This window comes from Pseudobacillus badius (genome assembly GCF_002189605.1).
GTDB classification, from domain to species: domain Bacteria; phylum Bacillota; class Bacilli; order Bacillales; family Domibacillaceae; genus Pseudobacillus; species Pseudobacillus badius.
In genome coordinates this window covers 168,783-226,453 of the sequence record NZ_MWMM01000003.1, presented here as the reverse complement: position 1 = coordinate 226,453, position 57,671 = coordinate 168,783, and the positions used below count along the sequence as shown (strand labels likewise).

Below are 57,671 nucleotides of genomic sequence, written 5' to 3'. Positions count from 1 at the left end.
ACAAACGCATAGGCCGCCAAAAAAGAAGTAAACACTTTAAATAAAGTAACAGTGGCTGCGATGATAAACGTATTCGAGACAATCTTTACTACATTTAAGCTGTTAAAGAATGTTTCATAGTTTTCTAAAGTCGGCTGTGTCGGAATGAAATTTAAGGCGTTGTTGTATGCGTCTTCTAATGGTTTAAAAGAAATCCCAACCGCAAAGATAATCGGGAAAGTCAGAATAATAATTATTCCTATAAAAATCATATGCCAAGGTATCGATACGGAACGGTTAGTTTTCATAATGGATACCTCTTTCCACAAACTTAAATTCTAAAATAAGCAAAAGAATAAAAATCGCCATCGTTAAGATGGATAAGGCAGCAGAATGGCCTGTTCGGTATAGAACAAATGCTTCATGGTAGGCATGATAAATGGCATTGGAGCTAGCATAATTCGGCCCGCCCTGGGTGATTACCTTAATCGGCGTAAAGACATATTGAAGCCCTTGAACGATCGTGATGATGAAAACATAAATACCTGTCGCGCTGCTCATCGGGAGTACGAGATGAAAGAATATTTTCCATAAAGGCACTCCGTCTAAACGAGCTGCTTCAATCACTTCCCGGGCGATGCCATTCACGGAAGCATAAAGAACGATAAAGTTATAACCAAATACTTTCCATGAAGTAATTAGACTCAATACGACAATGACCCAGCCATCCAGCTTGCTCCAAATCGGCATGTCTATTCCGAACCAGCCAAGAATAATGGCTGCTGGTCCTGATACCGGGTTTAACAGCCAGGTGAATAAGATAGAGCCGACTACCAAGGAAATAACAGAAGGCAAAAAGATAGCACCTTTATAGAGGTGGTTGAACCGCTTGAGTACAATATCAAGCACAAAAGCCAAAATATATGGGATTATTAAGTTAATGATTAATAGTAAGCCGATATACAATAGCGTATTTCCAAAAACTTTATATGTAGTTGGGTCGGTTAGCACCTCTTTATAGTTTTGAAGACCGACAAACTCCTTCGTTGGCTTGACCATATTCCAATCAAAAAAGCTTAGGTAGATGGTGTACATAAATGGCCAAAACATAAATAAGATAAAAATAATCAAGGAAGGAATAAGTAAGCCGTAAGCTTTCCAGTGATCTGTTGTGAATTTTATTTTTGCAGGTTTTGCTGCTTGCATGTATGGTCCTCCCGCAGTTACTAAGTCCCCGCAGCTGTTATGCAAAAGGGAAAACCAAGAGAGGGGGGTCTCTGATCGTTCCCTTTTACAAAGAAGCTGGCGCGGTGAATAATTGATTACTTTAACAATTTGTTGATTTCTTTTTCTGTTGTTTTTAAGCCCTCTTTGACGCTGGTTTTTCCGCCGAGGATTTCATCGCGGATATCTAACAGCTTTTGCTCCGCTTCAAGTCCTGCATCACCCGGGAAGGATGTCCAGGATACGACGCCATCCATCTGTTCTATCGCTGCTTTCATCATTTCATTTTCTGCCAGAAAATCTTTCAAGCCATTTTCGTCTTCTGCCACATCTTTGCGTGGAGGGACATAACCTGTACCTTCTGTCCATTTTGCCATCGATTCTACGCTGTATAAGTACTTCATAAATTCCCAAGCTGCTTTTTGCTGCTTTTCCTCTTGAGCCGTGATGGCCAGCATAGCTCCGCCTGCCGGCAAACGAACGTCCTTTCCTTCCCAAGCAGGGGATTTAATTGCGGCAGCGTTAAATTTAGCGTTATCTTGAATTTGCGAGCGGCGGGCAATCGTTGTATAGGCCATCGCTACATTACCGTCAATGAAGCTTTGAACGCCTTGATCCCAAGGGAGGTGAAGAGCGGTCTTATCCTTTACAATCATATCTGCTAATAATTGATAAGCTTCAATGCCTTCTTTAGAAGCGAATGCTGCCTTTTTTCCTGATAGCATGCGTGCACCGTTACTTTCTAATAAAGCCTGTGTTGCCCAATTGTCGGCAGGCTCCTGCATATAAAATCCATGCTTTCCGGTTTTTTCTTTGATCTTCTTGGAAAATTCCTTCACTTCCTGCCAAGTTTTTGGTCCATTTTCATCAAGCCCTGCTTCTTTTAACAGATCTTTGTTAATATAAAGAACAGGTGTGCTTAGTGAGTAAGGAATACCTACTTGTATGCCCTCTGAGTTTTGGGCTAATTCCAGCACGTTATCAAGAAAATGGTCCTTTAAGAATGTTCGGTCATCAGGAAAATGCTGATCAATGACTTCTTGTGGAGATATATAACTGAAGTTATTAGAGAAATAATCTAAAAAAGACCATCCAACCTGAACAACTGCCGGTGATTTTCCTGACGCTGCCTCGGCCTGCAAGTTTTGCATAAGCCCTTTGTACATATCGGGATTATATTTTGCGACTACTTTTGTTGTTTTGCTTTGCTCATTAAAGGCTTTGACCAATTCCTCTACGGTTTTTCCGCCTTGCGTTTCTGCATTGACATGCCAATATTCAATCACTGTTTTTTCATCGCTTGCAGCTGAATTATTAGATGCTGTGCTGCCGGATTTTCCGCATGCTGCTAGCATAAGCATGAGGGCGAGCAAGCTGAATAACTTGAGATATCCGTTCATTTCTTTGGCCTCCTTGATTTGTATCATGGGAATCAGAATTTGATTAGCTGGTTACCTATAGCAGAAGCGGCTTTTCTTTTCTAATCGATTCACCTCCTTGGCTGGCTGAAAAAAAGAAAGAGCCTCAAATAAAATGTATAAGCAGTGGCTATACATAAAATTTGAGGTCTCTCTGTTCGCACCGTTTTTATTCACTTTATACTTATACAATAATGGTTAATTATTGGGTTAGTGTGAAGTAAATGTAAAATCTTCATTTACAATTCATTTAAGTTCAACTTCCACATGTCAGGATTAGAAGTCGTAACCGCCAACGCGCCATTTTCTAATGCTTGCTTGGCATGTTCAGGAGAATTAAGAAGCCCTCCTGTAATCGTCGGCACTGGAGAAACTTTTGATATTCTACTTAAAAAATCCGGTGCGCGGCAGGGCATAATTTCAATAATGTCAGATTGAATATGTTTAACATCTTTAATCAAGTTGGTATAAACTTCTGTGTCAATTAAGAAAATGCGCTGGACAACAGCAAGTCCGCTGGATTTTGCTTTTTTGATAATTCCGTTTCTGGTCGTGACGATTGCGTGCGGCTGCACATTTCTTTTAACAAATTCAACCCCGTCGCGATCCATTTCCAGCCCGCCGATTTTTTCAACATGCAAAATAACCGGCAAGTCGTGAGATTGAATGAAATCGACATACTTTTTTACTGTTAAAATGGTGCCTGTCATTAATAATACAGCGCTTAAGTTATCTTTATATTTAATCGCTTTCTCAATATACTTAGGCTCCTTTACTGCAGCAACCATTTTATGCGCTTGAAGTCTTTCTTTCAATATCGGGAGAGCGTGAATGTGCTTCATATTCTGATTCCTTCCTGTTTTAGGTCTATTTTACCGTTAAGTGTATAGCTTTTAAGGTTAATTTAAAAGAGGGGCAAGAGTTTTGTTCCGTGAAATAGGAAGGCTAGGAAAAGGCTCTTTCTGTACGAATGCCTTGCTGTATGCTACGCTTTTTATAAAATTAGATTCGCAGAAAGAGCAGGTGTTTTCATGGATATCGCCTTATTATCTATCGCCCTTCACCAAGGGCAGGTGCAGCAGCAAGCCTCGTTATCGGTTATGAAGAAAGCGATGGATCAAGCAAAAGGAAAGGCTGAGTTTATTCATCAGATGATGAGTGCAGCAAATGTCAAGGCTTTAGAGCGCGCTGTGCAGCCGCATTTGGGCGGAATGATTGATGTGAAGGCATAGAGGGAATGTGAAAGAGCAGCCGCATGGCTGCTCTTTTTTTGATAAAAAAGTCTAAGCGGTTTATTGCCCGGACAGTTAGAGAGGGCTGACGCCTCCTGTGATTAACCAAGTTCTTTTTTGAATGAGTAACAAAAGCGGTCGTAGCCCATTTTTGTTTCATAGAAGCGGTGGGCATCGTCTCGGATTAAGGCGGATTCTAAGGCCACTGTCACGCATTCATGCTCCCGTCCCCAGTCGTGTACGAAGGAGAGCAGTTTTTGTCCATATCCTTTTGAGCGGATATCGGCACGCGTCACTAGTTCGTGCACAAAAACGTGGCGGAAATAATACATATTTGTCCGGATTTGAATGCCGGTGAAGGCGACTAGCTCTCCTGCGTCATACATGGCAAAGATCCGATAGCCGTCTGGCTGCATCGTCTTCCATATTTGGATAAAGCGTGTTTCATCCAGATAGGGGCGCAAGTCTTTCATGAGCGGAAAGATTTGCCGTACTTCTTCTTCAGTGACCAGTTCTTCAATCATAATCAATTTCTCCCCTGCTCCCTTTGTGGTAATTTTCTGTTTTTTATATTTTAGCAGAAAAGGAAAGTAAGCGGTTGTCCTCTTTCTGCTTACCTGTGTAGTTTACTGCCAATTTATCATTTTCAAGATGGATTGAAAAAGAACGTATTTCGTGGGAAGGGCTGGAAAGCTTGAATGAACACCAACAACAATTTTATATGACAAATACAGGGTTTGTGATGTACTTTAATCCTTATGAGTACGGCCCCTATTCAGACGGTATCCGGGAGTTTGCTTTACCGTATTCGCTGATTCGTTAAGCGATGTTGCGGGCGGCTCGTCCTTATCATCAAGGACAGGCCGCCGGCTTTGTTGTTTACTGCTCTTTTTCCCAGCGGTTAATCCGGAGAATCTGCTGCTTGCATGGTATAATGGTAATAATAAAGAGAGCATGTCAGTTGGGGGGGAGAGCATGAACCAAAGTGTAGTTAAGGCTTTGCATTTGCTGGATCTTTTTTTGGAGGGCCAGACGGAGCTGACGCTGGCGGAGATCGCTGAAAGGGCAGGCATGCCTAAACCGACGGCTTTTCGTTTTCTCGCTTCTTTAGAGGCTTGCGGAATGCTGGTAAAGTCAAAAAACACCGGGCAGGATGTGCGTTATCGCTTGGGGCTGAAGCTGCTGGAGCTGGGCAATATTGTGGCGGAGCAGCTGGAGATTCGCACAATTGCCAAGCCATGGATGCAGGCGCTGTGCGCGGAGCTGAACGAGGATGTCCATCTTGTCATCTTGGATGGAGAGGAAGCCGTTTACATTGAAAAGATTGAAAGCAATCAAAAGGTGCGGCTGCATACTCGTGTCGGCAAGCGTTCAAGCGTGTACATAGGGTCAGGGCCAAAGCTGTTATTGGCGTTTCTGCCGCCAGAGGAGCAGCGCAGCTTGATTTCCCGGATTAAGCTTGAGGACAATGCGGACAGTCTGATTCAGACGGAGGAAGCGCTGTACGAGCATATAGAGGAAATCAAAGCGCAAGGGTATTCGATTAGCCTCGGAGAGCAGGAGCGGGAAACGATCGGTATTTCTTATCCGGTTCGCGATTATTCGAATAAAGTGATTGCGGCGTTGAGTGTCAGCGGACCTGTGAGCCGGATTGACAGCGGGTTTCAAAAGGAGATTCAGGAAAAGACGAGAGAAACGGCGCTTCGTATTTCAAAAGCGCTCGGCTATATTGGGCCATAATTCATAAGAAAAGCCAGCGGCAAACATGCAGCTGGCTTTTCTGGTGTTATTTTGTCGCTGTTTTTGCTGGGATTTCCGTAACTGGCGCTTGGTAATCATGGTGTTTTTTCTCGCTTTGATCGACAACAGCAGCGCCGACGATGTCGCCGGTGACATTGCATGTGGTAAAGACCATATCGGTAATGACGTTGACGCCCGCTGTCAGACCGACAATTTCAATCGGCAGGCCCGCCTGGGTAAAGACGATCGACATCCCGATTAAACCAGCTCCGGGAACGCCTGCCGTTCCGACCGCCGCAAGCGTTCCGGTGAGAATGATGGCGATGATTGTGCCGATCGTTAAATCGTAACCAACGATATCGGCGGCAAATATAACGCCGACGCCAAAGTGAATGGCGGACCCGTTCATATTAACAGTTGCCCCTACAGGGAGTGTAAAGTTGGCGACCCGGTCGCTGATGCCAGCTTTTTTGGCTGTTCGGAGGGTGACAGGGAGCGTGCCCAAGCTGCTGCATGTGACGAAAGCAGTGAACAGCGCTTCCCGGACATTCTTGAAAAAGCGCAGCACCGGTACTTTAAAAATAAGCAAAATCAGCGGGAATACGATAAACATCTGCACGGCAACACCGGCATAGGAAGCAAGCACATATTTTCCAAGGGATTGGAGCGTGTCAAAGCCTTGATTGCCAATCGAATTCGCTGTGATGCCCAGCACCCCGATCGGCGCGTATTGAAGCACGCCGTTTAAAATGCGGAACGTCACTTCGCTGCCGGCTTCGGAAAGGTTCAGCAGCAAGTCACCTTTTTCCCTCATGCCTTGCTCTTTAGAATGGCGCATGAGGGAAATAGAGAAACCGACGATCAGCGCGAGAAAGACGATGCTTAGGATATCGCCATTAGCGAGCGATTGAAAAATGTTCGTCGGTACGATGTTCATCAGCACTTCAATGGTTGACGGCGCATCGGGAACTTCGAAATTGTCGGTGCTTGGCATGCTGAGGCCGATACCGGGTTTAATCAGCTTGGCAATCCAAATCCCGAGCAGCACGGCGATGGCTGTTGTCAGCAAATAATAGGGAAAGATTTTTCCGCCAATTCGCCCCAATTCTTTTGGATTTGAGTTGTTGACGGAGACGATCAGCGTCAGCAAGATCAGCGGGACGACAATCATTTTAAGCAGGTTAAGGAAAAGTGTGCCAAATGGCGCCAGCACTCCAGCTGCTGGTCCGAACAGCAATCCAACGATTACACCGAGGATAAAGCCGGATGTAATTTTTAAAATAAACGATTTTTGCTTATACCAATTCCATAATCGAATCATTATAGACCCCCTAATTACATGTATTGTATTTCCGAAATTCCTATACAAGCAATGATGTATGCGCTTGCAATAAAAGCATCGGCCTAAAAATATAGGAGAAGCAAAGTTCTTTTTCATTTCATTTCATTAAATGAAATACCATTTCTCGTTTGTTGTAATAAATTTACCACACTGCCATTTATTCTGCAATAATATTTAGATAATTAATAATATTCGTTAAGTTTAGAGTTAAAACTAAAGAATCATCCCTCTGCAGACATGATTCTTTAGAGTGGCCGGTTATTGATTCGACTGACGCAATTCAGTGATCGTCTTGGAAACGGAGATTTGCTCCGGGTCCATTCTCAGCTCAAGCAGGGAAGGCGTCTTGCTTTCGATTGCCTTATGCAGAGCCGCTTTAAACTGGTCGGCTGTTTCAATTAATTCACCGGAAGCTCCCATCGACTGGGCGAGCAGAACAAAGTTCACGTTGCCAAGTTCCGTGCCAACTACTTTTTCAGGATAATGGATCTCCTGATGCATCCGAATCGTCCCGTACATTTGATTGTTGTAAATAATGCAAATGACAGGGAGATTATAGCGGACGGCAGTTTCGAGTTCCTGAATCGTCATCATGGCACCGCCATCTCCTGAGAGTGAGACAACCGGAGTGCGCGGACGGGCAAGTTTGGCCCCGATGGCTGCCGGAATTCCATAGCCCATTGCGCCGGAAGTAGGGCCGATGTAAGTATTGGCTTGAGTGAAACAAAAGTAATTATGAAGCCAAGTGGCAAAGTTGCCGGCATCGTTCGTAAAAATCGTTTCAGCAGGGAGCTCGCTTTGCAGCAGCTGGATCGACTGCCGATAGGAAAGAGCGCCAGCTGTCCGCTCTGCTGTTTCGGCTGCTGCGCACTTTTCAAAAACGCGCCGCCGCTCGGCTGCCCATTCGGCTGCTTCAGCTTGGATCGTAAGCTTGAGGCCGGCTAACGCGACAAGCGCCTCCTTGGCGTCGGCTAACATGCCGACAGCAGGAATGAAAGTCTTGCCGATCGTTTCCTCGCTAATGTCAACATGGATAAGCTGCTGCTCTTTGTTAAATAAAGAATAGTCTTGAGAAGTAATTTCTGAAAGCCGGGAGCCGATCGTTAAAATGACATCTGCCTGCTTGGCTGTTTCTATTATCGGAAGCGGGGTGCCCAAGCCTAAATGTCCCGCATATAAAGGATGATTGTTTGGAAACACATCATGACGGCGAAAAGAGGCCATGACAGGTATGCCCGCTGCTTCTGCAAAAGACAGCAGCTCTTTCTCGGCGTTCCCCCGTATAACGCCGCCGCCGGCAATAATGATTGGCCGCTTGGCTTCTTTTAATAAAACGCCGGCCTTTTCCAGCTCTGATAGCGAAGGCGCCGGTTTGGACCGTTCCACTGCCGGGGAAAATGCCATTTCTGCAACGTCCCGCAGCATATCCTCCGGCAAGGAGACGACGACGGGACCCGGGCGCCCGGATCTTGCCGTTTTAAAAGCGCGAGTCACGAGTTCAGGCACTCTGGAGGCATCGTTAATTTCAACAGTCCATTTCGCGATATGGCTGAAAAATTGGTCAAGTTCTACTTCCTGAAAGCCTTCCCGTCCCCGAAAAGCGGTATGTACTTGCCCTAAAAAGACAACCATAGGAGTGGAGTCCTGATAAGCCGTATGAATGCCGATCGCTAAATTGGCGCCGCCAACCGCTCTCGTTGCCATCACAACACCAGGCTCGCCGCTCGCTTTGGCGTACCCTTCCGCCATAAAGGAAGCGCCGCCCTCATGACGGCAGGAAATCAATTCAATAGACGGCTCATCATAGATGGCATCCATGACAGGCAAGTAGCTTTCCCCGGGAACGCAAAACACTTTTGACACCCTTTCCCGCTTCAAGCAAGCAACGACGCCTTGGCCGCCGGTTAATTTTTCGACTGTAACAGACTGAGCATGAATCATGACTTTACCCCCGTTTTCAAATTGGCCATTCTTTTTACTGCTTCATCTAACCGATCATTAGGAACTGACATGGATAGTCGGAAAAATCCTTCTCCGGAAGGGCCGAATAGATGGCCTGGCGTGATGATGACTCCGGCTTCGGTTAATACCTTTTCGGCAAAAGAGGCTGAAGAATACCCTTCAGGAACAGGAGCCCATATAAAAAACGCTCCTTTAGGAAGGTCAACATCAATGCCGATGCTGTTCAGTGCCTGCACCATCTTTTTCATTCGTTCATAATAGATGTCATTGTTTTCTTTTACAGCGGCATGATCACTAGTCAAGGCGGCAGCCGCCGCTTTTTGAATAGCCATGAACTGGCTCGTATCGATGTTGCTTTTTAGATTAGCGAGTGCTTGGATCATTTCTGGATTGCCAACCGCATAGCCAATTCTCCAGCCCGTCATGTTATAGCTTTTGGAAAGCGACCCCAGTTCAAGCGCCACGTCTTTCGCTCCAGGCACCTCCAAGATGCTTGGCGCCTTATACTCTCCAAAGGTGACTAAGGAATAGGCTGCATCATGAACAACGGCCATATTATGGTCTTTGCCAAAAGAAACCGCTTGTTCAAAGACGCTCAAATCAACTGTAGCGGCTGTTGGGTTTCCCGGATAATTTAAAAATAGCAGCTTGGCTTTCTCCATATTTTCTTCACTCAATTGGGAGAAATCCGGGGCATAGCTGTTTTCAGGTTTGAGCGGAAAGTCAATGGCATGTACACCGGATAAATAAGCAGATGTCCTGTACACCGGGTAGCCGGGATCGGGAACTAAGATGGCCTCTCCAGGGTTGACCACTGCCGGGATAATGTTCGCAATCCCTTCTTTTGACCCGATCAGTGCCAGCACCTCTGTGTCAGGATCAAGAGTGACTCCATAATTTTGTAAATAGAAGGAGGCTACCGCTTCCCGAAATTCCCGTATCCCGGAATAGGGGGAATAGGTTCCGTTTTTAGGATTGTCTAATTCGGCTTTCAATTTTTCAATCACAAATGGCGGAGTCGGGAGATCAGGCGCCCCGATTCCTAAATCAATGACATCCACTCCTTGAGCCAGCAGTTCTTTTTTCTTTTTGTCGACGGCAGAAAAGAAATAAGGCGGCAAATGCTGAATTTTTTCTGATGTAAAGGACATGGCGTCTCCTTTCTTTTTTTGTTTCATTATTAGAAATGATGTTTCTTTAAATGAAATTATAAAAGGTTTTTTTGAAATTTTCAATCAATTTTTTAGGTTTTTGCCTAATAAAAAGATCAGGAAGAGAAAGAATAGCTATCTTTTGGCCATACACGGCTGGCTTCTTTCAAGAATAGGATGAATGAAAAAGGAAAAGAGGGAGAAGAATGCCAATAACATTTCCAGTGAGGGTGGAAACGGTTAAATTCAGCAATGGTCCGAACCAAACAATCTTTTACCCGCAAGTGACTGGCATGGAGAATAAACAGCTGCAGCGGGCGATGAATCAGACCATTGCCTATCAAACAAGACAGCTGATTCAGCAGCAAACAGAAGGTGCGCCGGCCGTGGTGGAAGAAATGATCGGTTTTTATGAACTCAAGAATAATCAGCGGCAGGTGTTCAGTGTGGCTCTTTCCAATTATACGTACTACCACCATGCGGCTCACGGAATGACCTATTTGAAGTCTTTGACATTTGACCTGCAGCAAGGGAAGCTGTGCCAGTTGAAGGATTTATTTAAACCGGGAAGCGATTATGTCAAACGCCTTTCCGACTTGATCCGCGTGCAAATTACCCGCCGCCATATCCCGCTTCTAGACGGCTTTACAGCTATTAAGCCCAATCAGGATTTCTATATCGCCGACAAAGCGCTTGTCGTGTATTTTCAGCTTTATGAAATTGCTCCCTATGCGGCCGGCTTTCCGATGTTCCCAATTTCTGTCTTTGATTTGCAGGACATCATTAAAGAAGACGGTCCGCTTGGAAGGATGGCCATCAATGATTAATCAATAGCCATTTTTATGTGGCTTGTGGATGGGGCTGTTGCTTTCCATTCCAGGCTGCTTCGCTTTCCGCGGGGCGGGCGGCGAGCCTCCTCAGCGCCAAAGCGCTTGTGGGGTCTCGCCTGTCCCGCTGATCCCGCCGGAGTCTTCGCGTCTTCCATTTCAATCAACAGGGTTGATAAAAAGCTAGGGCATTCTTAAACAAGAGATGTATCAGGGAGAAGTACTAAGGTCTTATGAGGAATTGAAACAGAAAGCGGAAGCCTATATTCATTACTATAACAACGAACAGGTTAAACAAAAATTGGCTGGCATGAGTCCAGTACAATACCGAACTCATGCCAGCCAATTAGCTACACTCTAACTTTAGAAGGTCACTACCTTCTGAACTCCTTTTGACGACACATTGAGGGCTGAAGGATTCAGCCCTTCTTGCTATTTGGTCAAGAAGTTTTCGGTATAGTAGGGCTGGTTTTCCTCGTTGAACGCTACTCCTACACCGAGAAAGCGGTATTCCGGACGAAGGATGTTTTCCCGGTGGCCCAGGGAATTCATCAAGCCTTCGTGAGCGAAAATACTGCTGAACTGTCCATACGCAAGGTTTTCCCCCGCAGTGGTAAAGGAGACGCCATCGGCTTCCATCCGGTCAAAGGGAGACTGTCCCCGCTTATTCGTATGGGAGAAATAATTCTGCTTCGCCATATCGCTGCTATGTTTTCTAGCTGTACCCTTCACTTGATCGTCCCACTTCAGTACAGCGAGGCCGCGCTTGGCTCGGGTGGCATTCGTTAAATCAAACAGCTGATATTCAAAGCCTTCTTCCAATGGTTCATGGCCTTTGACATAGAAAGAGCTTTTTTTCTGCTCTATGTCTTTGCGGATCAGCTGAATGGCAGTGACCGTGTTGTTTTCATGTTTGTCGTAAAAAATCGTAACAAAGCTGTTGTCGAGGTCAAAGGTGTCATAGTCTTCTTTCTCGTCAAAACGCATATATACCAAGCCTTTGCGCATCTCAGCGAGCGGCTGGCCGAATGTTTTCCGGACCGCTTCCTTGGCGCTTCCCAGCTTGATGCCACTCTTGGAAGCGATCAAATCCTGATTGGTGTACAGCCCTGCTACTTGGCCGTTCTCGTCATAGGCGGCCATCACAAAGTTTTGATAGTTTGTATGGTAAGTATGCCATTCGACCCCGTATTCATTGGCAGAGGAGCGCTTCGGGGAACCGAGCACCTGCTCCGCCTGTTCCTTGCTGTCAGCCAACTCAATATTATGAATGGAAAACGCCTGCTCTGCCGGTTTTGACAGCGCCGGCTTTTTCACAGGCGGGGACTTTGCCCCATCCGTTCCGCTGAAGTCAGCAACAAACTCTCCCAGCCCCAGCTGCTCGGTGAAATCGAGAAAACCCGCCTTTGCTTTCTCAGCTGCTTTCGACTCATCCAGCTGCTTTTCAATCGCCGGCCATGAAAGAAAAGCAATCGTAATCACTATTACTGTATATAAAAAGCTCCGCAACGTGCCAGCTTCCTTTCTTGATTGCTGTTTTCTTTATTATAGATTGCCGATCTTTATTTTTACAATGAAATACATTTTCCAAAATTTTATTTAAATGTAAGATAGGTGTAATTGTTACTTCATTTGTAACGATATGTTAAAGTAGATTTATAGACCATAAGATACAGGCAGAAAGTTTTTTTGAAGGGAAAGTAACTAAAAAAAGGGAGGAGCCAATGGAGTATATTGCCCATATTCGCGCAAGCGACGGATGTATCCAGAGTATCGAAACACATTTACTAGAAGTGAAGGAACTGGCAGAGCGTTACGGCGAAAAACTAGGTATGCCACACCTTGCTGGCTTGGCTGGCATGCTTCATGATGCCGGAAAGTATACGTGTAAGTTTACGGAATACATCCTAGCAGCTGTGAGTAATCCAGATGCCCCGCCAAAACGAGGCAGTGTTGACCATTCCACTGCTGGCGGAAAGCTGCTTTACGAGTTGTTTCATACTGGCAAGCAGTTGTCGCCTATTAAAGGAATCTTGGCTGAGATTGTTGGAAATGCCATCATTTCTCACCATTCATATTTGCAGGATTTTCTCAGTCCTGCTTTGGAATCTGATTATTTGCGTCGGGTGCGAGATAAAGAATTGACGGAATTCAGCCAGGTGAAACAAGTATTTTTTGAAAAGGTGATGAGCGAGAGTAGCTTCCATGTATATGTGGACAAGGCAACTGTGGAGTTAGAGAGCTTTCTGGCTAAGGAAGCACCGGCGAACAGGGAAAAGCAACTGATGCTTTTAACAAAATTTATTTTTAGCGTTTTAATTGATGCGGACCGGACGAACACGAGGCTGTTTGAGGAAAAGAAGAAAAGTGAGGCCGTCATCTCTCCGCAAAAGCTGTTTCCTGTTTACTATGACAGGCTGGCAGCGAAGCTCCGTTCCTTTGACGAGCAAGGAACAGTCGATACTCCAGTAAATCGCCTACGCAAAGAAATGTCTGAATGCTGTGAAAATTATGCGAGCAAGCCGCCCGGCATTTATACGCTGTCCATTCCGACCGGCGGCGGGAAAACGCTGGCTAGCTTAAGATATGCCCTAAAGCATGCGGAGCAATATGGAAAAAAGCGCATCGTCTACGTATTGCCTTATACAACAATCATTGAGCAAAATGCCGCGGAAGTAAGGAACATCCTGCAAGATCCCGCTCACATCTTGGAGCATCACTCCAATGTAGTAGAGGAGGGAAAAGACGCGGACGAAAACGAAGACGGTACCGCCAGCTTGCAACAGAAGTTAAAGTTAGCCAAAGACAATTGGGATGCTCCAATTATTTTTACAACAATGGTTCAGTTCTTAAACGCTTTTTACGCAGATGGAAGCCGAAACGTCCGGCGACTTCACAATTTGTGCGAGTCAGTCATTATTTTCGACGAAGTGCAAAAAGTCCCTGTCCCATGTGTTTCTTTGTTTAACCAGGCGGTCAATTTCTTAAAAGCGCGTGGGCGTTCTACCATTGTTTTGTGTACTGCTACCCAGCCGGCTCTCGGATTTGTAAAAAACAAATTGGACATAAATACAGACGGGGAAATGATTGCTCATCTTGATGAAGTCATCGGGGCATTTAAGCGGGTAGATGTAATTGATAAAGCGACTGATCGTCCGCTTAACAATGAAGAGCTCGCTGGATTTATCGAAGCAAAAATAAAGGAAGTTCCAAGTGTCTTAGTGATCTTGAATACAAAATCGGTTGTGAAGGATTTATATGAACGGCTGAAAGAGCAGGGACATGGAGTTCCTGTATACCACTTAAGCACATCGATGTGTGCCGCTCACCGTAAAGAAATGTTATCAGAAATTAGGAGCACTCTTAAAGAGGGCAAGAAAATCATTTGCGTCAGCACTCAGCTTATTGAAGCGGGAGTAGATATCAGCTTTCAGTGCGTTATTCGTTCCTTAGCCGGACTTGATTCCATTGCACAGGCGGCCGGACGCTGTAACCGTCACGGAGAGAAAGCTGTACAGCCCGTCTATGTAATTGATCATGCCGAGGAGAATTTAAACCGGCTGAAAGAAATAAAAGCCGGAAAGCAAATTGCCAGAAGAATCCTTATTGATTTAAAAAGGGACAGCAGCGCCTATGACGGTGACCTTTTATCGAGAAAAGCGATGGAAAGGTATTTTAAAGAATACTATACCGAATTTGAGTCGGACTTAAATTATTTTATTCCACAGTTGCAAAAGGAGATGACGGAACTGTTGGCTGATGGAAAGAGGGACAGCAGCTACCATAAGGCTTATCTTTCGAAGCATAGGAGCCATTTGCCGCTTTTTCTCGTCCACAGCTACGGAACAGCAGCAAAGCATTTTCGGGTCATTGATGATTGGACGACTCCAGTTATCGTACCGTACGGTTCTGAAGGAAAGGAACTTATTACTCAATTGAATGGACGCCAATCGATAGAGGACCTTACCGTCTTATTGAGGAAAGCACAGCAATATACGGTAAATCTCTCATCCTATGAAAAAGAGCAGCTGATAAAAAATGACGGACTTGTTTCTTATTTGGAAGGAAAGCTGCTGGCATTAAAAGAGGGAGCTTATAACGATGAATACGGCTTAGATATTCAAAACGAGAGCGGGTTTGGAGAGGCGATCTATTAAATGACAACTAAAGGAGGTGGATCACATGAGAAATTCCATTGAGTTCGAAGTGTTCGGCCGTTATGCCTTATTTACGGATCCGCTCATGAAGCTTGGCGGAGAAAAAATGACGTATAACGTACCGACATATCAAGCATTAAAAGGGATTTTTGAAAGCATCTATTGGAAGCCGACGCTTTTAATGGTCGTTGATAAAGTGCGGGTAATGAACGCCATTAAAATGGAGTCAAAAGGGGTAAGGCCGATCGAGTATGGCGGCGGAAATACACTCGCCAATTATACATACTTGAAAGATGTCCGTTATCAGGTGCAAGCTCATTTCATTTTTAATCCTCATCGTCCAGATTTAGCGTTTGACCGCAACGAAAATAAACATCATAACATTCTAAAGCGCGCTTTAAAAGCCGGCGGGCGCCGGGATATCTTCTTAGGAACGCGCGAGTGCCAAGGATATGTGGAGCCTTGCGTGTTCGGCGAAGGAACGGGATTTTATGATGGGTATGGTGACATTCATCTCGGAACGATGGTGCATGGGATCAACTATCCCGATGAGACAGGCAGAAGAGAGCTTGAGGTGCGCCTATGGAACCCGGTGATGAAAGACGGGGTGATCGAGTTCATCCGTCCAGATGAGTGCACGCATGTCCGCAGCGTAGCTACTGTGGAGCCTAAGCTTTTTGACCGTTCGAATGTTACATCAGCCGATGAGCTTCTTGAACAGCTGCAAGAAGGGGGTGAATAAATGAGCTGGCTATTACATTTATACGAAACGTATCAATCAAATACAGATCGAGTCGGTGAAATAAAAAAGAAATACAATGGCCAGGAATATACGCTGCTGCCGGTCTCGCATACAACTCAAACAGCTCACATTGAAGTAGCTGTGACAGAAGAGGGAGAGTTTCATTCAGCGAACCTTGTGGACAAAAGCGATGCCAACACACTCATTCCTTGTACGGAAGATTCTGCAAGTCGCGCCGGTTCGAAAGTCGCCCCTTATCCGCTACACGATAAATTAAGCTACGTAGCGGGAGACTTTGTTGCTTACGGCGGGCAGATTAAACAAGAAGAACCGTTTTCTTGCTACATCAGCCAACTTGAAAAATGGGCGTCCTCTCCCTATGCAACGAGCAAAGTAAAAAGCATTTACCATTACTTAAAGAAGCGCACCCTGATCAAGGATTTAGTAGAGGAAGGCATCCTGTATTTGGATGCAGCCGGCCGGCTGCTTAGTAAGTGGGACAAGCAGGCGGAAGCCCTTCTTGGAGAAAAGCCGCCTATTTTTTCAGCGGTTGCTGCTGGACAGGAAAGCGCTTTCGTCCGATTTACGGTCTATTCTTCCGAAAAGATGCTGGAGACGGTGTGGAAAGATAAAGAAATGTACGACTCGTTTATCCAATTTTATCAAGACTTCCTGGGCGGCGAGGATTATTGCTATGTCACTGGCAAGAAAGTGCCCAGCACAGATAAACACGCAAACAAAATTCGGAATGCCGGGGATAAAGCGAAGCTTATTTCCGCGAACGATAAGAGCGGCTTTACTTTCAGAGGGCGGTTTAAAGAAGCGAATGAAGCAGCGGCTATTAGCTATGAAGTGTCCCAAAAAGCGCACAATGCACTGAAATGGCTCATTAACAAACAAGGAAAAATCGTAGATCAACGCGTGTTTCTCGTCTGGGGGAATAAATCGGAGGACCTTCCGGGCGTCGAGGAAGATAGCTTTGATATTTCTCTTCTCGATCCGGCGCCGGCTGTGTCCCAGAAGAAAGGATATACACATACGGAGTTCGCCAATGAAGTGGCTAAGGCAATTGACGGGTACAAAAATGATCTGTCAGCTAAGGAGGATGTTAATATATTAGTCCTTGATTCGGCAACAACAGGCCGGCTGGCAGTTTTGTATTACCGTACCCTGAATAAAGAACTTTATTTAGACCAGTTAAAGGAATGGCATACAACTTGTGTGTGGAAACACCGCTACCGCAAGATCGACGGAGAACGAGTGGAATTTTATGGAGCTCCATCAACGAAGGACATTGCTTTTGCGGCTTATGGATCGAAAGCGGGGGAGAAAGTCGTCAAAGGATTGATGGAACGGATGCTGCCTTGCATTGTTGACGGCCAAAAAATACCGTTTGATATTGTCAGAAGCGCATTGCAGCGGGCTTCTAACCCAGTGTCGATGGAACGGTGGGAGTGGGAAAAAACATTGAGCATTACTTGTGCTCTAATCAATAGGCAGGAGGGATGCGGCATGCCGTTAAATAAAGAGAATAGTGACAGGAATTATTTATTTGGGCGATTACTGGCCATTGCAGATGTGCTGGAAAGAAGCGCCTTAGACATAAAGGAAACAAGGGCTACGAACGCGATTCGTTATATGAATTCTTTTTCCAAGCATCCGATGAGAACGTGGAAAACGATTCAGGAGGCTTTGCAGCCATACCAGGCCCGGCTTGGAACACGGGCAACATATTTATCCAAACTCATTGATGAAGTAGCGTCGCAATTTGACCCGGATGATTTTAATAATAAGCCCTTGTCAGGAACGTATTTGCTCGGTTTTTACAGTCAACGCCATGAGCTATACCAGAAGAAAACGAATTCGGCAGAAGCCGCCGTTTATCAAAAGGAGGAAGAATAAAGATGAATGTGTTAGATCATAAAATTGATTTTGCTGTTGTGTTATCTGTAACGAAGGCAAACCCAAACGGCGACCCGCTCAATGGCAACCGTCCTCGACAGAATTATGATGGGCACGGGGAAATTTCAGATGTAGCGATTAAAAGAAAAATCAGAAACCGCCTGCTTGATATGGGAGAAGCGATTTTTGTCCAATCTAATGATCGCAAAACGGATCAGTTTAACAGTTTGAAAGAAAGAGCGGATGCAAAGGAAGAGCTTGCAAAAGCCTTAAAAGCGAAAGAGAATGCCAACGAACAATTTGCTGAAATTGCTTGCCGGGAATGGATCGATGTTAGAAGCTTCGGTCAGGTGTTTGCTTTTAAAGGGAGCAGCAAAGGGGTGTCCGTTGGCGTCCGAGGGCCGGTATCGATTCATACAGCAACAAGCGTGGATCCGATTGATATTACGAGCATGCAAATTACAAAGAGCGTCAATTCCGAGCCGGGAAAAGAAAAAGGCTCGGACACAATGGGAATGAAGCACCGCGTGGACTTTGGCGTATATGTGTTTTACGGCAGTATCAACACGCAACTGGCGGAAAAAACAGGATTCACCAATGAAGATGCTGAGAAAATCAAACAAGCGCTCGTAACAATGTTTGAAAATGATGCATCAGCCGCGCGTCCAGACGGCAGTATGGAAGTGCATAAAGTATGCTGGTGGGAGCATCAGTCAAAGCTTGGCCAATACTCTTCCGCGAAGGTCCACCGCCTGCTTCAGGTTCGGCGCAAGGCAGATGAACCAAAGTCTATTAATGATTATTCAATTGAAGTTCATGAATTGGACGGACTTAAAGCCGAGGTGCTCAATGGCCTTTGATGAAGAAGCCGGCTATTTGATGCTGTCAGGTATTCAGCATTTCCAGTTTTGCCGTCGACAGTGGGCTCTTATCCATATCGAACAGCAATGGGAAGAAAATGTCAGGACGATTGAGGGGCAGCATCTTCATCAAAAAGCAGATCAACCATTTCTTAGGGAAAAGCGGCGCGATAAACTGGTTGTCCGGGCGATGCCGGTCCAGTCAAGAGATTTGAGGATAAGCGGCATTTGTGATGTCGTGGAATTTATTCAGCATCCAGACGGTATAGAATTAGACGGCGAGACGGGAAAATATGCGGTTTATCCTGTTGAGTACAAGCGCGGAAAGCCTAAAGCAAACGATGCGGATGTTTTGCAATTAACGGCACAAGCGATGTGTTTGGAGGAAATGCTGTTGTGTGAGATCCCTTCCGGCTACTTGTTTTACAATGAGATCAAGCGCCGGGTAGAAGTGCCGATAACGAAAGAATACCGAAATAAAGTGCGTGCTGTTGTAGAAGAAATGCATGATTACTATCATCGCAGGCACACGCCCAAAGTGAAAACCGGAGCCTTCTGTAATAGTTGCTCCCTTCAACAGGTTTGCCTGCCCAAACTAATGGCAAAACGGTCTGTGAAAAGTTATATTGAAGGAAGGATCCTCGAATGAAGAAGCTATTGAATACGCTGTTTATCACTCAGCCCGACGTTTATTTATCACTGGACGGAGACAACATCGTTCTTTTAAAGGAACAGGAGAGGCTGGGCAGGCTCCCTTTGCATAACTTGGAATCTATCGTATCTTTCGGCTATATAGGCGCTAGCCCGGCATTAATGGGATATTGTGCAGACCGAAATATTTCGCTAACCTTTCTGACGGCTTCCGGCCGATTTCTGGCTAGAGTAATCGGCCAAAGCAAGGGGAATGTCGTGCTTAGAAAAAAACAATATCGTTTATCTGAAGATGAAGAGAAGTCGGCCAAAATCGCCCGCAACTTTATTATCGGCAAGATCTATAACAATAAATGGATCATTGAGCGCCTGACAAGAGATTATCCGCTGCGTATAGATGTTGCACAATTTAAAAATGTGTCGCAACATTTATCAGCTATTCTTCTTGAGATCAGAAAGTGTGAAGATTTAGCTGAGCTAAGGGGATGGGAAGGACAGGCGGCGATCAGCTATAATAAATTAATGAATCAAATGATCTTGCAACAGAAAGAAGATTTTTATTTCCACGGTCGCTCCCGCCGGCCTCCCCTAGATAATGTCAATGCGATGTTGTCCTTTGCTTATACACTCTTAGCCAATGACATGACAGCCGCATTAGAAGGGGTCGGGCTGGATGCATATGTTGGCTTTCTTCACCGCGACAGGCCAGGGAGAGTTTCGCTCGCTTTAGATGTGATGGAGGAATTGCGTGGGGTGTATGCCGACCGGTTTGTGCTGTCCTTAATCAATAAAAAGGTTGTCAATAAAAATGATTTTTACAAAAAGGAAAACGGTGCTGTTTTAATGACAGACGAAGCTCGAAAGAAATTTTTATCAGCTTGGCAAAATAAAAAACAGGAAAAAATCACCCACCCGTATATAGGAGAAAAAATTTCTTGGGGGCTTGTCCCTCATGTGCAAGCCCTTCTGTTAGCCCGGTATTTGCGTGATGACCTCGACGAATATCCGCCATTTTTATGGAAGTAGGTGTTTGAATTGCTGATTTTAATTACATACGATGTCAGCACGGGGAACAGTGAAGGAAAAAGAAGACTGCGAAAGGTTTCAAAGGTCTGTCAAAATTATGGCCAGCGTGTCCAAAACTCAGTGTTTGAATGCGTGGTGGATGCCGCTCAATTTGCTGTCCTGAAAATCGAACTAGCCAATCTCATTGATCCAGAACAGGATAGTCTCAGATTTTACAGACTGGGCAATAATTACAAGACAAAAGTCGAGCATATTGGATCAAAACCATCAGTCGACCTAGAAGGACCGCTGATTTTCTAGTGCGAATAGAAAGCGCTCATAAATACTCTGACTCATTCGCACTAAAATTTCTTTGGTTCGAGCGAATATTTTACACTTTGTTCTTTAATTCATTAAAGAAAATAGTTGGTTTTGGGTGAAAATGTATTTTTTTTAATTCCTTTTACCCTAAAATCGCTGTCGCACTCTATATGAGTGCGTGGATTGAAATTTATATGTCTGGATTTATCGGCACTGCTTATGATCGTCGCACTCTATATGAGTGCGTGGATTGAAATAGCGGACGGTCCTCGCAATGGAACGCAACTTGCCCGTCGCACTCTATATGAGTGCGTGGATTGAAATCGTCAACTGCCGGAATCTGATTTACAGGAATTTAGTCGCACTCTATATGAGTGCGTGGATTGAAATCAACCCCATAACCCCCTTTACTTCATGCTTAGGACAAGTCGCACTCTATATGAGTGCGTGGATTGAAATAGCGGACGGTCCTCGCAATGGAACGCAACTTGCCGTCGCACTCTATATGAGTGCGTGGATTGAAATTATGATAACATTGATAACATTTTTAAAAAGATCGTCGCACTCTATATGAGTGCGTGGATTGAAATGGCGATGTTGGTAATAAAACGGACATCGAGCTAATGTCGCACTCTATATGAGTGCGTGGATTGAAATTCTGACCAAAAAGGAATGATGGACGGGCAGCTGTCGTCGCACTCTATATGAGTGCGTGGATTGAAATCTCCAATATTTGGAAGCCCTTGTGACGAGAAGTCGTCGCACTCTATATGAGTGCGTGGATTGAAATGTATTTGTAGATTACCTCACCATCCATCGGCGTGTCGCACTCTATATGAGTGCGTGGATTGAAATAAGCGGCACGACATCGACTTGCACGGCCTTGTATGTCGCACTCTATATGAGTGCGTGGATTGAAATGACATAAGCACCTCGCCAGGCATTGCGGTACTCGTCGCACTCTATATGAGTGCGTGGATTGAAATTTTAATACTCTCGACTGTTTTATTCATGTTAATGTCGCACTCTATATGAGTGCGTGGATTGAAATATTTAACTTTTGAACGAATCCTCCTACCATTGTGTCGCACTCTATATGAGTGCGTGGATTGAAATAAGCAAAAACAGGTGTGGCTACGGTGGCCATGGGTCGCACTCTATATGAGTGCGTGGATTGAAATAGAAATGAATTTAATTGTGACTGTGCCGTCACCCGTCGCACTCTATATGAGTGCGTGGATTGAAATCCTCCTTTTCATGTTATAATCCACAACCCCTCCATGTCGCACTCTATATGAGTGCGTGGATTGAAATAGCTTCTGGCTGGGTAATCCCACGGGTTGTTAAGTGTCGCACTCTATATGAGTGCGTGGATTGAAATAGCATCGTGGCTGCCTGGCGGACATAAGATGCACGTCGCACTCTATATGAGTGCGTGGATTGAAATATCAGCAGACAGTTGTTGTTTTTGCGCTTCTTGCGTCGCACTCTATATGAGTGCGTGGATTGAAATCACACCGCCATGCCTGGACGGCTGGCAACAATCCCGTCGCACTCTATATGAGTGCGTGGATTGAAATTCTGAAAAGACAGATGCACAAGGGGAGCCGATTGTGTCGCACTCTATATGAGTGCGTGGATTGAAATCAGGGATGGAAGCAGCATTTCACAGAATTGCCGGGTCGCACTCTATATGAGTGCGTGGATTGAAATTCTTGGTATGTGTCTCATATCACCCCTCCTTATAGCGTCGCACTCTATATGAGTGCGTGGTTTGAAATCCGGAAACAGCGGCCGGCGACGTCAAGAAATTCAAGGTTGCACTCTATATAATTATTTGAATTGAAGCAATATCTTCTCAAACAGAGCTGCTTATGTGCTTTTTCCTTATTCTGTGTAGAAGTCAATCATTTGATGAGTATGTGAATTCGACAGGCACTTCTTGCTTTTTCTTTCAATTGTTTTGGCAATGTTGTTAACTTCCCTCCGAAGCAACCGATATAAAAAATGGAGTATATAATCGAAAGAAAAGCTTGTAGATCAATAGGTACATGAGTGAAATACAAAAAGAAGGAGTGGGGGACAAATGGTCCGAATCGGCGGATTGGCGAGCGGTATGGATATTGATCAGATGGTCAAGGATCTGATGAAAGCAGAACGGATGCCGCTTGATAAACTGAAGCAAAAAAAGCAAGTGCTGGAATGGCAGCGGGATGACTACCGGACAATGAATACGCTGCTGTTAGATTTCCGTTCGGAGTTAACGCAAATGAAGTTAACGACGAAATATCGGGCGAGAGTGGCAGCGTCAACAAATGAAGATCGGGTGACAGCGACAGCGAGCAGTGCGGCTGGAGCGTCTTCTTATCAAATTTCAAAAGTTGATGCTTTAGCTAGTTCAGAACGTCTTTTAAGCGGCACTGGAAAAATTGAACTTGATCCTAGTAAGGATTTATATAGCCAGACTCAAAGTACACCGGATATGTGGAGAACAGGAACAGTCGAAACAAAATCATTTACGGCAGATGGAAGTAAAGCTACGTTTTCCTTAGAAGTTCCTACAGCTAATCTAGATGATTTTTCCTCATGGAGCGTAAAAGTAAACGGCAAAGGCTATAAAGTAATTACTGATCAAAGTAAATGGGAGGCACTTGCCTCTGATGATAGTACTCACGTATTTGTAGACAGCGCTACAGGAAATATTCAGTTCAAGCAAAATATAGCGAAGGATAGCTCTGTCCGCGTGGATTATATTGCGAAGGAGAAAACTGATACTGTCACGCTGGCTTATGACTCTCAATCGATTCAGCTTTCACGTGGATCCATCAGTGCAGTAACGTCTTTTTCTCTTAAAAAAGACGATGGCACATCACAAAACTATGTTGTAAATAATGGACAAGTATTTAAGGAAGAAGACACCGGCTTTTCTGATGCGGTAGCTACATTTGACAAGGTGACAGGCAAGATTACGTTTGTTGATGGAAAAATGGACTTGCCTCCGAAAGCTAACGCAGGGGAAGAACAAGCCAAATACACAATAGAAGTCACATATAAACAAAATTACACGACGTTTAGCTTGGATACGGCTACCTCCAAGGGAAATATGCATGAAAATTTTATTGTACAAGGTAATGAATCTCTTACCCAATTAGGCAATCGAGTGAATAGTTCTAATGTGGGGATTAATCTGTTTTATGATAAACAGTCCGGACAGATGACATTGAACCGTGCGGAAACAGGAAAGTTTAACGATGCAGGGCCAGATATAACGGTTGAAGGCTTGTTAATGAAAGATATATTTAAATTTGATGATACGGCCAAGCTTACAGGCGGGAAAAATGCAGTCTTTACTATTAACGGCCTGACAACTGAAAGAAACTCCAACACCTTCGAAATGAACGGGGTTACCTTTACGCTCAAGCAGACATTTGCTGAGGAAGTGAGTGTATCTGTCAATAACGACAGTACCAAGGTGTTTGATAATATTAAAGAGTTTGTTAATAAATATAATGAATTGATTGATAAGATCCAGAAGAAAACTAGCGAAGAGCGGTACAGAAAATACACACCGTTAACCGATGATCAGCGGGAAACATTAAGTGACAAGCAGCAGGAGAAGTGGGAGGAGATGGCGAAGAGCGGTCTTTTGCGCCGGGACCCTTTGCTCGGAAGTGTGTTAACAAATATGCGTATGAACTTCTCACAGCCAGTGACGAATGATAAAGTATCGGGAGCGTTCAATCAGTTAGCGAAGATAGGAATCACGACGACCGCCAACTATTTAGAAGGCGGCAAGCTGGAAATCAATGAAGCAAAACTGCGCAAGGCGATCGAGGAAGATCCGGAATCGGTAGAAAACCTTTTCCGAGGCGATGGCCCGACAGATAGCCAAAAAGGAATTGTTCAGCGCCTGTACGATACGGTTAGCAAGACGATGAACCAATTGAAGGAGAAAGCGGGGAATTCGTTTTCCACGCAGCAGCAGTTTGCGATCGGCCGGACGCTGAAAGGGATTGACAGCCGGATCAACAGTTTTGAAAAGCGGCTCGTTCAAGTCGAAGACCGCTATTGGCGTCAATTTACAGCCATGGAAAAAGCGATTCAGCGCTCGAATCAGCAGTCAATGTACTTAATGAATCAGTTTGGCGGCCAGTAAGGCTGGCGCAGAATGAAAGAAACTGGGTGGGTGTATTGGAAAGACGGCAGTTAACGGAAGAGCAATTCGACTTTGTGAAACAATATGTGGACTTGCTTGGAACGATTGAAGAAGGTTTTGTGTATATCATTAGGAGCTTTGAAGACTATAGCCATACAGAGAGCGATCGCATGCTGGCAGACATTTTCTCCGCTTTATATCAAGCGGGGCAGGCAAATGAAACGCTGCAGCGCATTTTTCAAACGGGCTTGCAAGAGACGATTCAACGATTCCACACGGTGGCCGAGCAAGCTCTTGAGCTTGAAGCGTCCTTTACGGATCTAAAGCGGCGCGAACAGATCATCATAGAAGGCCTCTATCCGGCTTTTCGTGACTGGGCTGGGGAGATGCAACGGATGTTGCTGCCGTATGTAAGTATATAACAATAGAAGGGCTGCTTTGGAAGATGCCGAAGCCGCCCTTTTTTATCGCTAGCCTTCAAGAAGGAATTCGAAAAAACCGCGAATTCCTTCATTTTTTTTCTCATGGTTAATATATTAATGGTAAGTGAAGAAAATAGCGCTCCGGCCTAGACGTTTATCACATTTACTCCGCTTCTTCATATTGTACTAGTAGGAATTGCTTTCGAAAAGGGATGAGATACATGCCAGCGATTGTCGGAGCGATAAAAGTGAACAGCATAGGAAGCGGCAGTGTTTTTAATATCGGTGATGTGTACACGATTGCTCCGTCCTCCACAGTAAAAACCTTTGCCGGAGCAGGGTCCTTTAATACAGGAGAAGGCATAATGGTCAGAAACGAGTATAGCTCTACGAATACGTATGATTCTGATGCGATCGATTCCAGTATTCAAAATGTTCTTTAAGGCTGCTTGGACAGGGAGGGGGAGCTGATGAATTTTCATATTAACCAAAACATTGTGATCCACAACTTAAAAATTGAGTCTGTCTCCAATTCTTCCTTTTTGCAAATCGGAAGTGCGGGCATTATTAAAGCGCTGTCCAATCTTTATAATACCGGGGGATTTACTGAGCCGGCTCCGCAGCCAGGCACACAAGCCGGACGCCCTTTTCTTGTGCCGCTTTCTCCCCCTCGTGCCTGATGGTCATTTGCGAACTTTTAACTTTTGCTGTAAGGAGGGGATTATATGTATGTTGATTATCCCCGTATTATCCACCATCTCCAAACTATGTATGAGCGAGTGAAATCCCAGCAGCAAACGATCATGCAGCTGCAGGAAACTGTTCAAACACTTCAACAGGAAGTTCAATCGTTAAAACAAAATCAATCCTCCAATATTGAACGGATTGAGTATAAATTTGATCAATTGAAAGTAGAACGGCTGGAAGGCACCTTGAACATTGGCATTACGCCTAACACTGGCAAGGGGACAATCGAGGATTTTTCTGTTGAACAAAATGAGGTAACCGTGCCGGTGATGAATCCCCAGCAGCGGCTGCTGTTATTCGGGAATATTCAGCGGCAAATCCATGATTATTTAAATGGCCATTGCTACCCGGATTTTCATGCGATTGAGCAACAAAAGAACCAGGTGATTACCCCGGATTACCGGCAGTACATTATTGAAGATATTAGAAAGCAAATTGACTCCCGTATTCATTATTATTTAAATCAGCTGAACATGAGCCAGATTGAGGAAGAACAACTGGCAGAAGTGGAAGGGCGGATGATTCATAGGGTAAAAGAAGATATTCATAAAACGTATGATGAATTTATCGCACAGCTGCCAAAGGAAGGGGGCTTTTTGAAATGAATTTCACTGTTGTGAACAAGGAGATTTGTGTAGAGAATATAATGATTCGGGGGGTAGCGAGTGCCTCCATGGCTTTTATTGGCGATACGGATACCATCGTTCTGTCATCTGCTTTTGATACACCGCCTGAGTCTTTGATTGTCGGGCCGTTCGTTCCGCTGCCTTCTGAGTAAGGAGGGCGTTTTATTGTTTAAGAGAACATCTGTGGTTCAAGATATCCGTGTGATCACGATGCTTAACAGCTCCATTCTTGAAGTGGGCGATTCTGCCGAGCTGAACTTGCGAAGCCGGGTACTGGCTGTTCAGCGCGAGGCAGAGGTTTTTTACGGACGCGAGGGCAATTTTAACGAGTATCCGGTTTTTTCAAGAAGCTTGCCTATTCCGCAAATAGAGGAGAATGTAACGGTGACGAGATACAACCTGTCTCCTTTCATTCGGGTGAAGCATGTGGCGATTACGGCTATTTCGTCCTCTAGCGTGCTTCATATCGGATCGACCACAGCCATCAATGCGGAATGCCGGATCAAGAATATCCGGCAATTATTAAATGATGGGAAGCGATCCTAAACAGTAAGTAGAATAAGAATAATTCAGACAGAAAAGAGTGTTCATAATGCCTTCCATAGTTACTGGACCGTTTAAAGTAAACAGCAACGGCGGAGTGATGAATTTCGGAGACACCTTGAATATTGCTCCGAAAAGTATTTTAAAAGAAGTGCGGGGAGCAGGCGGATCGAATGTCGGGGATTTGACAATGACAAACACCGGCATTAGCATCACCAATTCCCTCGATCCGGATCTTATTGATCAGCCGCAAGCAGGCAACAATTGATTCTTTGCAAAAAAGTGGTGAATAGAGATGGATAACTACTTTGACGGATGGGATTCGTTATTTAAAAAGTTTTTTGAGGGAGAGGTGGAAGGGAAGTTCCATCACTATTTCAAAGGGACGGACAATCAGCTGCGTGTCAATTTGTATGAATCTAAAGATAAGCTGATGTGTTTGTTTCTTCTGCCGGGGGTTCCAAAAGTAGAGGATATCCATTTAAATGTTCATGAACAAATGCTCGAGGTCCGCTGTGATATCCGCTTTGATCATAAGGGGTTTCGCGTCGTTCAGGAAGAGTTTCATGAAGGAGCCTTCACACGCATCATTAACCTGCCCTTTCCTGTGCGAGCGGATCAGGTGGAGGCTTCCTACAAGAGAGGGCTGCTGGCTGTCCAGTTAGTCCGGCGCATGCCGCATAACGAGCATACAGGCATCTTGATTCGAGATGTGGAATAGAAGACAATGGGTGCCTATCAAAGGGCACCCATTGTCTATTAAAGCAGCAAGGTAAGGAAAATACCGGCAGCGGTAATCAACCCAACGAGAGGTCCGCCTTTTTCGTAGGCTTCAGGTGCCATAGTAGAGGCGATCATCGCAATAATGCCGCCCGCTGCAAAAGAGCGGAGCAAGGCTTTCGTACTGTCCGATGCATGGTCTAAAAAGATGTAGCCGGCCAGAGCGCTTAAGGCTGAGGCAGCGAGGACAAGCATCCACATCATGATGACTTTTCTTTTGCTGAAGCCGCCTTTGAGGAGGCCGGATGTGCTGGAGAGCCCCTCTGGAAAGTTACTGATAAAAATAGCTGCAACGAGTGCCGGATTGACGCCGCCGTTAATCAGGCTCAGCCCGATCATGGCCGTTTCCGGAATGGCGTCCATAATCGTACCGATGAAAATGGCCATGCCTGAACCGGATGCATCCGGTGAAGCGCTGCCTTCCCCGGAGCGTTTGCGGTGCTGAGCGCCTTTGCGGTTCACAAGCATATCCAGCACAGTAAAGAGAAGGGCCCCGCCGAGAAAACCGAAAGCCAGATCCTTCAGCCCGCTCAGCTTCATCGCTTCTTCGAGAAGGTCATAGGAAACCGCAGCGATAAGTGCCCCTGTTCCAAGAGCCATAATATAGCCAATCAGCCGTTTAGGGAGAGAAATAAGCAATACGGCAACAGCGCCGAGTAAATTGGCCGCGCCGGCGATTGCCCCCCAAAGCAAGGCTTCACCCATAGCCGTCATTCCTTTCCAAGCATTGTCCTTTGCCTATTCCCTGAATCTTTGTTTTTACACGTAAAGAAAAAGCGTGCTGCCCGAAAGAGACAGCACGCCGTATTAGCATTTAAAATGAGAGATCAGCTCTTGCAATTCTTCCGCCATGGAGGATAACGCCTGGGAAGAGGCTGAGATTTCTTCCATGGAAGCTAATTGTTCCTCGGTTGAGGCAGCAACCTCCTCTGAAGTAGCTGCGTTTCCTTTAGCAATCAGAGATAATTCATTGGTCATATCCGTTACCTCTTGAACAGCTGCCGCCATTTGCTGGGCTGTAGCTGACACTTCCTCCATTTGCGGGGTAATGTTTCTTGTGCTCTGGAGAATGGAACGGAACTTTTCGATGGCTTCATTGGATATAGCGACACCGCTTTGCACGTTGTCCGTCACTTGGGCCATCACTTGGACAGAGGTTTCTGTGTCCTTCTGAATCCCCTGGACGATTGTAAAGATTTCTTTGACCGATTGTTGTGACTGCTCGGCCAGCTTGCGTACTTCATTGGCCACAACGGCAAACCCTTTGCCATGCTCACCGGCCCTGGCCGCTTCGATGGCTGCGTTTAAAGCAAGAAGGTTCGTTTGCTCGGCAATCTCAGTCACTGCGTTTAAAATCGAACTGACTTCCTTAGAGCGTTCATACAGCGAATGAATCATCGCGTTTGATTCTTCTACAGACTGCTGGATCGACTGCATTTGCCGAACGGTATCGGCAACGGCTTGGCCGCCTTCCTCGGCCTGGGCAGTCGTCTCTTGGGCCAGCTCGGAAACTTTCGCCGAGCGCCCAGCAATTTGCACGGCTCCTTGAGATACTTCCCCTAAAGAGCGCGCATTTTGATCGACACCCGCCATCTGCTTTTCTGCACTGCCTGCGACTTCCTGGATTGAAACCGCCACTTGCTCTGTAGCCGCGCTTGTTTGTTCTGCGCTTGCTGTTAATTCTTCTGATGAAGACGCCACTTGCTCTGCGTTCACTTCAATTTTTTGCACAAGCTGCTTAATGTTTGTCTGCATCGTTTGAAAAGCCTGGGCCAGCTGGCCGATTTCATCGGCAGATTGTATATTTACTTCCTCTGTCAGGTCACCTTTGCTTATCGTGATTGCTTGCTCCTTCAGTCTTCTGAGCGGTTTAATAATAGACTTGATAATAAAGAAAACCACGGCAGCGCCAGCCAGCATCGCTATGAAAATCACGAACAGCGTCTTTTGAAAGATCGGGAAGGCCGCTTCTGTGAATTCTGCCTGCCCAATCGTTCCGCCTATTTTCCAGCCAGTCAGTTTGTTGGTGACGAAGCTCATGGCTCTTTCCTGTTCACTGGCTGTATAGTTAAACTGTCCTTTTTCCTTTTCGTACAATGCTTGATAAAACGGTTCCGTCGCCTGCTCACCGGCCTCGATGGAAGGGTGAACCATCGAGGTTTGGCCTTTATCTAAAAGAAATGCATATCCTTCCCGGCCAATCTTTACTTCTTTGATTAACCCTTGAATGTAGGCCAGGTTAATATCAACAGCCACTACGCCAGAGCCGTCTGCTGTCGATTGGGAGATGGTGACGACCATATCGCCTGTCGTGACATCCGGGTAAGGCTTGGAGATGACGGTTTCGCCTTTTCGTGCCATCGACTCTTTATACCAGTCTCTCGTCCGGGGATCATAGCTCGCCGTATCGGTAATCACCGGCTCCTCAATGAATAAGCCATCTGCTGTTCCGACATATAGGCTGAACGCTTCCGGATGCAGCTTGGCGTATTCTGCTAATCTTTGGCGCAGCCTGACACTGTTATTGCCTTTATAGTCTTCAGCGCGGATGCTTTTGGAAAAGAGACTGATATCATGACTTTTTGCTTCAATCATTTGATCAATTGAAGAGTTTAACATATGAAGGTTTTCGGAAAAACCGGACAACATTTCCTGCTTGACTGCTTCCTTTGCTGTGCCGTATGACAGGGTCCCGATCAAAAGGGATGGAATTATCAAGATAATGGAAAAAGATAAAATCAGTTTGGCCCGCAACGTACCCAAACGTCTAAAAAAGCTTCCCACTGCCAATAACCTCTTTTCTATGAATGTCTATTCTCTGGATGATTAATCTTTAACCAATGGATAAAGACTATTCTATGTATCGGTAAAAATATACAAACTTTAATATCTGCTCAGATGAAAATGAGATTTATAGGCATATATTCCTATTTTTCTAGGGGGGAGGCTGGAACGCGAAAACAGGTCCGCCCCTAAAAGGATTTTTTGGGGCGGACCTGTTTTATATGGTTATTCTTGCCACTTCTCCTTCCAGTCTTCTACTTTGCTGTCAATCTCCTTTTTGTGTTCTTCCAGCTTTTGGGATTTTGCCTCATAGACACGTTGAAAATGGCTGTTGCGCACCTGATTCATTTCTTCAGCAAGAGTTTGCACTTCTTCTTTCGTTTGATCGTCGATCAGCTTTTGGCTGGAGAGAAAGGAGAGGGCATTGGTCATCCGATTTTTCTCACGGTCGCTTAAGTCAGTCAGCCGCCCTTTATAATCGGATAGCTCGCTTGTTTTGCTGACATATTCATGAAGCGGAACGCCTTGCTTTCCGACTATTTCAAAGAGGGAAGGGCGCCACTTTTTGGTGACTTGCATTTGCAGCTCTTCCTTATTTTTGACGGTCGCATAGTCACCGCCGCCGGCTTCAGCCACTTCTTTAAGCTGCTTTTGGCCGGAGTCGTCAACATCGAAGCCGATAATATTCACCTGTGCTTGAATATTTTGAGCTTGCAGCTTTTTGGCGGCTGCCACTGGATCGCCGCCGCACGTTTCTATGCCATCGCTGACTATATAGACGCTGTTGGTATATTGATCGGATGGGTAGGCAGAAAGAATATCGGCTGCTTGGTTGATAGCAGCGGCCAGTGGCGTCCATCCGCTCGCCTGGAAGGAGCCGGTTGCTGCTTTAAAGGCCCCCTTTTCATAGGGTGCCAGCGGGAAGACTGCCTCAATGGCCCGGCATGACTTCGCTTGGTCGGTCTCACTTCCGCTGCCTACATGCCCGTAAACGAGCAATGAGACCGCTGTTCCTTTAGGAAGCCCAGCCGCGAATTCTTCAATGGCTGCTTTCGCCAAATCCATTTTCACCCCTCCGGGAACCTTCGCTTTCATGCTGCCGCTCGCGTCCATTAACATGACCACGTTCTGCTGTTTTTGTTTTCTTTCCGTGCTTTCCTTCCCTTCTGGCAGATCAGGGGCCTGGAAACCGGATTCAAATGAATCGAGCGGTTCGTAGAATTTCTTGTACTGCCCTGAGCCGAGGGTATAGACGAGGTAATCATATACTTCATCACTCGTTTGCTTTTCATTCTTCTTAAAATAATCGCCAATCTCCTTTTCCATTATCGGCTGGAAGGTTTTCTCGTAAAAGTTGCGGTACTGAAACCAATCAATCGGTTGGACGGCTTCGATCTCCTCATCGAAGTGTTTCTTCATCAGCCAACCGGGCTTTTGGGAGATCATATCTTCTGCTGTTCTTGGAGCCTTGGGAACCTCGTCAGCTGGTGTAGTGCTGCGGGAAGCGTCCGCTTGTGCCTTCTTTTTATTTAGCTCGGTTTCCTCCTGGCCGGTGGAACAAGCGGTGAGAAGCAGCAAAGCAGCTAATAGCATCATTCCGATGCTGGGATATTTGAACTCTTTCATCCTCTATCCTCCTAAAAAGTACGATTATTTTTTATTATGTCAAACTAAATTATCCAAAACTAGATGAAAAAGGAAGGGATTAAGAGGCGTTTAGCTAATCGATTTAAATCTTTAGTCCCGCGCTTGGCGGCGGATAAAACCAAGATAAGCTTCTTCCAATTTCTTTCTTATGATAATATAAAGCTGTCAAACTTAAGAAATGCTGAAAAGAATGGTCTGGCTACCAGGCTGTATAAAAAAGATAAATATCAGTAAAAATTTGTCATTCACTTCTTGCTGTAAAAAGCAGGAAGTTGTCGAAGGCTGGACAGATTTGGTATAAGTGCCGAAAAATCGGCGGCAAAATGACAAAAATCCGGCATTGATTATTACGGGGACACCTGTCTTAAAATGGAATAAACGTACAGACAAGAAAGAGGCGGCAGATGCTGCTGATTCTTGCAGTGTTTTTGTAAGTGAAGAAGGAGAGTTGTTCAAAATGCTGTTGAATGGAACGGACAAGAAAGAGATGGAGATGATTCAGGCCATTTTGGGCACGATTGACGAAGGCATTCATGCGGTAGATGCGAATGGAATAACCGTTTTTTACAACCATGTGGCCGCGAAGCATGACGCTGTTGAACGCGAGGAGGTTCTCGGCAAGCATTTGTTGGAAGCGTTTCCTTCTTTATCTCCGGCAACGAGTACCTTAATGAAGGTTATTCAGACTGGGGAGCCGATTTATAATCAGCATCAGTCCTACTATAATATCCGGGGAACGCTGATTGATATGGTGAATACAACCCTTCCAATTAAAGTGGATGGGGAGCTTGTCGGAGCGGTAGAAATTGCCAAGGACCTGACTAAGGTGAAGCAATTATCAGAAAAGCTGATTGATCTGCAGGCTAAGGTGGAGACCGGACAACGGAAAAAAAAGGCGGCAACTACCCAGGCGGGTGCTAAGTACCATGTGACCGATATCATTACGAATGATGCCGCTTTTGAACAATTAAAAAAGAAAGCACTGAAGGTGGCAGCTACCTCATCACCTATACTGATATACGGGGAAACCGGGACAGGGAAGGAGCTGCTGGTTCAGTCGATCCATAATGCTTCCCCGCGCCAGTCAGAAGCGTTTATCGCTCAAAACTGTGCGGCGATTCCTTCCTCCTTGCTTGAAGGCATTTTATTCGGAACGGCAAAGGGCAGCTATACAGGGGCGGTCGATCGGCCAGGATTATTCGAGCTTGCCGACGGCGGAACGCTCTTTTTGGATGAAATTAACTCAATGCCGCTAGATATTCAGGCGAAACTGTTAAGGGTGCTGGAAAATGGCGTCATTCGCAGAGTAGGCGGAACGAAAGAGCATGAGGTGAACGTTCGGATTATTGCAGCCATGAATGAGCCGGCAGAGGTGTGCCTGCGTGAAAAAACGCTGCGTTCCGATTTGTATTATCGTTTAAATGTCATCAACTTGCAGATCCCGCCGCTAAGGAATAGAAAAGGTGATATCCCGCTTTTGACGGATCATTTTGTCCAAAAATATAACTTTCTTTTTGGCAAGCTCGTCACTAAGGTAGCAGAGGAAGTCAAGGCAGTCTTTAATCGTTATAACTGGCCAGGGAATGTCCGGGAGCTTGAACATGCCATTGAGTCGGCGATGAATGTGATGGACGGCGATATCATCACGCTTGATCACATTCCGCTGCACATAACAGGAGAGGCGCCGCCGGAAAATGGCGCAGCTGCCCCGCTGCAGCCGCTGCGCCAAGCATTGATGGAAACAGAGGAAAACTTAATTCGGCAGGCCTTGGCCGAAACCGGCGGCAACATTCAAAAAGCTGCGAAGCTGTTGGAAATTCCTCGGCAAACATTGCAATATAAATTAACAAAATTGGGTCTATCATAAAACCGCCGAAATTTCGGCGGTTTTTTTCAGGGTTTTGGCAGGTTTTTTGATCTGAAAGAGCGTTCAAAAGATGAAAAATATTTAAATTTTCGCTCTATTAAAAGGTTTGTCAGTGGAAGGGTCTCGTTTTGGCATGCAAATTGCTATAAATAAAGCGGAATAGTTAGCGGCAGAAGAAACATCATTCTGCTCAGTATGAAGCATAGGAGGAGAAAGAGAATGAATCTTACTATTACACAAATGCATGAAGCCCCTCATGCTACGGTTGATCACACAGCGGCACCGCTTTACGAGGCCCTTTGTTTATATGAAGCAAGCAAACGCACGTCCATGCATGTTCCGGGACATAAGGACGGCCGGGTGTTCGACAAAGAAGCCTTTGGCCGCTTTGCCAGCATCTTGAAAATTGACGCGACAGAATCAGTAGGCATCGACGATTTGCATCACCCGACAGACTTTATCGCTGATGCACAGAAGCTGGCGGCAGAGGCGTTTGGCGCAGATCATACCTTTTTCCTTGTTGGGGGAAGCACGATTGGCAATATTGGAGTAGCCCTGACTTTATGTGCGCCTGGAGATAAAATTCTCGTTCAGCGCAATATGCATAAATCGGTGTTTCATGGATTAATGCTCGCAGGCGCGCAGCCGATTTTTATCGCGCCAGCTATTGAATCAACAACGAAAGTAGCGAAAGTGTCTGATATTCACTACATCGAGAAAGCATTAAAGGAGAATCCTGATGTGAAAGGTGTCTGGATTACCAATCCAAACTATTATGGAATGAGCCAGGATATCACTCATCTAGCAGAAACCTGCCATCAAGCTGGCGTGCCTCTAATTGTCGATGAAGCTCATGGCGCTCATTTCGGCCAAGCAGCAGAAGTGCCGCCATCTGCGCTTTCCAAGGGAGCGGATGTAGTTGTCCAATCGACCCACAAGATGCTCACAGCGATGACGATGGCTTCCATGCTTCATATAAAAGGAAATCGTGTGTCCCGCGAGCGGCTGGCACAAGTGCTTGGAATGATTCAATCAACGAGCCCGTCTTATCCGTTATTGGCTTCTCTCGATTTAGCACGCCGTTATTTAGTGACAGAAGGACGCGGCCATTTAAAAGAAACGGTGAAGCGGCTGGAGGAAAGACGAATCGCTCTCAAGGATGAGCTGCAAGCGCTTTCGATCTGGGAAGGCAGCGATGAAGTTCATTACCGGGATCCGCTGAAATGGATCATTTCCTGCAAAAATGAAATGGTCTCCGGCTATCAGCTGCTTGATATGTTTTATGAGCAAGGCTGCACAGCGGAAATCAGCGACCCGCGCAATATCGTCTTTTTATTCTCCCTAAATGAAAAGCATGAAGATATTGATAAGGTAGTTGACGCAATTAAAGCGATTGACCAAAAGCTGCAGAAATGGACAGTGGAGGAACAAGAGGAGAAAACAGAAACGGTTCTGTTTGCAGCAGAGGGCACGCTGTATAAACAGGAGGTGTCTTTGCGCGATGCCTTTCATATGCCGCGCAAACGAGTAGCGTTAGAGGAGGCGGTCGGCTCGCTTTGCGGCGAAATGATCCTTCCTTATCCGCCGGGCATTCCGTTGCTGACGCCGGGTGAAGAGATTACGGCGACACATGTCCAAACGATTCGGGAGTTAAAAGAAATGGGGGCCTATTTCCAAAGCCCTTCAGACGATACGTTAAGAACGCTATATGTGCTTGAGTAGTTCATTATTCAACCGGCCGCCGTTTCGATAAGAAGCTGCGGCCGGGCAATTACAAAGTATGAAGACTGGAATGAACAACCGAAGAATCCGCAAGCAGAACATGACAGGTCCTCATCGAACAAAGGAGGAACAATGGATGCAAAATAATGCCTCTCAATCTACTGTTTTATCTGCCAGTGAGGCGAAAAGTCAGCCAGTGCAAGAAGCACCGCAGGAGTTAAAGAGAAATTTAAAATCAAGACACTTGACGATGATCGCGCTTGGGGGAACGATCGGAACAGGATTGTTCTTAGCGAGCGGCAGTGCCATTCACACGGCGGGACCGGGGGGAGCTTTGCTCGCTTATGGAGCGATCGGGATGATGGTTTATTTCGTTATGATCAGTCTGGCGGAAATGGCGGCCTTTCTGCCTGTAGCCGGTTCATTCAGTACGTATGCGACCCGCTTTGTTGATCCGGCACTCGGCTTCGCACTCGGCTGGAATTATTGGTATAACTGGGCAATCACGATTGCTTCTGAGCTTGCCGCTGTAGCGCTGATCATGAAGTTTTGGTTCCCGGACAGCCCTTCCATTCTTTGGAGCGGTATGTGTTTAGCCATCATTTTCTTGTTGAATTATCTTTCTGTAAAGGGATTCGGGGAATCAGAATACTGGTTTTCAATGATTAAAGTCACGACGGTTATTGTATTTTTGATTGTCGGGGTTCTGATGATTTTTGGCATCCTTGGCGGTGAATACATTGGTTTTAAAAACTTTACGATCGGAGATGCTCCGTTCCATGGCGGATTTATGACGATCTTGGGGATTTTTATGGCTGCAGGCTACTCCTTCCAGGGGACAGAGCTTTTCGGGGTAGCGGCCGGGGAAACAGATGATCCGTCCCGTTCCATTCCGAAGGCTGTCCGCCAAGTATTTTGGCGCATTTTACTATTTTATATTTTTGCTATTCTCGTCATTAGCTTGATCATTCCATACACAACAGCCAGTCTTGCGAACGAGGATGTAACAATTAGTCCGTTTACTCTTGTGTTTGATCAAGTCGGGATTGCTTTTGCGGCGTCGGTAATGAATGCGATCATTTTGACATCTGTTTTGTCAGCGGGCAGTTCAGGTATGTATGCTTCTTCGCGGATGCTGTGGGACTTGGCAAGAGAAGGAAAGGCGCCGAAGTTTCTTGCAAAGCTGGATAAACGCGGCGTGCCGGTGAATGCCTTGATTATCACTTCGCTTGTCGGCATGATGGCCTTTCTCGCTTCTTTCTTTGGAGATGGAGCCGTCTATATTTGGTTATTGAATGCTTCAGGGATGTCAGGATTTATTGCATGGGTTGGCATCTCGCTCAGCCATTATCGTTTCCGTAAAGCTTATATTGCGCAAGGGCGCGATTTACGCGACCTGCCTTATCAAGCCAAGTGGTTTCCGTTCGGCCCGCTCTTTGCGCTTGTCCTTTGTACCATCGTCATTTTGGGACAAAATTACAGCGCCTTTACGAGCGGCAAGGTTGACTGGAACGGTGCGATTATTTCTTACATTGGGCTGCCGCTGTTCATTGCTGTGTGGCTCGGTTATAAGTTTGTAAAGAAAACAAAAGTTGTCCCGTTAAAGGAATGTAATATGAACAAATCTTAATTCCAAATGATTGGAAGCGCTCACAATATGTCTGAATTGTGAAATTGAAACAAGGATGTACCGAAAGCCTTGGCTTTCGCGCACATCCTTGTTTTTTGTGCATAATTTTTCTGTTTCGCGCGTATTTGACGCGGGAGCGCGCCTATTTCCCGATTTGTGTGCATAAAATCCCCGGTTGCGTGCATATGTCTCTAAATTGCGCGCATAAACCAGTTTGCGCGCAGTAACCTATGAGCCGATATGAGGCAGCACGACCCCTCCGTAAATAAAGGCTGCTGCAATGACGATAGCTGGGTGTATTTTCCATTTTGTCATTGCCAGCCAGGCTGCGGTCGCAATAAGAAACGATTGCACGTATCCGATGGATTCAAAGGACACATGGCTGAATTCCCATGTCAGCATAATCATCATGACAGCAATGACCGGTTGAACAAGGAGGGTCATTCCTTTTACAGCCGGCGAATGTTTAAAGCGGCTTAAGAGGTTCAGAAGGATAACGATAGCTATAGCTGATGGAGCCACGGTTGCAGCGGTCGCCGTGATAACACCGAGCCAGCCGGCTTGCTGATAGCCGGCAAAGGCGGCAATTTTCGTCGAGATGGGTCCGGGCAGGGCATTCGCCATCGCCAGCATATCTACAAATTGCTCATTCGTCATCCACCCATAATGATCAACGACCTCTTGCTGGATCAGGGGAATCGAAGCAGGTCCGCCGCCATAGCCGAGTAAATTTGCTACAAAAAATGCAGAAAATAGCTGCCAGTAAATCATATGGAGTCCTCGCGATCTTTGCCCGTCTTTTGTTTGGCCCATCTGGAAACCCGGAGATGAATCGTTCCATAGGCCAAAAACAAGATAATGACAATAGCCGGGTGAACATGTAACAGCACGAGCAGTAAAAAGGAGAGGAGACCGGCAGCTAAGCCGACTGTTTTGCCGAGTCCTTTCCAGGTTTTAGCACAAAACTCATAGGCCATCATGCCGAGCAAGACGGCGATGACTGGCCGAACGGCGGCAATCATGCCAGAGATCACAGTTGATTCCTTTAGGGAATAAAGCGTGCCCAGCAAAGCAATTATGCCAATGGTCGTAGGAAGGATATGGGCAATCACAGCAATAAAAGCGCCGATCGTTCCTTTTTGGCGGTAGCCTAGCTGAGCGGCCATTTTAGTGGCAATCGGACCGGGCAACGCATTGGCAAAGGCCAAAATTTCCCCGAACTCTTCATCACTAATCCATTTGTAGCGTGAAACAGCTTCATGACGGAAGAGAGGGATGACGGATGGTCCGCCGCCATAACCCAGCACCCCGGTTCTTGCCATGGCTGCGGCGATATCAATATATGCTTTTCCATTCATATGTGTATCCTCCCATCTTCATGCAGGTGAGATCGCTACCATCATTTTAACAAATATAGCCCTTTTCCATGGAAATAAATAGCGAAAAATAGTTAGAATAATTTGACTATTAATCTTGTTAAAGTTAGAATGAAGGCGCATACATAGTCTGACTTCATAGATCAATAAATTGAAGGAGGAACAACATGCCAAAAACCTTATTCAAACTCGATCTCAGCAAGCCCATGGAGCAGCAGGCACATCCTGGCCATAACCGCTGGCATCCAGATATTCCAGCGGCCTTCTCGGTAGAGCCAGGAGAAGTTTTTCGAATGGAGTGCAAAGACTGGACGGACGGGCAAATCGCTAACAACGACAGTCCGGATGACATTCGTGATGTTATTTTGCCGCGTGTGCATGTTTTAAGCGGACCGGTGTATGTGAACGGTGCTGAGCCCGGAGATTTGCTCGTTGTGGACATTTTGGACATCGGAGCTTTTCCGGATCATGAATGGGGATTTAACGGGATTTTTGCTAAGGAAAATGGCGGCAGCTTTTTAGTCGAACATTTCCCGGAAGCGGCTAAATCCATTTGGGATTTTGAAGGTATTTACACCACTTCCAGGCATGTGCCGGGTGTGAAGTTCGCCGGCATGATTCATCCGGGATTAATCGGGGTAGCCCCGTCCATGGAGCTGCTGCAGGAGTGGAACAGGCGGGAGCAGGAGTTGAAGATGACGGATCCCGACCGCGTGCCTGAGCTCGCCACTTCTCCGCAGGCCGAACATGCGGTGCTCGGAACGCTGAAAGGAGCAGAATTTGACCGGGTTGCCAAAGAAGGGGCGAGAACGGTGCCTCCAAGGGAGAACGGCGGCAATTGTGATATTAAAAACTTGTCCAAAGGCTCAAGAGTTTTCTTTCCAGTATTTATTGACGGGGCCAAGCTGTCGGTAGGCGATCTTCACTTTTCACAGGGAGATGGGGAAATTACCTTCTGCGGCGGAATTGAGATGGCCGGCTGGATTGATTTAAAGGTGGATGTAATTAAAGGCGGCATGGAAAAATATAAAATTAAAGATAATCCGGTTTTCAAACCAGGACCGGTTGAACCGCATTATTCAGACTACCTTGTATTTGAGGGAGTTTCGGTGGATGAGTTTTCCGGAAAGCAGCATTATTTAGATGCCCATATTGCTTACCGTAGAGCCTGTTTAAATGCGATCGAATATTTGAAAACGCTCGGCTATACCGGAGAGCAGGCGTACATGATATTGGGCACCGCGCCGGTTGAAGGGCGGATCAGCGGTATTGTGGATATTCCAAATGCTTGCTGTACTGTAGCGATCCCGACAAAAATATTTGATAAAGATATTGATCCAAAGTAAGGGGGAGGACGGCTTGCCAAGTTACACATTTAACTGCAGCCAGTGCGGCGAGTTTACTTTATTTTTTACATCTACAGCAGGGAATAGAGGAGCAGCACAGTGCCCGGAGTGCCAGCAGGAGTCATCACGGGTTTATTTGCCTCCCTATTTATTTTCTTATCCAAAGGAAGTGCGGACGAGAGTTGAAAGGGGAATGGAGCCGCGCCGGGTGACGCGGGAAGAGCTGGGACCGAAACAGAGAAAAGTGAAGCCCCAGGTGAGCCGTCCATGGCAGGTTGGACATTAGCAGAGAGACCTTTTAAATAGAAAAAGAAACATCCCGGCTGCTTTCACAGAAGCCGGGATATTTCTACTTTTCTTCTTTATAAAATCGTTCTCCTGTATCCGGGTGCATATAAACGACCAATTTCTTCTTCGTTGTCGGATCAATGGAGACTTCCTTCGTTCGGATAAATCCTTCCGGCACTTGTTCGCCGTGTTTTGATTTGAAGCGGCGGTCCCAGAAGAACCAGGAACCCGCGATCAGAATAATAAGTGCAATCAGCTGCAGTCCGTAAAAGCCAATAATCCACTCCACCATCGCCCTTATTCCTGCTCGGCAATAACGGCTGTTCCGTAGGCGACAATTTCACTCATGTTCTGGCCGATTTCGCCGGAATCAAAGCGCATCATAATAATTGCATTAGCGCCCATTGCCTTCGCGTTTTCCACCATACGGTCCATTGCCTGTTTGCGGGCATCTTCAAGCATTTCTGTATATTGGTTGATTTCTCCGCCGACAAGCCCTTTGAATGAGGCAACGATATCTTTTCCGATTCCCCGGGCTCTGACAGTTAACCCAAATACCGGTCCTTTGATTTCTGTAATCCTGTAACCGGAGATGTTTTCTGTTGTTACGATGATCATCTTTCTCCACCCCTTATCTTTTGGTAACTATTTCTTGTTTTATTGTACCTTGTTTTTTATATGCTTGCTACGTTCAAAGAATGAATAGTACATGAAAAAGCGCTGAAGAAAAGGTCTCCAGCGCTTTTTTAAAATGAGATTGTTGCATTCATCATTTGCATTTAAAGTACAAATGATGAATTTTTATACAACAATAACCGATATCGGCCCCGCCTGCGCCAAATACCATGACAGCCCCTGTTGCTGCCCTGCCTATTACCATCATAAAAGAAAACGCTTCCAATTTCAAGAACTTTTTTTGTCATATTTTTGCAGAATATTCACAAGATAGAATAAATAATTATCGGACGACTATTTTCCGTAACGTACAGTCAGCAGCTGCATAGATGATTCAGTGCAGGGAGAGCAAATGCTATCATTCGGAAACCCGTTCCTTGTATGATGTCTTGTTTATAGGATGACGAAAGAAGAGGAGTTTTTCTGAGGGGCGGTTTGCCTATTCAATGATATAGATTGGTTCTTATTTATCCTTGTTCTGGGGATCCTGCCGATTTATCTAACTATTTAATAACAGTTATCGGCAGGTTAAATCGTTGCCTGGACAAATTTATAATATAGTATGAGTAAGAAAAAAGCAGAAATTCGCGCTTTTAACTATCTGCCTCTTTTTCGTACAAATAAAAGCAGCCTCGTGCCGTTCCCAACTTGCAATCCTATATTTCTGAATATTTAGTAAATTAATGGAAGGATTATACTCTTGGGGATGGTGACAAACTTTTCAGCGGAAGCCTCCCTCATGAGTTTAATTACTTATAAATGGAGGAGGTTTTTGTGTGAAAGAGAGAACACAGTTGGACAAGACGTTAAAGCCGCATTGGGTTTGGGCGATTGCTTTAGGTTCAGCTATCGGATGGGGGAGTTTTGTTCTGCCGGCAGATTGGATGGCCAAACCCGGGCCTATCGGTGCGGCGATTGGTTTTGGAATTGGCGGTCTGCTTATGATTTTGATTGCTGTCAGCTATGGTTTTCTGATCCGGCATTTTCCCGTTTCAGGGGGAGAGTTCGCCTATGCTTATCTCGGGTTCGGGCGGACAAACGCTTATATATGCGGCTGGTTTTTGGCGCTCGGATACATGAGCATTGTTGCCTTGAATGCTTCTGCCATGGCGCTTTTGTTTAAGTTCACTATTCCGCAGGTGGCCATGAAAGGGCAGATGTACAGTATTGCCGGCTGGGATGTGTATATCACGGAGGTGTTGATTGCGACAGCCGCCTTATGTGTATTTGCATGGCTCAATATTCGTGGTGCTTCCTTTTCTGGCAGGCTGCAGTTTATTTTCTGTGTTGTTCTTGTGCTGGGAGTGGCCGCGCTGGCGTTTGGCATGTTTACTCATTCTGCTTCCTCCTTCTCTCATTTACAGCCGGTTTTTAATCCAGAAATTCCAGCGTTGTCCGCTATTCTGACGATTGTGGCTATTGCCCCTTTTGCTTATGTTGGCTTTGATAATGTTCCCCAATCAGCAGAAGAATTTGATTTCCCTGCAAAGAAAGCGTTTTCTTTAATTGTATGGGCGCTTATCTTTGCTACGCTCATTTATATAACCAACATTCTATTTACGGCTGTAGCAATGCCGTGGCAGGAGCTAGTAGCCAAGCAATCAATTTGGGGAACAGGAGATGTTATTTCCGGGGCATTTGGAAGTGTGGGATTAAGCGTGTTGGCGATTGCCATTTGCATGGGTATTTTTACCGGGCTCAATGGATTTTATGTGTCGGCGAGCCGGCTGCTTTTTGCCATGAGCCGGGCCAAAATCATTCCAGAAGTATTTGGGAAGCTGCATCCGACATACCGGACGCCTTATGCGGGCATTTTGTTTACAATGGTGATTTGCTTAGCGGCTCCTTGGTTCGGCCGGCAGGTGCTTTTATGGATCGTTGATATGGCATCGATCGGTGTAGCGGTTGCTTACTTTTATACATGCTTTGCGGCGTATAAGTTTTTTAGATGGTCAGGAAATAATGATACGGTGATGGAAGGAGCTGTTTCTCCGGCAAGAAAATTTTGCAGCTTGCTAGGATTGATCGCCAGCCTCGTTTTTGTCGGTTTGCTTGCCGTTCCTGGCTCACCGGCATTTATGGGAGTGCCGTCGTGGATTGCCTTATTAATTTGGCTTGTTATCGGAGCTGTTTTTTATGGGGTGCGCGGCAAGGCCTTCAGGCAAATTCCGAAAGAAGAGTTGGATTACTACATTCTCGGTGAACACAGTCACCTGGCCAGCGGTTTTCATCAACAGGTACCGGCCGATACCGATGAAAAAGCAGCTCCTTGATAATTGAAAAGTAAAAGGTGTGCTGCCTGAACAAGAGTAGGAACGTTACCAGCGCTTTTAAACTCAAGTATAGACACTGTCAAGAAGCATCTGGCGTTACCGCCGTCGAAAAGCCAGCAGCTTAATGAAAAGGATGGCCAGCTCCTGTTCAAGAGCTGGCTTTTTAGTGTGTACTTACTTGATTTTCCTTCGGATGCCGATGGCTCGCCCGGCTTCCTTAGGCTTCGGAAGTGCTTGCTGCTGCGCGTGCAAAGCTGCGATTTTTTGGAAAAGCTCGTTGGGAAACGGAGCCGGCCGGCGGCTGTTCTGATCAATGCCCATCAGCATTTGTTCGCAGGTGGCAGCCCGCTTTCCGCCTTCGCCAAACAGTTCAAAGAAAAAATGAACACGTTTTTCATCGTAATCGAGAACTTGAATAGAAACGGTTAATGCTTCCTTTGGCTTCATTTCTGCCAAATAACAAAGGTGACTTTCCAAGGTGAAAATAGTGTACTGATATTTCTCACGGAAAGCATCATTAAAACCGACCTCCTCCATCCAATTAAAACCGGCCCAGCTAAAGACACGGGCATATTCGGCATCATTCATATGACCATTGTAATCAAGCCATTCATCCCTCACATGATCTTCTAAGATGATCCACTGTTCGTTCATGCGTTTCCTCCTTTTTTGTTATTCGTTCACTTTGCGAAAAAATTCTGAATACTTTTCTATCCTATCATAGTTACCTCAGGTAAAGAGGAGAAGAAAAGTTTAATAAAGTCTGATACAAAATTTACATGCCCATAAAGTTTTTTACATTTTTTATGCTATGATCAAAAAGAAGCAGTTTATCCGGGGAGGGAAAAGAATGGCAGCTGATAAAGTAAAGAAAACAGCGGTTACAGCGGCACTTATGGTTGGACTAGTGCTGCCGGCAAGCATGGAAAAACCGGCCTATGCGAATGTGTTAAATGAAGACATTGTGAATTTGCGGTTGCTTGAGACGACGGATATCCATGTCAATGTAATGAACTATGATTACTATCAAGACAAGGAAGTAAATGATTACGGTCTTGCCCGCACAGCTTCCCTCATCAGGCAAGCTCGAACAGAAAGCAAAAACTCCATGCTATTCGATAATGGAGACTTGATTCAAGGCAATCCGCTCGGAGATTATATCGCCAAGGTAAAGGGATTAAAGGCCGGCGATACACATCCAGTCTACAAAGCCATGAATTTGCTGGATTATGATGCCGGCAATATCGGCAACCATGAATTTAACTACGGACTTGATTTCTTAAGCACCTCACTAAAAGGATCGGACTTTCCTTATGTCAATGCGAATGTTTACGTAGACGACAAGGATAACAATCCCGACAATGATAAAAACTATTTCACTCCTTATTTGCTGATTGATAAAAAAGTAACCGATGAAGACGGGGAAGAACATACTGTTAAGGTGGGCGTGATCGGCTTTGTGCCGCCGCAAATCATGAACTGGGACAAAGCGAACCTGGAAGGCAAAGTGATCGCAAAAGATATCATAGAGTCTGCCAAAAAATTCGTGCCTGAAATGAAGGCAAAGGGCGCGGACGTTATTGTAGCCATTCCTCACTCGGGGCTCGGTACGATGGAAGAAGGAACGATGAAGGAAAATGCGACATATGACTTAACGAAGGTGGAAGGGATTGACGCTGTGCTCTTCGGCCATTCGCATGGTGTATTTCCAAGCAGCCAATATAAAGATTTGCCGGGTGCAAATATTGAAAAAGGAACAGTGAATGGGACAGCAGCTGTGATGCCCGGTTTTTGGGGCAGTCACCTGGGCGTAGTGGACTTGCAGCTGAAGAAAGAGAACGGCCAGTGGGCCGTTACAAACTCCCAAGCAACTGCCAGAGGCATTTTGAATGCGGACGGCAAGCCGGCTGTAGAATCAGATAAAGAGATGGTCAATGCCGTGAAAGATGATCATGAAGGCACGCTCAACTGGGTGCGCAGTGCCGTTGGCAAAACAACGGCCCCAATCAACAGCTATTTTGCGCTTGTTCAGGATGATCCATCTGTACAAATTGTCGCGAACGCTCAAAAATGGTATGTGGAAAAGCATATTAAAGGAACGGAATACGAAAACGTTCCGGTTCTGTCGGCAGCTGCTCCATTTAAAGCAGGCGCACGCATGGGGCCAAGCTATTACACAGATATTCCGGCTGGTGATATCGCCATCAAAAACGTATCAGACCTGTACTTGTATCCGAATACGCTAAGTGCCGTTATGATCAATGGAGCACAAGTGAAAGAATGGCTGGAGATGTCAGCCGGACAGTTTAATCAGATCGACCCGTCTAAAGCGGAAATGCAGGAGCTTATCAATAAAGATTTTCCAACATACAACTTTGATACGCTGGATGGCGTGACCTATCAAGTCGATGTCACCCAGCCGGCAAAGTATGGAAGAGATGGAAAGGTCGTTCAAGCGGATGCCAGCCGGATCAAAAACCTGCAGTACAATGGCCAACCTATTGATCCGCAGCAAAAATTTCTTGTTGCCACAAATAATTACCGGGCGGGAGGCGGGGGCAGCTTCCCGGGACTTAACGGAAAAAATATCGCTCTTGCTACGCCTGATGAAAGCAGAGGCATTTTAATTGATTATATTATGGAGAAGAAGGAAATCAATCCGTCAGCGGACGGCAATTGGTCATTTGCGCCAATTTCTACAAACGTGCAGGTGACCTTTGAAAGCTCGCCGAACGCGAAGAAGTTTATCGGCGGCTCTGATACATTTGCTTTTGTTCAGCAGCTGGACAGCGGATTTGCCCAATATTCGATTAATATGAAGGGACAAGCTGCAGAGCCGGGAGACGGCGAAAAAATGTTTAAAGACGTGCCAAAAGACCATTGGGCTTATGAGTATATCCATTCACTAGCAGAGAAAGGAATTATTTTTGGGAAAAACAAGGATATCTTTGCCCCTCAAGCTAGTGTAAAAAGAGGAGAGTATGCGGCATTTTTGGCCCGCACCTTGGACTTGAAAGCGAAAGGAGCGGTTCCATTTAAAGATGTGCCCCCTGCTATGGCTAAAGAGATCGCTGCTGTTTACGAGGCAGGCATCGTTTCCGGAATGAGCAAAGACCGGTTTGCGCCGCACCAGCCGGTGACCAGGGAACAGATGGCAGCTATGACAGTCAAGGCGCTCGAAGTAAAGACAGGCAAGAAGTTCTCTGCCTCCAAGCCGCTGGCATTCAAGGATAAAAAACAAATTCATAAAGGATTTGCCGATGAAATTGCCGCAGCAGCAGAGCTTGAGTTCTTATCGGGGTACAAGAATAATTTGTTCCAGCCAAAGAAAACGGCTAACCGCGCCGAAGCGGCAAAGGTGATTTACTTATTAGATCAATATAAAAAGTGATGTCGCTTCAGCTATTTGAAAGAGAAGCCTCTAAGCTTGCTATTGACTTAAAAAGCGTCGCGGACATCTGTCCGCGGCGCTTTGTTAAGCTAGCAAACGTTCAATCTCTTGCTCGATTGATGAAAACGTATCAGAAGGCTCAAAACGCTGGGCAACCGCACCATCTGGCGTAATCAGAAATTTAGTGAAATTCCACTTAATAGAGTCACCGATCAGCCATTCGGGATTTTTATCGGCAATCATCATTTTTAACAGCTTTTCGTGAATATTCTTTTCGTTAAAGCCGCGAAACGGCGCAGCTTCTTGTAAATATTTGAACAACGGATCAGCCTGCTCCCCATTTACCTCTATCTTTGAGAAGATAGGAAAGGCAACCCCATAATTCAACTGGCAGAACTCAGCCGCTTCCTCATTGCTTCCGGGTTCCTGGCTGCCGAATTGGTTGCAGGGGAATCCAAGGATCTCCAATCCGGCATCTTGATAACGTGTGTACAATCTTTGCAAGTCTTCAAACTGCGGAGTAAAAGCGCATTTGCTTGCTGTATTAACGATAAGCAGGATCTTCCCTTTGTAGTGTTCCAGACGAATAGTTTCCCCGTTTCTTTTTTTAGCTGTGAATTGATGAATGTCCATTTTCTCGCTCCCTTAGTATTATTTAATAATGATTATTATATGATAAAAGTTGCTGTTTATCAAAGAAAAATAGTCATTTGGGACTATAAACGATAAATTATAGTGGGAACAAATGATAACTAGAGCTATAGTTAATGAATGAAGTACTTAAATAAGAAAGGAGCGTTTCTCGATGAATGGCAAATACCGCAAGGACATCCAGGCAGGCATACAAGTAGATGTCGTATTAAAGCAAGACCAGAGAACAGGAAAAAGAACAACCGGTATAGTGAAGGATATTTTAACGAACTCAGCTTCTCATCCGCACGGCATCAAAGTGAGGCTTCAAGATGGGCAAGTCGGCCGTGTGCAGCATATCTATTCCAAGGGGGAGTAACCGGTTGGATGCAGGCAGTGTCTGAGGCGAAAGCCGAGGAGAGAATTCGGCAATTGTTTTCCTTTTGCCTGTTAATAACCAGTCGTCTCTTCCGATATAAATAACAGGAAGGACATGCCAAAGGGGGGCGGAAATATATGATAGAGAAAGTGGGCAAAACGAGTCCGCTCATTCAGCCGGTACATCAGCCAGGCCAAATGAAAGCAGACGTGAATCATCAGTCAAGCCAGCAGTTTACCGGCTCGCAGCGGATGCCAAATAAAGAAGAAATGGAAAAAACGGTACAAGGAATGAATGATTTTCTGAAGCCGTCAAACACTCATTTAAAATTTGAATTTCACGAAAAGCTTGAAGAATATTATGTCACAATGGTCGATGATGTCACTCATGAAGTCATCAAGGAAATCCCGCCGAAAAAGCTGCTGGATATGTATGCAGCGATGAAAGAATATTTAGGGATCTTAGTCGATAGAAAGATTTAGAAAATATATGACAAGGAGTGTTTTTGGTGGCAATGAAAAACCCTTACCAAACCTATTCAAATAATGCCGTAACGACAGCTTCTCCCGGTGAATTAACGCTCATGCTTTATAACGGCTGCTTGAAGTTTATCAATCAGGCAAAACAAGCGGTTGCCGATGGAAATATTGAAGCGAAAAACACAAGCATCCAAAAAGCGCAGGCTATCATTCAGGAATTGATGGTGACGCTCAATATGGAGATGGCCGTATCGGAAAATTTAATGTCGCTATATGATTATTTAAACCGCCGTCTTGTAGAAGCAAATATAAAAAATGACACAGTCATTTTAGAAGAAGTCGAAGGGTTTGTTACTGAATTCCGTGACACTTGGAAAGAAGTGATTCAAAAAAATCGCCAGCTTCAGCATGCCGGTACCGGTGGACAAGCCTAATGTCAGCGGTTAAAGACTGCTTTGAGATGACAGAAAAGCTGTACCAGCTCGTAAACCGCCAGCCGGAGGACCGCGACCAAACGGTAGCTGCGATTGAAACTTTGCTTGAGATGAGAGAAAAGCTGCTTACGGATGTAAAAGGGCCCTATACGGAAGAAGAGAAGCAGCTTGGACAGGAAATCATTAAACGAAACGCGGTCATAAATCTGAAGCTGAGGTCATTAAAAGAGGCTATTCAAAAAGATATGACAAGCTTGACGAAGAAAAAGGATTCGGTAGATAAATATGTGAATCCTTATGCTTCCATGCAGGTGGACGGCGTTTTCTATGATAAAAAGAATTAAACGAGTGAGCCGCTTTCAGCTGGTTCGCTTTTTTCTTTTGAAAGGGCAGAAAAGGACTGTCATGATTTTCCCTTTCTCAGCGTATAAATTGTTGGGATAAAGCCTTATGATTTAGAGTTGGTTTCAATGGGAAAAATAAATAGACAGGATAAACAGCAATTATCAAAATTTCGACAAATAATTTTACAAGGTTAAGCAGGAGAATTTATAGGAAAGGAGAATTATATATACATAGCTATTGTAAAAGGAGGAGTCAGCATGTTAGACTACAGCATTCGTGGCGAGAACATTGAAGTAACTCCGGCAATTCGTGAATATGTCGAGAAAAAGATCAGCAAATTGGAGCGTTATTTTATTGAGTCTCCAGATGCTACTGCCCACGTAAACTTGAAAGTTTACTCTGATAAAAATTCGAAAGTCGAAGTCACAATTCCTATGAAAAATCTCGTGCTTCGAGCTGAAGAACGAAATGAAGATATGTATGCAGCGATCGATTTAATTGTTGATAAATTAGAGCGTCAAATCCGCAAACATAAAACAAAAGTGAACCGCAAATTCCGTGAAAAGGGCGATCCGCAAGATTTCTTTGCATCTGCGCAAAGTGAAACAGCAGCCACTGAAGTGGAAGAAGATACAGATGAACTGGCCATTGTGCGTACAAAGCAATTTGACTTAAAGCCAATGGATTCTGAGGAAGCGGTACTGCAAATGAACTTGCTTGGCCATAACTTCTTTATTTACACAGATGCGGAAAGCAACGGCACAAACATCGTGTACAAAAGAAAAGACGGAAAATACGGTTTAATTGAAACCAATTGATAGAACATGAACAAAACCTCCGGCTGTCTTCAGACAGCCGGAGGTTTTTTGTTGACATTCGATCCAACGTACTGCTTTTATCGCAGGCTTGGTCCTATAGGCAGGCTTGCTTAGCACATCAGAGCGCCCAGGCAGCAGGCTTTTTTTATGAAGGGGGAAATGCTTGTATCTCAAGGGTTTATCAGAGCCCGCCCGTGAAAAGAGGGAAAGAAGTCAGGAAGAGTTTCAAGAAAATGTTCCTTTTAAAGAGACAGTATCAAGCGATAAATGGATAAAAATGAAAGTTTAGCAGTAAGCCTGTCCCCTTTTGAGATTAGGCCTTGGTTTTAGGTGAAACCAGCCGCTATGATGGGTAGCGTAAAGACTAGGCCGGATAGAAAAGCGCTGACGCTTTCCTGGCGACTGGCTGATCTTTGCTTAACCAATGTTAAAGGAGGAGTTATTGAATGACAAAAAAGAAAAAAGCATCATCCATACTGGCAATGACGCTGGCAGCAGGAACCATGTTTTCAGTCCCTGTGTACGGGCATGCGGCACAACAAAATGATGTTCATCCATCCGAAAAACAAGAGTGGGCAAAGAACGCGGATACCAAGAAACACAATGGGCAGAATCAACAGTTCCAATCCATTGATCAGCAGCTTGTTAAAATCGAAGAAACACTGGGCGCTTACAAACAAGAAATAGATGCCTTGAATCTTGAAACGCCAGCGGTGAAAGACGGCGGACAAGAGCAATCGGCTCCTGAAGGAATGGAAACACATGAGGAATATAAAAATAAATTAACGGCTTTGGAAAACCGTCTCATTGCTGTGAATAACCGTTTGGATTCCTTGACAGTAAATGGTGCAGACACCACAGAAATTGAACAGCGCCAGCAAAAGGTGGAAGTGCTGCAAGTTGAATTGAACACGATTGTTCAAACAATTATTGGCGAGGTTCAAGAAGAACCTGGCGATAGGCCAGATTCTGACGATAACATGGAGACAGTCTCTCAAACGCCAAGAGCGGATTCTGAAGAAGATGGGACAGCTGGGGAAACAATCAATCAGCGATTAGATGAGCTGGAAAACCGTGTAGGTGAACTGGAAAGACAAACCGCGCCGCAAAACTCCCAAGAAGCAACACTGTAACAAGAAAACAGGCTCCCTAATCAGGGAGCCTGTTTCTCTTTGTAAGCACGGAGACATTCAGCCGGTTCACAAGGGAACTGGCGACACTAAACAACAAAAAGAGACAATTGTTTAAATTTTTTGGCTGTTTTTAACAAATCGGTCGCTCTACTGCAAGTTGACAATCCATGTTACTATAGAGAAAGAGTTGATGATCCAGGGGGGAGTAAATTTATGTTAGTTGGACGGAATGAACCATGTCCATGCGGAAGCGGAAAGAAGTTCAAAAAATGCTGCGGAAAGATCGAAGGTTCGGCGATTCATGGCGTCATGCAGGAAGAGCTGGAAAACTTGCAGCGTGAACTCATCGATTACGCGATGGAGCATCATTCATATGAAATGAAAAAACGATTTCAATCGCTTTTACATACATACGAAGTTTTGCGCAAAGATCCGCAGGTGTATTTAATCGCTTTTGAAATCTGGTTTATTTTGACGCAGCCTGTGAAGAATGGGCAGACCATTCTTGAGGAATTCGTGGCCCAGCGCGCCCAAACAGTGAAAAGAGAGCGGACGAGAGAAGTCTTTCTTGCATGGCCCAAAGTCAAGTTTATAGCGGGTACCGTAAAAGCCGCACAAGGTAATGTATATGAAGTGGAAGATGTGTTGTCAGGAGAGAAAGTATCTATTCGCGCACGTCGTCAGCTGCCGATTGAAGAGGTCTTTGTAACCGGCGGATTGCTGCCATTTGAACAAGCATATACCTTCTTCATGATTGATTTTCACTTTGAACAATATGTCGTGTCAAAGGCAGAAAGCTGGCTCGCTTCACAGTTTAAACAAGCGGGAGAAGAGAATCCGCAGTCGTTCTTGGCTGCGAATTGGCTGCCTGTCTTGGAAGGGCTGTTTGCCATCTATGGCGAGGAAGAGTCAATCGCTGAAAAGACACCTGACTACAGCGAACTGACTTGGGAAAAAGATTCCCAGAAAAAAACGGCAGATGCGTTACTGGCTTTTCTCACAGAAGAAGGAGTGGAAGAGCTGCGCCAGCAATCAGCGGTGCTCCTCTGGAATCTCTATTGCCGCAAAGAAAACCCAACGATTCGCAAGCCGGAAATTTATACAGCTGCCCTTTATTCGCTTTTACAGTCCCACGGAATGGTTGACACGGATTATTCCAACAGTCAGCTGGCTTCCCGATTAGGGGTATCTGCTGCTAGTCTGTCCAAGCGGGTCAAGGAAATTGAACCGGTTTTGGAAGAGCATTTGCAGCAAAATAAACAATCTGTACAAGTATAAAAGCGCCTTCGCGGGCGCTTTTATTTTTTTAGCGCTTCCTGCCCCTATGCCGTTCAGTTGTTTCAAACAGGTGATAGTGGTAATATTAAATAGGATTTTATGAGGTTTTCAGGCTCACGGACTAACTTGTTGCAAGTAAAAAGGAGCGGCTATATAAATGGGCTTATTAACAAAAATGTTTGATGCAAATAAACGCGATGTAAAGCGGTTAGAAAAAATGGCGCTGCAAATCGAATCATTGGCAGACAAAATGGAACAGCTGTCTGATGAAGAACTGCGCGCTAAAACGATAGAGTTTCAAGAGCGTTACGCCAAAGGCGAGTCGCTTGATGATTTATTAACAGAGGCTTTCGCAGTTGTGCGTGAAGGCGCGCGCCGCGTATTAGGCCTTTATCCGTACCGTGTTCAGCTCATGGGAGGGATTGCTCTTCATGAAGGCAATATCTCCGAGATGAAGACCGGGGAAGGAAAAACGTTAACCGCCACAATGCCGGTTTATTTAAATGCGCTTTCCGGCAAAGGCGTCCACGTGATTACAGTCAATGAATATCTGGCTTCACGTGACGCAGCAGAAATGGGCGAGCTGTATAATTTTCTCGGTTTAAGTGTCGGGCTGAATTTAAACAGCTTATCAAAAGAAGAAAAGAAAGAAGCGTATGCAGCCGATATTACGTACGGAACGAATAATGAATTCGGCTTTGATTATTTACGGGACAATATGGTGCTTTACAAAGAACATAAAGTACAGCGCCCGCTCCACTTTGCTGTCATCGATGAAGTGGACTCTATTTTAATTGATGAAGCGCGCACACCGCTGATTATTTCCGGCCAAGCGCAAAAGTCAACCCAGCTGTATATTCACGCGAACAGCTTTGTCCGCACGCTAAGAGTGGAAGATGATTACACTTACGATGAAAAGACAAAAAGTGTTCTTTTAACGGAAGAAGGAATCAACAAGGCGGAGAAGGCATTCAGCATTGAAAACCTGTTTGATTTGAAGCATGTAACGCTCAACCATCATATTAATCAGGCGCTTAAAGCGCATGTTACGATGCAGCGCGATGTGGATTATGTCGTGCAGGAAGATGAAGTCGTTATTGTTGACCAGTTTACAGGTCGTTTAATGAAAGGACGCCGCTACAGCGAAGGGCTTCACCAGGCGATTGAAGCGAAGGAAGGCGTTTCTATTCAAAACGAAAGCATGACGATGGCGACCATCACTTTCCAGAACTTCTTCCGCATGTATGAAAAGCTTTCTGGAATGACCGGTACAGCAAAGACGGAAGAAGAAGAATTCCGCAATATTTATAACATGAAGGTTATTAGTATCCCAACGAACCGTCCAATCGCCCGGGACGATCGGGCAGATTTAATTTATGCTTCAATGGAGGGCAAATTCCGGGCGGTGGTTGAAGATATATACCAGCGCCACCAGCTGAAGCAGCCGGTGCTTGTTGGTACAGTAGCGATCGAAACGTCGGAATTGATCTCTTCTTTGCTGGCGAAACGGGGAGTTCCGCATAACGTATTAAATGCGAAAAATCACGGCCGTGAAGCCGAGATTATTATGGAAGCAGGTCAGCCAGGTGCCGTCACCATTGCAACGAATATGGCTGGGCGCGGAACGGATATTAAGCTGGGAGAAGGCGTGAAAGAGCTGGGCGGCCTTGCGGTTATCGGCACGGAGCGCCATGAATCCCGCCGGATTGATAACCAGCTGCGCGGACGTTCCGGCCGTCAAGGAGACCCGGGGATTACGCAATTTTATCTTTCTATGGAAGATGAGCTTATGCGCCGTTTTGGATCAGATAACATGAAATCCATGATGGAAAGGCTCGGCATGGACGACAGCCAGCCGATCCAGAGCAAGATGGTCAGCAAAGCAGTGGAATCGGCTCAGAAGCGGGTAGAGGGCAATAACTTCGATGCGCGGAAACGTTTGCTTGAATATGATGATGTGCTGCGCCAGCAACGGGAAATTATCTATAAGCAGCGTGATGAAGTGCTGGAATCGGAAAACCTGCGTGAAATTTTAGAAGGCATGATCCTTATGGTGATTAAACAATTTGTCGAAGCGCATAGAAGCACGGCAGGAGCAGAGGACGAAAAGGATATCCAGTCTATTGCCGACTATGCAAATGCCAACTTGTTAAGTGAAGGTGAACTGACTGCGGCTGATTTACAAGGCAAGGATGCCGATGAGATCGTGGATATCATTTTTGAAAAAGTCACTGCCCGTTATAATGAGCGGGAAGAGCAAATGGGCGAAGAGCAAATGCGCGAGTTTGAAAAAGTAGTGCTGCTTCGTGCAGTCGACTCAAAATGGATCAACCATATTGATGCGATGGATCAGCTGCGCCAGGGGATTCATTTGCGCGCTTACGGGCAAATCGATCCGCTTCGCGAATACCAAAACGAAGGATTTGCCATGTTTGAAAACATGGTTGCGGCCATTAACGAAGAAGCAGCTAAGTATGTCATGAAAGCGGAAATCCGCAACAACCTCGAACGCCAGGAAGTGGCAAAAGGTCAAGCGGTTAATCCGAAAGAAGACGAAGACGGCAAATCAAAGAAAAAGCCGGTCCGAAAAGCTCCGGCGGTCGGCAGAAATGAAGCCTGCCCATGCGGCAGCGGCAAAAAATACAAAAACTGCTGCGGGTAACAAGAAAAGCGGGAGGCGCTTTTCTGCATAAATAAGATGAGGCAAGACATTTAACCATAGCGATGAACATAAAGAAGAGGTGCTGAGATGGAATTATTTGAAATTCGAAATGAGCTCGACAAAACAGCTAAGAAATTAGCGGACTTCAGGGGGTCTCTTTGACTTAGAACAAAAAGAGGAACGCATTGCAGCGCTTGAAGATGAAATGCTGCATCCTAATTTTTGGGATGATCAGCAGGCGGCACAAACGGTCATCAACGAAGCAAACGGCTTAAAAGAAATTGTTAATGAGTACAATGAGCTGCTGGAAGTCCAGGAAAATCTGGAGCTGACGCATGAGCTTGTAAAAGAAGAAGCGGATGCCGAACTGCAGGCAGAGCTTGAAGGGGAGCTTGAGGAGTTTCGCAATCGAATCGGTGATTTTGAGCTTCAGCTGCTGTTGAGCGGCCCTTACGACAAGAATAATGCCATGCTGGAATTGCATCCGGGAGCGGGCGGCACGGAATCCCAGGATTTTGGCTCCATGCTGCTGCGCATGTATACGCGCTGGGGAGAAAAGCAAGGATTCAAGGTGGAAACGATGGATTACCTTCCTGGAGATGAAGCCGGTCTAAAAAGTGTGACGCTTTTATTTAAAGGCCATAATGCTTACGGTTACTTAAAAGCAGAAAAAGGCGTTCACCGCCTTGTCCGTATTTCCCCATTTGATTCGTCTGGACGCCGCCATACGTCATTCGTTTCTTGTGAAGTAATGCCTGAGTTCAATGACGATATCGAAATTGACATTCGTACGGAAGATCTGAAAATAGACACATACCGTTCAAGCGGCGCCGGCGGTCAGCACGTTAACACGACTGATTCTGCGGTACGGATTACTCATTTGCCGACGAACACAGTGGTGACTTGCCAGTCGGAGCGTTCACAAATCAAAAACCGTGAACATGCGATGAAAATGCTAAAAGCGAAGCTTTATCAAAAGAAGATAGAGGAACAGGAGGCAGAACTGGCGGAAATCCGCGGCGAGCAAAAGGAGATCGGCTGGGGAAGCCAAATTCGTTCTTACGTCTTCCATCCGTATTCAATGGTGAAGGATCACCGGACAAATGAGGAAACAGGAAATGTTCAAGCGGTGATGGACGGGGAAATCAACCCATTTATTAATGCTTATTTGCGCTCTCGCTTATAAGAAATCAGCCCTCTGCCGGCATTCCCGGCAGAGGGCTTTTGTCAACAATGAGCACGGCTGAATTCTTCATTTAAAAAGGTTTAAAGGGCTTAAAAAAGGCTATTATAATAACTGTATGGACTGGAGGATGGATACATAAAATCCGCCTGATGCAATACACTAACCGTAATGCCAAAGGATGGGGACTAAACGTGTAATCAGTTAGGTGTGCAAAGTTCAAAAAATGTTTACAATTGCCGGTTTAGTTGATTTCACTAGTCTGGCTGCTGTTTCGCCCTGCTTTTAGCCAACTGATCTGGTTTCAAAATAGGCTGGCTTTGGTATACTTAACATGGAATGATTATTTTTGCCTAGGAGGAGAGAATATGGAATTTAAAAAATCATTAATGGCCCTGCTAATCGGTTCATCAGTGGCGCTTGCAGCTTGCGGCGGCGGGGATGATAATGCGGGCAAAGACAATGATGGCGGCAAAGAAACAGCCAGCGCGGATGGCGAACAAGTGTACAAGCAAAGCTGTATGAGCTGCCACGGTGAAAAGCTTGAAGGGCAAGTAGGTCCTGCACTGGATAAGATCGGCAGCAAATACAGCAAGGATGAAATTTTAAATATTGTTGAAAACGGGAAAGGCCAAATGCCTCCGAATGTAGTCAAAGGCGATGACGCTGAAGCAGTAGCCGAATGGCTGGCTACAAAAAAATAAGTGTAAAAAGAATGCAGCTTGTGCTTGCATTCTTTTTTATTTTTGCCGGCGGACGGGAACGATTGCTTTCTATTTCAAGCACTTCGCTTTCCGCTTCTCTATATTAATGTATAAAACATCAGCATTTAATAATAATCGCGCTTTTTTCGACAATATTTTAACGGTAAACAGAAGAATATTCACCTTGCTTGTTACAAAATGTTTCAGTTTTTTTACCTTGTATTTAAGCCGTTTGGGGCAAGAAAAGCGATCATTTTTTGGTAAATCCTCCAAAAACAATCGGATATATTACGTTATGAAAAGAAAATGTAATCAAAATAAACCTTAACAAGCATTTAATCAGTGATATAATGAATCTGGATTTTGGGGAGCCGTATATTATCAGCTCTTCCATACATAAACGACAAAAAATGACAGGTGATTTGATGATAGAAATGAAGGAAGTGACAAAGAAATACCCGAACGGAGTCACTGCTTTGCGAGGCGTGAATATCTCCATTAAGCCGGGTGAATTTGTCTATGTTGTTGGTCCGAGCGGTGCCGGCAAGTCGACCTTTATTAAGCTGATGTATAGAGAAGAAAAGCCGACAAGCGGAAAAATCGTCGTCAATGGGGTCAACCTATCGACTTTGAAGGACAAGTCGGTTCCGTTGCTCCGCCGGCAGATCGGCGTAGTATTTCAAGACTTCAAGCTGCTTCCGACGCTTACAGTGTATGAAAATGTTGCTTTTGCTATGGAAGTTATTGAAGAAAGCCCGTCCGTCATTAAAAAACGGGTCATGGAGGTTCTTGATCTGGTTGGCTTAAAAAGCAAAGCAAGAATGCTTCCGGGAGAATTAT

The 57,671-nt window shown here is 45.4% G+C and carries 57 protein-coding genes and 1 CRISPR repeat array (2 of these 58 cut by a window edge); of the genes, 39 read left to right on the top strand and 18 right to left on the bottom strand.

Annotated elements, in window-relative coordinates; genetic code table 11:
• From B1A98_RS07385 to B1A98_RS07370, 4 genes are all read right to left on the bottom strand, one after another.
• Nucleotides 1-287, bottom strand: the beginning of a protein-coding gene (locus B1A98_RS07385; RefSeq protein ID WP_063384682.1) for a carbohydrate ABC transporter permease. Its footprint begins 538 nt before the window's first position; only the first 287 of its 825 coding nucleotides appear in the window; its start codon is at nt 285-287; its stop codon lies off the left edge, out of view.
• Nucleotides 277-1,185 carry a carbohydrate ABC transporter permease gene (locus B1A98_RS07380; RefSeq protein WP_063384683.1) on the bottom strand — a complete coding sequence of 303 codons (909 nt, stop codon included), beginning with the start codon at nt 1,183-1,185 and terminating at the stop codon, nt 277-279. The genes B1A98_RS07385 and B1A98_RS07380 overlap by 11 nt, the downstream gene beginning before the upstream one ends.
• Before the next feature lie 116 nt (nt 1,186-1,301).
• Nucleotides 1,302-2,603 carry an ABC transporter substrate-binding protein gene (locus tag B1A98_RS07375; RefSeq protein ID WP_063384684.1) on the bottom strand — a complete coding sequence of 434 codons (1,302 nt, stop codon included), beginning with the start codon at nt 2,601-2,603 and terminating at the stop codon, nt 1,302-1,304.
• Between the two features lie 257 nt (nt 2,604-2,860).
• Nucleotides 2,861-3,463, bottom strand: coding sequence for a glycerol-3-phosphate responsive antiterminator (locus B1A98_RS07370; RefSeq protein WP_063384685.1), 603 nt, complete (start codon nt 3,461-3,463; stop codon nt 2,861-2,863).
• Nucleotides 3,464-3,652: 189 nt separating this feature from the next.
• Here B1A98_RS07370 and B1A98_RS07365 point away from each other — a divergent pair, with 189 nt between their 5' ends.
• Nucleotides 3,653-3,853, top strand: coding sequence for a YjfB family protein (locus B1A98_RS07365; protein ID WP_063384686.1), 201 nt, complete (start codon nt 3,653-3,655; stop codon nt 3,851-3,853).
• Between the two features lie 101 nt (nt 3,854-3,954).
• Here B1A98_RS07365 and B1A98_RS07360 read toward each other — a convergent pair whose 3' ends face one another.
• Complete coding sequence (locus tag B1A98_RS07360; RefSeq protein WP_063384687.1) at nt 3,955-4,377, bottom strand: GNAT family N-acetyltransferase; 423 nt, start codon at nt 4,375-4,377, stop codon at nt 3,955-3,957.
• A gap of 170 nt (nt 4,378-4,547) precedes the next feature.
• On the opposite strand from B1A98_RS07360, the gene B1A98_RS07355 reads away from it, so the two are divergent.
• Nucleotides 4,548-4,676 carry an RsiV family protein gene (locus B1A98_RS07355; protein WP_082821713.1) on the top strand — a complete coding sequence of 43 codons (129 nt, stop codon included), beginning with the start codon at nt 4,548-4,550 and terminating at the stop codon, nt 4,674-4,676.
• A 152-nt stretch (nt 4,677-4,828) separates the two neighbouring features.
• On the top strand, nt 4,829-5,593 hold the full coding sequence (locus B1A98_RS07350) for an IclR family transcriptional regulator (RefSeq protein ID WP_063384688.1): 765 nt from the start codon (nt 4,829-4,831) through the stop codon (nt 5,591-5,593).
• Between the two features lie 46 nt (nt 5,594-5,639).
• Here B1A98_RS07350 and B1A98_RS07345 read toward each other — a convergent pair whose 3' ends face one another.
• The 3 genes from B1A98_RS07345 to B1A98_RS07335 all read right to left on the bottom strand — a co-directional run bounded on the left by B1A98_RS07345 (nt 5,640) and on the right by B1A98_RS07335 (nt 10,048).
• The gene (locus tag B1A98_RS07345) at nt 5,640-6,914 is read right to left on the bottom strand and encodes a dicarboxylate/amino acid:cation symporter (protein WP_170808522.1); all 1,275 of its coding nucleotides are present in this window, start codon (nt 6,912-6,914) and stop codon (nt 5,640-5,642) included.
• Between the two features lie 279 nt (nt 6,915-7,193).
• Nucleotides 7,194-8,876, bottom strand: coding sequence for a thiamine pyrophosphate-dependent enzyme (locus B1A98_RS07340; RefSeq protein WP_063384689.1), 1,683 nt, complete (start codon nt 8,874-8,876; stop codon nt 7,194-7,196).
• Complete coding sequence (locus B1A98_RS07335; protein ID WP_063384690.1) at nt 8,873-10,048, bottom strand: LL-diaminopimelate aminotransferase; 1,176 nt, start codon at nt 10,046-10,048, stop codon at nt 8,873-8,875. Before B1A98_RS07335 ends, B1A98_RS07340 begins: the two co-directional genes overlap by 4 nt.
• Before the next feature lie 206 nt (nt 10,049-10,254).
• On the opposite strand from B1A98_RS07335, the gene B1A98_RS07325 reads away from it, so the two are divergent.
• Both B1A98_RS07325 and B1A98_RS07320 read left to right on the top strand, forming a co-directional pair.
• Nucleotides 10,255-10,875 (top strand): RsiV family protein, encoded by a 621-nt coding sequence (locus B1A98_RS07325; protein WP_082821714.1) that lies wholly within the window; start codon nt 10,255-10,257, stop codon nt 10,873-10,875.
• A gap of 190 nt (nt 10,876-11,065) precedes the next feature.
• Nucleotides 11,066-11,236, top strand: a complete 171-nt coding sequence (locus B1A98_RS07320) for an IS3 family transposase (protein WP_285613975.1) — start codon at nt 11,066-11,068, stop codon at nt 11,234-11,236.
• 71 nt (nt 11,237-11,307) lie between these two features.
• On the opposite strand, the gene B1A98_RS07315 is transcribed toward B1A98_RS07320, so the two are convergent.
• Nucleotides 11,308-12,384, bottom strand: coding sequence for a CAP domain-containing protein (locus B1A98_RS07315; RefSeq protein ID WP_063384692.1), 1,077 nt, complete (start codon nt 12,382-12,384; stop codon nt 11,308-11,310).
• 215 nt (nt 12,385-12,599) lie between these two features.
• Here B1A98_RS07315 and B1A98_RS07310 point away from each other — a divergent pair, with 215 nt between their 5' ends.
• The 16 genes from B1A98_RS07310 (at nt 12,600) to B1A98_RS07235 (ending at nt 27,728) form a co-directional block, all read left to right on the top strand.
• Entirely contained in the window at nt 12,600-15,032 is a 2,433-nt protein-coding gene (locus B1A98_RS07310) for a CRISPR-associated helicase/endonuclease Cas3 (RefSeq protein WP_063384693.1), read from the top strand.
• Nucleotides 15,033-15,057: 25 nt separating this feature from the next.
• Nucleotides 15,058-15,774, top strand: coding sequence for a type I-C CRISPR-associated protein Cas5c (cas5c, locus tag B1A98_RS07305; protein ID WP_063384694.1), 717 nt, complete (start codon nt 15,058-15,060; stop codon nt 15,772-15,774).
• Entirely contained in the window at nt 15,775-17,676 is a 1,902-nt protein-coding gene (cas8c, locus tag B1A98_RS07300) for a type I-C CRISPR-associated protein Cas8c/Csd1 (RefSeq protein ID WP_063384695.1), read from the top strand.
• Nucleotides 17,677-17,678: 2 nt separating this feature from the next.
• Entirely contained in the window at nt 17,679-18,536 is an 858-nt protein-coding gene (cas7c, locus tag B1A98_RS07295) for a type I-C CRISPR-associated protein Cas7/Csd2 (RefSeq protein ID WP_063384696.1), read from the top strand.
• Nucleotides 18,526-19,185: a CRISPR-associated protein Cas4 gene (gene cas4 / locus B1A98_RS07290; protein ID WP_063384697.1), complete on the top strand. Its 660-nt coding sequence runs from the start codon at nt 18,526-18,528 to the stop codon at nt 19,183-19,185. Before cas7c ends, cas4 begins: the two co-directional genes overlap by 11 nt.
• Entirely contained in the window at nt 19,182-20,213 is a 1,032-nt protein-coding gene (gene cas1c, locus B1A98_RS07285; RefSeq protein WP_063384698.1) for a type I-C CRISPR-associated endonuclease Cas1c, read from the top strand. The genes cas4 and cas1c overlap by 4 nt, the downstream gene beginning before the upstream one ends.
• A gap of 9 nt (nt 20,214-20,222) precedes the next feature.
• Nucleotides 20,223-20,513 carry a CRISPR-associated endonuclease Cas2 gene (gene cas2, locus B1A98_RS07280; protein ID WP_063384873.1) on the top strand — a complete coding sequence of 97 codons (291 nt, stop codon included), beginning with the start codon at nt 20,223-20,225 and terminating at the stop codon, nt 20,511-20,513.
• A 158-nt stretch (nt 20,514-20,671) separates the two neighbouring features.
• A CRISPR array of direct repeats spans nt 20,672-22,294; the repeat unit is 32 nt; unit sequence GTCGCACTCTATATGAGTGCGTGGATTGAAAT.
• A 305-nt stretch (nt 22,295-22,599) separates the two neighbouring features.
• Nucleotides 22,600-24,669, top strand: a complete 2,070-nt coding sequence (fliD, locus tag B1A98_RS07275) for a flagellar filament capping protein FliD (protein ID WP_063384699.1) — start codon at nt 22,600-22,602, stop codon at nt 24,667-24,669.
• A 35-nt stretch (nt 24,670-24,704) separates the two neighbouring features.
• Nucleotides 24,705-25,091, top strand: a complete 387-nt coding sequence (locus B1A98_RS07270) for a DUF8042 domain-containing protein (RefSeq protein ID WP_063384700.1) — start codon at nt 24,705-24,707, stop codon at nt 25,089-25,091.
• 221 nt (nt 25,092-25,312) lie between these two features.
• A complete protein-coding gene (locus B1A98_RS07265) occupies nt 25,313-25,534 on the top strand; it encodes a spore germination protein (RefSeq protein WP_063384701.1) in 222 nt (73 codons plus the stop codon).
• A gap of 27 nt (nt 25,535-25,561) precedes the next feature.
• The gene (locus B1A98_RS07260; protein ID WP_041094989.1) at nt 25,562-25,771 is read left to right on the top strand and encodes a spore germination protein GerPB; all 210 of its coding nucleotides are present in this window, start codon (nt 25,562-25,564) and stop codon (nt 25,769-25,771) included.
• Between the two features lie 45 nt (nt 25,772-25,816).
• On the top strand, nt 25,817-26,443 hold the full coding sequence (gene gerPC / locus B1A98_RS07255) for a spore germination protein GerPC (protein ID WP_063384702.1): 627 nt from the start codon (nt 25,817-25,819) through the stop codon (nt 26,441-26,443).
• Nucleotides 26,440-26,616, top strand: a complete 177-nt coding sequence (locus B1A98_RS07250) for a hypothetical protein (protein WP_063384703.1) — start codon at nt 26,440-26,442, stop codon at nt 26,614-26,616. Before gerPC ends, B1A98_RS07250 begins: the two co-directional genes overlap by 4 nt.
• A 13-nt stretch (nt 26,617-26,629) precedes the next feature.
• Nucleotides 26,630-27,010 carry a spore germination protein GerPE gene (locus B1A98_RS07245; RefSeq protein WP_063384704.1) on the top strand — a complete coding sequence of 127 codons (381 nt, stop codon included), beginning with the start codon at nt 26,630-26,632 and terminating at the stop codon, nt 27,008-27,010.
• A gap of 46 nt (nt 27,011-27,056) precedes the next feature.
• Complete coding sequence (locus tag B1A98_RS07240; protein ID WP_063384705.1) at nt 27,057-27,275, top strand: spore germination protein; 219 nt, start codon at nt 27,057-27,059, stop codon at nt 27,273-27,275.
• 27 nt (nt 27,276-27,302) lie between these two features.
• Nucleotides 27,303-27,728: an Hsp20/alpha crystallin family protein gene (locus B1A98_RS07235; RefSeq protein ID WP_063384706.1), complete on the top strand. Its 426-nt coding sequence runs from the start codon at nt 27,303-27,305 to the stop codon at nt 27,726-27,728.
• 38 nt (nt 27,729-27,766) lie between these two features.
• On the opposite strand, the gene B1A98_RS07230 is transcribed toward B1A98_RS07235, so the two are convergent.
• The 3 genes from B1A98_RS07230 to B1A98_RS07220 form a co-directional block, all read right to left on the bottom strand.
• A complete protein-coding gene (locus B1A98_RS07230; protein WP_063384707.1) occupies nt 27,767-28,492 on the bottom strand; it encodes a ZIP family metal transporter in 726 nt (241 codons plus the stop codon).
• 102 nt (nt 28,493-28,594) lie between these two features.
• Nucleotides 28,595-30,571, bottom strand: a complete 1,977-nt coding sequence (locus B1A98_RS07225; protein WP_063384708.1) for a methyl-accepting chemotaxis protein — start codon at nt 30,569-30,571, stop codon at nt 28,595-28,597.
• Nucleotides 30,572-30,796: 225 nt separating this feature from the next.
• Nucleotides 30,797-32,197: a vWA domain-containing protein gene (locus B1A98_RS07220; protein ID WP_063384709.1), complete on the bottom strand. Its 1,401-nt coding sequence runs from the start codon at nt 32,195-32,197 to the stop codon at nt 30,797-30,799.
• Between the two features lie 478 nt (nt 32,198-32,675).
• On the opposite strand from B1A98_RS07220, the gene B1A98_RS07215 reads away from it, so the two are divergent.
• The 3 genes from B1A98_RS07215 (at nt 32,676) to B1A98_RS07205 (ending at nt 37,437) form a co-directional block, all read left to right on the top strand.
• A complete protein-coding gene (locus B1A98_RS07215; RefSeq protein WP_041094973.1) occupies nt 32,676-34,085 on the top strand; it encodes a sigma-54 interaction domain-containing protein in 1,410 nt (469 codons plus the stop codon).
• A 219-nt stretch (nt 34,086-34,304) separates the two neighbouring features.
• On the top strand, nt 34,305-35,807 hold the full coding sequence (locus B1A98_RS07210) for an aminotransferase class I/II-fold pyridoxal phosphate-dependent enzyme (RefSeq protein WP_082821716.1): 1,503 nt from the start codon (nt 34,305-34,307) through the stop codon (nt 35,805-35,807).
• A gap of 136 nt (nt 35,808-35,943) precedes the next feature.
• Nucleotides 35,944-37,437 (top strand): amino acid permease, encoded by a 1,494-nt coding sequence (locus B1A98_RS07205; RefSeq protein ID WP_063384710.1) that lies wholly within the window; start codon nt 35,944-35,946, stop codon nt 37,435-37,437.
• A 228-nt stretch (nt 37,438-37,665) separates the two neighbouring features.
• On the opposite strand, the gene B1A98_RS07200 is transcribed toward B1A98_RS07205, so the two are convergent.
• Nucleotides 37,666-38,208, bottom strand: coding sequence for a chromate efflux transporter ChrA (locus B1A98_RS07200; RefSeq protein ID WP_063384711.1), 543 nt, complete (start codon nt 38,206-38,208; stop codon nt 37,666-37,668).
• A complete protein-coding gene (locus B1A98_RS07195) occupies nt 38,205-38,795 on the bottom strand; it encodes a chromate efflux transporter ChrB (RefSeq protein ID WP_063384712.1) in 591 nt (196 codons plus the stop codon). Before B1A98_RS07195 ends, B1A98_RS07200 begins: the two co-directional genes overlap by 4 nt.
• Nucleotides 38,796-38,980: 185 nt before the next feature.
• On the opposite strand from B1A98_RS07195, the gene fmdA reads away from it, so the two are divergent.
• The gene (fmdA, locus tag B1A98_RS07190; protein WP_063384713.1) at nt 38,981-40,159 is read left to right on the top strand and encodes a formamidase; all 1,179 of its coding nucleotides are present in this window, start codon (nt 38,981-38,983) and stop codon (nt 40,157-40,159) included.
• Between the two features lie 13 nt (nt 40,160-40,172).
• Nucleotides 40,173-40,445, top strand: coding sequence for a zinc ribbon domain-containing protein (locus B1A98_RS07185; RefSeq protein ID WP_063384714.1), 273 nt, complete (start codon nt 40,173-40,175; stop codon nt 40,443-40,445).
• 63 nt (nt 40,446-40,508) lie between these two features.
• Here the strand turns inward: B1A98_RS07185 and B1A98_RS07180 are convergent, their stop codons facing one another.
• Together B1A98_RS07180 and B1A98_RS07175 are read right to left on the bottom strand one after the other, a co-directional pair.
• On the bottom strand, nt 40,509-40,739 hold the full coding sequence (locus tag B1A98_RS07180) for a hypothetical protein (RefSeq protein WP_041094961.1): 231 nt from the start codon (nt 40,737-40,739) through the stop codon (nt 40,509-40,511).
• A gap of 5 nt (nt 40,740-40,744) precedes the next feature.
• Nucleotides 40,745-41,065 (bottom strand): YbjQ family protein, encoded by a 321-nt coding sequence (locus tag B1A98_RS07175; protein ID WP_041094959.1) that lies wholly within the window; start codon nt 41,063-41,065, stop codon nt 40,745-40,747.
• An 833-nt stretch (nt 41,066-41,898) separates the two neighbouring features.
• Here B1A98_RS07175 and B1A98_RS07170 point away from each other — a divergent pair.
• A complete protein-coding gene (locus B1A98_RS07170) occupies nt 41,899-43,395 on the top strand; it encodes an APC family permease (protein ID WP_063384715.1) in 1,497 nt (498 codons plus the stop codon).
• 174 nt (nt 43,396-43,569) lie between these two features.
• On the opposite strand, the gene B1A98_RS07165 is transcribed toward B1A98_RS07170, so the two are convergent.
• Entirely contained in the window at nt 43,570-44,049 is a 480-nt protein-coding gene (locus B1A98_RS07165) for a thioesterase family protein (protein ID WP_063384716.1), read from the bottom strand.
• Between the two features lie 196 nt (nt 44,050-44,245).
• Between B1A98_RS07165 and B1A98_RS07160 the strand changes: the two genes are divergently transcribed.
• Nucleotides 44,246-46,786 (top strand): bifunctional 2',3'-cyclic-nucleotide 2'-phosphodiesterase/3'-nucleotidase, encoded by a 2,541-nt coding sequence (locus tag B1A98_RS07160; protein WP_063384717.1) that lies wholly within the window; start codon nt 44,246-44,248, stop codon nt 46,784-46,786.
• A gap of 84 nt (nt 46,787-46,870) precedes the next feature.
• Here B1A98_RS07160 and B1A98_RS07155 read toward each other — a convergent pair whose 3' ends face one another.
• Entirely contained in the window at nt 46,871-47,419 is a 549-nt protein-coding gene (locus B1A98_RS07155; protein WP_063384718.1) for a glutathione peroxidase, read from the bottom strand.
• A gap of 172 nt (nt 47,420-47,591) precedes the next feature.
• On the opposite strand from B1A98_RS07155, the gene B1A98_RS07150 reads away from it, so the two are divergent.
• From B1A98_RS07150 to ftsE, 11 genes are all read left to right on the top strand, one after another.
• Entirely contained in the window at nt 47,592-47,795 is a 204-nt protein-coding gene (locus B1A98_RS07150; RefSeq protein WP_041094953.1) for a YwbE family protein, read from the top strand.
• Between the two features lie 137 nt (nt 47,796-47,932).
• Nucleotides 47,933-48,277: a flagellar protein FlaG gene (gene flaG, locus B1A98_RS07145; protein WP_063384719.1), complete on the top strand. Its 345-nt coding sequence runs from the start codon at nt 47,933-47,935 to the stop codon at nt 48,275-48,277.
• Between the two features lie 26 nt (nt 48,278-48,303).
• Nucleotides 48,304-48,708: a flagellar export chaperone FliS gene (gene fliS / locus B1A98_RS07140; RefSeq protein ID WP_063384720.1), complete on the top strand. Its 405-nt coding sequence runs from the start codon at nt 48,304-48,306 to the stop codon at nt 48,706-48,708.
• Nucleotides 48,708-49,052, top strand: a complete 345-nt coding sequence (gene fliT, locus B1A98_RS07135; RefSeq protein WP_063384721.1) for a flagellar protein FliT — start codon at nt 48,708-48,710, stop codon at nt 49,050-49,052. The genes fliS and fliT overlap by 1 nt, the downstream gene beginning before the upstream one ends.
• 258 nt (nt 49,053-49,310) lie before the next feature.
• Complete coding sequence (gene hpf, locus B1A98_RS07130; RefSeq protein ID WP_041094942.1) at nt 49,311-49,871, top strand: ribosome hibernation-promoting factor, HPF/YfiA family; 561 nt, start codon at nt 49,311-49,313, stop codon at nt 49,869-49,871.
• Nucleotides 49,872-50,317: 446 nt separating this feature from the next.
• A complete protein-coding gene (locus B1A98_RS07125) occupies nt 50,318-51,004 on the top strand; it encodes a hypothetical protein (protein ID WP_063384722.1) in 687 nt (228 codons plus the stop codon).
• Between the two features lie 213 nt (nt 51,005-51,217).
• Nucleotides 51,218-52,282, top strand: coding sequence for an SEC-C metal-binding domain-containing protein (locus tag B1A98_RS07120; RefSeq protein ID WP_063384723.1), 1,065 nt, complete (start codon nt 51,218-51,220; stop codon nt 52,280-52,282).
• Between the two features lie 157 nt (nt 52,283-52,439).
• Nucleotides 52,440-54,944, top strand: coding sequence for a preprotein translocase subunit SecA (gene secA / locus B1A98_RS07115; RefSeq protein ID WP_063384724.1), 2,505 nt, complete (start codon nt 52,440-52,442; stop codon nt 54,942-54,944).
• A gap of 87 nt (nt 54,945-55,031) precedes the next feature.
• Nucleotides 55,032-56,130 (top strand): peptide chain release factor 2 gene (gene prfB / locus B1A98_RS07110; protein ID WP_099098607.1). Its coding sequence is split into 2 segments (ribosomal slippage): nt 55,032-55,103 and nt 55,105-56,130, totalling 1,098 coding nucleotides; the frame shifts between segments, so codons are not numbered across the junction.
• 365 nt (nt 56,131-56,495) lie between these two features.
• A complete protein-coding gene (gene cccB, locus B1A98_RS07105) occupies nt 56,496-56,831 on the top strand; it encodes a cytochrome c551 (RefSeq protein WP_041094932.1) in 336 nt (111 codons plus the stop codon).
• A gap of 425 nt (nt 56,832-57,256) precedes the next feature.
• On the top strand, nt 57,257-57,671 hold the 5' portion of the coding sequence (gene ftsE, locus B1A98_RS07100; RefSeq protein WP_063384725.1) for a cell division ATP-binding protein FtsE. Its footprint extends 272 nt past the window's final position; only the first 415 of its 687 coding nucleotides appear in the window; it begins with the start codon at nt 57,257-57,259; the stop codon falls past the right edge of the window.

Coding starts and splice junctions, on each gene's coding strand:
- B1A98_RS07380 (WP_063384683.1), bottom strand. CDS start 1,185: ATGCAAGCAGCAAAACCTGCAAAAATAAAATTCACAACAGATCACTGG.
- B1A98_RS07375 (WP_063384684.1), bottom strand. CDS start 2,603: ATGAACGGATATCTCAAGTTATTCAGCTTGCTCGCCCTCATGCTTATG.
- B1A98_RS07370 (WP_063384685.1), bottom strand. CDS start 3,463: ATGAAGCACATTCACGCTCTCCCGATATTGAAAGAAAGACTTCAAGCG.
- B1A98_RS07365 (WP_063384686.1), top strand. CDS start 3,653: ATGGATATCGCCTTATTATCTATCGCCCTTCACCAAGGGCAGGTGCAG.
- B1A98_RS07360 (WP_063384687.1), bottom strand. CDS start 4,377: ATGATTGAAGAACTGGTCACTGAAGAAGAAGTACGGCAAATCTTTCCG.
- B1A98_RS07350 (WP_063384688.1), top strand. CDS start 4,829: ATGAACCAAAGTGTAGTTAAGGCTTTGCATTTGCTGGATCTTTTTTTG.
- B1A98_RS07345 (WP_170808522.1), bottom strand. CDS start 6,914: ATGATTCGATTATGGAATTGGTATAAGCAAAAATCGTTTATTTTAAAA.
- B1A98_RS07340 (WP_063384689.1), bottom strand. CDS start 8,876: ATGATTCATGCTCAGTCTGTTACAGTCGAAAAATTAACCGGCGGCCAA.
- B1A98_RS07335 (WP_063384690.1), bottom strand. CDS start 10,048: ATGTCCTTTACATCAGAAAAAATTCAGCATTTGCCGCCTTATTTCTTT.
- B1A98_RS07325 (WP_082821714.1), top strand. CDS start 10,255: ATGCCAATAACATTTCCAGTGAGGGTGGAAACGGTTAAATTCAGCAAT.
- B1A98_RS07310 (WP_063384693.1), top strand. CDS start 12,600: ATGGAGTATATTGCCCATATTCGCGCAAGCGACGGATGTATCCAGAGT.
- cas5c (WP_063384694.1), top strand. CDS start 15,058: ATGAGAAATTCCATTGAGTTCGAAGTGTTCGGCCGTTATGCCTTATTT.
- cas8c (WP_063384695.1), top strand. CDS start 15,775: ATGAGCTGGCTATTACATTTATACGAAACGTATCAATCAAATACAGAT.
- cas7c (WP_063384696.1), top strand. CDS start 17,679: ATGAATGTGTTAGATCATAAAATTGATTTTGCTGTTGTGTTATCTGTA.
- cas4 (WP_063384697.1), top strand. CDS start 18,526: ATGGCCTTTGATGAAGAAGCCGGCTATTTGATGCTGTCAGGTATTCAG.
- cas1c (WP_063384698.1), top strand. CDS start 19,182: ATGAAGAAGCTATTGAATACGCTGTTTATCACTCAGCCCGACGTTTAT.
- fliD (WP_063384699.1), top strand. CDS start 22,600: ATGGTCCGAATCGGCGGATTGGCGAGCGGTATGGATATTGATCAGATG.
- B1A98_RS07265 (WP_063384701.1), top strand. CDS start 25,313: ATGCCAGCGATTGTCGGAGCGATAAAAGTGAACAGCATAGGAAGCGGC.
- B1A98_RS07260 (WP_041094989.1), top strand. CDS start 25,562: ATGAATTTTCATATTAACCAAAACATTGTGATCCACAACTTAAAAATT.
- gerPC (WP_063384702.1), top strand. CDS start 25,817: ATGTATGTTGATTATCCCCGTATTATCCACCATCTCCAAACTATGTAT.
- B1A98_RS07250 (WP_063384703.1), top strand. CDS start 26,440: ATGAATTTCACTGTTGTGAACAAGGAGATTTGTGTAGAGAATATAATG.
- B1A98_RS07240 (WP_063384705.1), top strand. CDS start 27,057: ATGCCTTCCATAGTTACTGGACCGTTTAAAGTAAACAGCAACGGCGGA.
- B1A98_RS07235 (WP_063384706.1), top strand. CDS start 27,303: ATGGATAACTACTTTGACGGATGGGATTCGTTATTTAAAAAGTTTTTT.
- B1A98_RS07230 (WP_063384707.1), bottom strand. CDS start 28,492: ATGGGTGAAGCCTTGCTTTGGGGGGCAATCGCCGGCGCGGCCAATTTA.
- B1A98_RS07220 (WP_063384709.1), bottom strand. CDS start 32,197: ATGAAAGAGTTCAAATATCCCAGCATCGGAATGATGCTATTAGCTGCT.
- B1A98_RS07215 (WP_041094973.1), top strand. CDS start 32,676: ATGCTGTTGAATGGAACGGACAAGAAAGAGATGGAGATGATTCAGGCC.
- B1A98_RS07210 (WP_082821716.1), top strand. CDS start 34,305: ATGAATCTTACTATTACACAAATGCATGAAGCCCCTCATGCTACGGTT.
- B1A98_RS07205 (WP_063384710.1), top strand. CDS start 35,944: ATGCAAAATAATGCCTCTCAATCTACTGTTTTATCTGCCAGTGAGGCG.
- B1A98_RS07200 (WP_063384711.1), bottom strand. CDS start 38,208: ATGATTTACTGGCAGCTATTTTCTGCATTTTTTGTAGCAAATTTACTC.
- B1A98_RS07195 (WP_063384712.1), bottom strand. CDS start 38,795: ATGAATGGAAAAGCATATATTGATATCGCCGCAGCCATGGCAAGAACC.
- fmdA (WP_063384713.1), top strand. CDS start 38,981: ATGCCAAAAACCTTATTCAAACTCGATCTCAGCAAGCCCATGGAGCAG.
- B1A98_RS07180 (WP_041094961.1), bottom strand. CDS start 40,739: ATGGTGGAGTGGATTATTGGCTTTTACGGACTGCAGCTGATTGCACTT.
- B1A98_RS07175 (WP_041094959.1), bottom strand. CDS start 41,065: ATGATCATCGTAACAACAGAAAACATCTCCGGTTACAGGATTACAGAA.
- B1A98_RS07165 (WP_063384716.1), bottom strand. CDS start 44,049: ATGAACGAACAGTGGATCATCTTAGAAGATCATGTGAGGGATGAATGG.
- B1A98_RS07160 (WP_063384717.1), top strand. CDS start 44,246: ATGGCAGCTGATAAAGTAAAGAAAACAGCGGTTACAGCGGCACTTATG.
- B1A98_RS07155 (WP_063384718.1), bottom strand. CDS start 47,419: ATGGACATTCATCAATTCACAGCTAAAAAAAGAAACGGGGAAACTATT.
- B1A98_RS07150 (WP_041094953.1), top strand. CDS start 47,592: ATGAATGGCAAATACCGCAAGGACATCCAGGCAGGCATACAAGTAGAT.
- flaG (WP_063384719.1), top strand. CDS start 47,933: ATGATAGAGAAAGTGGGCAAAACGAGTCCGCTCATTCAGCCGGTACAT.
- fliT (WP_063384721.1), top strand. CDS start 48,708: ATGTCAGCGGTTAAAGACTGCTTTGAGATGACAGAAAAGCTGTACCAG.
- hpf (WP_041094942.1), top strand. CDS start 49,311: ATGTTAGACTACAGCATTCGTGGCGAGAACATTGAAGTAACTCCGGCA.
- B1A98_RS07125 (WP_063384722.1), top strand. CDS start 50,318: ATGACAAAAAAGAAAAAAGCATCATCCATACTGGCAATGACGCTGGCA.
- B1A98_RS07120 (WP_063384723.1), top strand. CDS start 51,218: ATGTTAGTTGGACGGAATGAACCATGTCCATGCGGAAGCGGAAAGAAG.
- secA (WP_063384724.1), top strand. CDS start 52,440: ATGGGCTTATTAACAAAAATGTTTGATGCAAATAAACGCGATGTAAAG.
- cccB (WP_041094932.1), top strand. CDS start 56,496: ATGGAATTTAAAAAATCATTAATGGCCCTGCTAATCGGTTCATCAGTG.